The organism is Streptomyces sulfonofaciens, from assembly GCF_014656295.1.
Classification (GTDB): Bacteria; Actinomycetota; Actinomycetes; order Streptomycetales; family Streptomycetaceae; genus Streptomyces; species Streptomyces sulfonofaciens.
The window spans coordinates 229,636-287,306 of record NZ_BNCD01000011.1 but is presented as its reverse complement, the minus strand read 5'-3'; the positions used below and the strand labels follow the sequence as shown (position 1 = coordinate 287,306).

The 57,671-nt window shown below is 74.1% G+C and carries 44 protein-coding genes (1 of these 44 running past the window's edge); 21 read left to right on the top strand and 23 right to left on the bottom strand.

Annotation, left to right across the window (positions count from 1 at the left end):
* Nucleotides 1-220 carry the start of an extracellular solute-binding protein gene (locus tag IE313_RS19725; RefSeq protein WP_189933979.1) on the bottom strand. It extends 1,064 nt beyond the left edge of the window, so the window shows 220 of its 1,284 coding nt (coding positions 1-220); it begins with the start codon at nucleotides 218-220; its stop codon lies beyond the left edge, outside the window.
* 287 nt (nucleotides 221-507) lie between these two features.
* Complete coding sequence (locus IE313_RS19720; RefSeq protein WP_229924778.1) at nucleotides 508-2,034, bottom strand: MFS transporter; 1,527 nt, start codon at nucleotides 2,032-2,034, stop codon at nucleotides 508-510.
* Nucleotides 2,035-2,434: 400 nt separating this feature from the next.
* Between IE313_RS19720 and IE313_RS35325 the strand changes: the two genes are divergently transcribed.
* From IE313_RS35325 to IE313_RS19700, 4 genes are all read left to right on the top strand, one after another.
* The gene (locus tag IE313_RS35325; RefSeq protein ID WP_229924777.1) at nucleotides 2,435-2,806 is read left to right on the top strand and encodes a hypothetical protein; all 372 of its coding nucleotides are present in this window, start codon (nucleotides 2,435-2,437) and stop codon (nucleotides 2,804-2,806) included.
* Between the two features lie 564 nt (nucleotides 2,807-3,370).
* Nucleotides 3,371-3,853 carry a phospholipase gene (locus IE313_RS19710; RefSeq protein WP_189933973.1) on the top strand — a complete coding sequence of 161 codons (483 nt, stop codon included), beginning with the start codon at nucleotides 3,371-3,373 and terminating at the stop codon, nucleotides 3,851-3,853.
* 191 nt (nucleotides 3,854-4,044) lie between these two features.
* Nucleotides 4,045-4,662, top strand: a complete 618-nt coding sequence (locus IE313_RS19705; RefSeq protein ID WP_229924776.1) for an RNA polymerase sigma factor — start codon at nucleotides 4,045-4,047, stop codon at nucleotides 4,660-4,662.
* The gene (locus IE313_RS19700) at nucleotides 4,659-5,885 is read left to right on the top strand and encodes a hypothetical protein (RefSeq protein WP_189933970.1); all 1,227 of its coding nucleotides are present in this window, start codon (nucleotides 4,659-4,661) and stop codon (nucleotides 5,883-5,885) included. The genes IE313_RS19705 and IE313_RS19700 overlap by 4 nt, the downstream gene beginning before the upstream one ends.
* 55 nt (nucleotides 5,886-5,940) lie before the next feature.
* Here the strand turns inward: IE313_RS19700 and ku are convergent, their stop codons facing one another.
* The gene (gene ku / locus IE313_RS19695; protein WP_189933968.1) at nucleotides 5,941-7,005 is read right to left on the bottom strand and encodes a non-homologous end joining protein Ku; all 1,065 of its coding nucleotides are present in this window, start codon (nucleotides 7,003-7,005) and stop codon (nucleotides 5,941-5,943) included.
* A 223-nt stretch (nucleotides 7,006-7,228) separates the two neighbouring features.
* Between ku and ligD the strand changes: the two genes are divergently transcribed.
* The gene (gene ligD / locus IE313_RS19690; protein ID WP_189933966.1) at nucleotides 7,229-8,110 is read left to right on the top strand and encodes a non-homologous end-joining DNA ligase; all 882 of its coding nucleotides are present in this window, start codon (nucleotides 7,229-7,231) and stop codon (nucleotides 8,108-8,110) included.
* Nucleotides 8,111-8,141: 31 nt separating this feature from the next.
* On the opposite strand, the gene IE313_RS19685 is transcribed toward ligD, so the two are convergent.
* A complete protein-coding gene (locus IE313_RS19685; protein ID WP_189933964.1) occupies nucleotides 8,142-8,945 on the bottom strand; it encodes a nuclease-related domain-containing protein in 804 nt (267 codons plus the stop codon).
* A 450-nt stretch (nucleotides 8,946-9,395) separates the two neighbouring features.
* Here IE313_RS19685 and IE313_RS19680 point away from each other — a divergent pair, with 450 nt between their 5' ends.
* The 4 genes from IE313_RS19680 (at nucleotide 9,396) to IE313_RS19665 (ending at nucleotide 13,255) form a co-directional block, all read left to right on the top strand.
* Nucleotides 9,396-9,752 (top strand): SH3 domain-containing protein, encoded by a 357-nt coding sequence (locus IE313_RS19680; protein ID WP_189933962.1) that lies wholly within the window; start codon nucleotides 9,396-9,398, stop codon nucleotides 9,750-9,752.
* Nucleotides 9,753-10,601: 849 nt separating this feature from the next.
* Nucleotides 10,602-11,522: an AurF N-oxygenase family protein gene (locus tag IE313_RS19675; RefSeq protein ID WP_229924775.1), complete on the top strand. Its 921-nt coding sequence runs from the start codon at nucleotides 10,602-10,604 to the stop codon at nucleotides 11,520-11,522.
* A 30-nt stretch (nucleotides 11,523-11,552) separates the two neighbouring features.
* Nucleotides 11,553-11,834 carry a DUF8847 domain-containing protein gene (locus tag IE313_RS19670; protein ID WP_189933958.1) on the top strand — a complete coding sequence of 94 codons (282 nt, stop codon included), beginning with the start codon at nucleotides 11,553-11,555 and terminating at the stop codon, nucleotides 11,832-11,834.
* Nucleotides 11,835-12,112: 278 nt separating this feature from the next.
* Complete coding sequence (locus IE313_RS19665) at nucleotides 12,113-13,255, top strand: C40 family peptidase (protein WP_189933957.1); 1,143 nt, start codon at nucleotides 12,113-12,115, stop codon at nucleotides 13,253-13,255.
* A 22-nt stretch (nucleotides 13,256-13,277) separates the two neighbouring features.
* On the opposite strand, the gene IE313_RS19660 is transcribed toward IE313_RS19665, so the two are convergent.
* The 5 genes from IE313_RS19660 to IE313_RS19640 all read right to left on the bottom strand — a co-directional run bounded on the left by IE313_RS19660 (nucleotide 13,278) and on the right by IE313_RS19640 (nucleotide 18,940).
* The gene (locus IE313_RS19660; RefSeq protein ID WP_189933956.1) at nucleotides 13,278-14,525 is read right to left on the bottom strand and encodes a styrene monooxygenase/indole monooxygenase family protein; all 1,248 of its coding nucleotides are present in this window, start codon (nucleotides 14,523-14,525) and stop codon (nucleotides 13,278-13,280) included.
* Nucleotides 14,526-14,597: 72 nt separating this feature from the next.
* Complete coding sequence (locus IE313_RS19655; RefSeq protein ID WP_373317025.1) at nucleotides 14,598-15,287, bottom strand: GTP-binding protein; 690 nt, start codon at nucleotides 15,285-15,287, stop codon at nucleotides 14,598-14,600.
* Complete coding sequence (locus IE313_RS19650; protein WP_189933955.1) at nucleotides 15,268-15,663, bottom strand: DUF742 domain-containing protein; 396 nt, start codon at nucleotides 15,661-15,663, stop codon at nucleotides 15,268-15,270. The genes IE313_RS19655 and IE313_RS19650 overlap by 20 nt, the downstream gene beginning before the upstream one ends.
* Complete coding sequence (locus IE313_RS19645; protein WP_189933954.1) at nucleotides 15,660-16,262, bottom strand: roadblock/LC7 domain-containing protein; 603 nt, start codon at nucleotides 16,260-16,262, stop codon at nucleotides 15,660-15,662. The genes IE313_RS19650 and IE313_RS19645 overlap by 4 nt, the downstream gene beginning before the upstream one ends.
* A complete protein-coding gene (locus tag IE313_RS19640) occupies nucleotides 16,259-18,940 on the bottom strand; it encodes a sensor histidine kinase (RefSeq protein ID WP_189934050.1) in 2,682 nt (893 codons plus the stop codon). The genes IE313_RS19645 and IE313_RS19640 overlap by 4 nt, the downstream gene beginning before the upstream one ends.
* Before the next feature lie 1,202 nt (nucleotides 18,941-20,142).
* On the opposite strand from IE313_RS19640, the gene IE313_RS19635 reads away from it, so the two are divergent.
* Nucleotides 20,143-20,928 (top strand): protein phosphatase 2C domain-containing protein, encoded by a 786-nt coding sequence (locus IE313_RS19635; protein WP_189933953.1) that lies wholly within the window; start codon nucleotides 20,143-20,145, stop codon nucleotides 20,926-20,928.
* A gap of 141 nt (nucleotides 20,929-21,069) precedes the next feature.
* Here the strand turns inward: IE313_RS19635 and IE313_RS19630 are convergent, their stop codons facing one another.
* Nucleotides 21,070-21,588: a MarR family winged helix-turn-helix transcriptional regulator gene (locus IE313_RS19630; RefSeq protein ID WP_189933952.1), complete on the bottom strand. Its 519-nt coding sequence runs from the start codon at nucleotides 21,586-21,588 to the stop codon at nucleotides 21,070-21,072.
* A gap of 348 nt (nucleotides 21,589-21,936) precedes the next feature.
* Here IE313_RS19630 and IE313_RS19625 point away from each other — a divergent pair, with 348 nt between their 5' ends.
* Nucleotides 21,937-22,137: a hypothetical protein gene (locus IE313_RS19625; RefSeq protein WP_189933950.1), complete on the top strand. Its 201-nt coding sequence runs from the start codon at nucleotides 21,937-21,939 to the stop codon at nucleotides 22,135-22,137.
* Nucleotides 22,138-22,222: 85 nt separating this feature from the next.
* On the opposite strand, the gene lon is transcribed toward IE313_RS19625, so the two are convergent.
* On the bottom strand, nucleotides 22,223-24,649 hold the full coding sequence (gene lon / locus IE313_RS19620; protein ID WP_189933947.1) for an endopeptidase La: 2,427 nt from the start codon (nucleotides 24,647-24,649) through the stop codon (nucleotides 22,223-22,225).
* Nucleotides 24,650-24,879: 230 nt separating this feature from the next.
* Between lon and IE313_RS19615 the strand changes: the two genes are divergently transcribed.
* The 7 genes from IE313_RS19615 to IE313_RS19585 all read left to right on the top strand — a co-directional run bounded on the left by IE313_RS19615 (nucleotide 24,880) and on the right by IE313_RS19585 (nucleotide 35,097).
* On the top strand, nucleotides 24,880-25,728 hold the full coding sequence (locus IE313_RS19615) for an SDR family NAD(P)-dependent oxidoreductase (RefSeq protein WP_189933945.1): 849 nt from the start codon (nucleotides 24,880-24,882) through the stop codon (nucleotides 25,726-25,728).
* Nucleotides 25,725-26,651 (top strand): TetR family transcriptional regulator, encoded by a 927-nt coding sequence (locus IE313_RS19610; RefSeq protein ID WP_189933943.1) that lies wholly within the window; start codon nucleotides 25,725-25,727, stop codon nucleotides 26,649-26,651. The genes IE313_RS19615 and IE313_RS19610 overlap by 4 nt, the downstream gene beginning before the upstream one ends.
* Nucleotides 26,652-27,032: 381 nt before the next feature.
* Complete coding sequence (locus tag IE313_RS19605; protein WP_189933941.1) at nucleotides 27,033-27,824, top strand: GNAT family N-acetyltransferase; 792 nt, start codon at nucleotides 27,033-27,035, stop codon at nucleotides 27,822-27,824.
* A gap of 148 nt (nucleotides 27,825-27,972) precedes the next feature.
* On the top strand, nucleotides 27,973-28,788 hold the full coding sequence (locus IE313_RS19600) for a spermidine synthase family protein (protein ID WP_229924773.1): 816 nt from the start codon (nucleotides 27,973-27,975) through the stop codon (nucleotides 28,786-28,788).
* 114 nt (nucleotides 28,789-28,902) lie between these two features.
* On the top strand, nucleotides 28,903-29,640 hold the full coding sequence (locus tag IE313_RS19595) for a response regulator transcription factor (RefSeq protein WP_189933939.1): 738 nt from the start codon (nucleotides 28,903-28,905) through the stop codon (nucleotides 29,638-29,640).
* 244 nt (nucleotides 29,641-29,884) lie between these two features.
* Nucleotides 29,885-31,009, top strand: coding sequence for a HAMP domain-containing sensor histidine kinase (locus IE313_RS19590; RefSeq protein WP_189934046.1), 1,125 nt, complete (start codon nucleotides 29,885-29,887; stop codon nucleotides 31,007-31,009).
* A 248-nt stretch (nucleotides 31,010-31,257) separates the two neighbouring features.
* Nucleotides 31,258-35,097, top strand: a complete 3,840-nt coding sequence (locus tag IE313_RS19585) for a multifunctional oxoglutarate decarboxylase/oxoglutarate dehydrogenase thiamine pyrophosphate-binding subunit/dihydrolipoyllysine-residue succinyltransferase subunit (RefSeq protein WP_189933933.1) — start codon at nucleotides 31,258-31,260, stop codon at nucleotides 35,095-35,097.
* 205 nt (nucleotides 35,098-35,302) lie between these two features.
* Here IE313_RS19585 and fxsT read toward each other — a convergent pair whose 3' ends face one another.
* The 7 genes from fxsT to IE313_RS35320 form a co-directional block, all read right to left on the bottom strand.
* Nucleotides 35,303-38,404 carry an FxSxx-COOH system tetratricopeptide repeat protein gene (gene fxsT, locus IE313_RS19580; protein ID WP_189933931.1) on the bottom strand — a complete coding sequence of 1,034 codons (3,102 nt, stop codon included), beginning with the start codon at nucleotides 38,402-38,404 and terminating at the stop codon, nucleotides 35,303-35,305.
* A 139-nt stretch (nucleotides 38,405-38,543) separates the two neighbouring features.
* Nucleotides 38,544-39,824: an FxsB family cyclophane-forming radical SAM/SPASM peptide maturase gene (locus IE313_RS19575; RefSeq protein ID WP_189933929.1), complete on the bottom strand. Its 1,281-nt coding sequence runs from the start codon at nucleotides 39,822-39,824 to the stop codon at nucleotides 38,544-38,546.
* Between the two features lie 718 nt (nucleotides 39,825-40,542).
* Nucleotides 40,543-40,719 carry a hypothetical protein gene (locus IE313_RS19570; protein ID WP_189933928.1) on the bottom strand — a complete coding sequence of 59 codons (177 nt, stop codon included), beginning with the start codon at nucleotides 40,717-40,719 and terminating at the stop codon, nucleotides 40,543-40,545.
* Nucleotides 40,716-44,318 (bottom strand): SAV_2336 N-terminal domain-related protein, encoded by a 3,603-nt coding sequence (locus IE313_RS19565; RefSeq protein WP_189933925.1) that lies wholly within the window; start codon nucleotides 44,316-44,318, stop codon nucleotides 40,716-40,718. Before IE313_RS19565 ends, IE313_RS19570 begins: the two co-directional genes overlap by 4 nt.
* 4 nt (nucleotides 44,319-44,322) lie before the next feature.
* Nucleotides 44,323-45,384 carry an AAA family ATPase gene (locus IE313_RS19560; RefSeq protein ID WP_189933923.1) on the bottom strand — a complete coding sequence of 354 codons (1,062 nt, stop codon included), beginning with the start codon at nucleotides 45,382-45,384 and terminating at the stop codon, nucleotides 44,323-44,325.
* Nucleotides 45,385-45,667: 283 nt separating this feature from the next.
* Nucleotides 45,668-47,653, bottom strand: a complete 1,986-nt coding sequence (locus IE313_RS19555) for a VMAP-C domain-containing protein (protein WP_189933921.1) — start codon at nucleotides 47,651-47,653, stop codon at nucleotides 45,668-45,670.
* Nucleotides 47,646-48,122 carry a CU044_2847 family protein gene (locus tag IE313_RS35320; RefSeq protein WP_229924772.1) on the bottom strand — a complete coding sequence of 159 codons (477 nt, stop codon included), beginning with the start codon at nucleotides 48,120-48,122 and terminating at the stop codon, nucleotides 47,646-47,648. The genes IE313_RS19555 and IE313_RS35320 overlap by 8 nt, the downstream gene beginning before the upstream one ends.
* Nucleotides 48,123-48,315: 193 nt before the next feature.
* Here IE313_RS35320 and IE313_RS19545 point away from each other — a divergent pair, with 193 nt between their 5' ends.
* Nucleotides 48,316-48,507, top strand: coding sequence for a DUF6104 family protein (locus IE313_RS19545; protein WP_189934044.1), 192 nt, complete (start codon nucleotides 48,316-48,318; stop codon nucleotides 48,505-48,507).
* Nucleotides 48,508-49,175: 668 nt separating this feature from the next.
* On the opposite strand, the gene IE313_RS19540 is transcribed toward IE313_RS19545, so the two are convergent.
* Entirely contained in the window at nucleotides 49,176-50,507 is a 1,332-nt protein-coding gene (locus IE313_RS19540; protein WP_189933919.1) for a serine hydrolase domain-containing protein, read from the bottom strand.
* A 561-nt stretch (nucleotides 50,508-51,068) separates the two neighbouring features.
* Between IE313_RS19540 and IE313_RS19535 the strand changes: the two genes are divergently transcribed.
* Both IE313_RS19535 and IE313_RS19530 read left to right on the top strand, forming a co-directional pair.
* A complete protein-coding gene (locus IE313_RS19535; protein ID WP_189933917.1) occupies nucleotides 51,069-52,220 on the top strand; it encodes a DUF4097 family beta strand repeat-containing protein in 1,152 nt (383 codons plus the stop codon).
* A 1-nt stretch (nucleotide 52,221) separates the two neighbouring features.
* Nucleotides 52,222-53,346 carry a PadR family transcriptional regulator gene (locus IE313_RS19530; protein ID WP_189933915.1) on the top strand — a complete coding sequence of 375 codons (1,125 nt, stop codon included), beginning with the start codon at nucleotides 52,222-52,224 and terminating at the stop codon, nucleotides 53,344-53,346.
* A gap of 456 nt (nucleotides 53,347-53,802) precedes the next feature.
* Here IE313_RS19530 and IE313_RS19525 read toward each other — a convergent pair whose 3' ends face one another.
* The 4 genes from IE313_RS19525 to IE313_RS19510 form a co-directional block, all read right to left on the bottom strand.
* Nucleotides 53,803-54,372: a Clp protease N-terminal domain-containing protein gene (locus tag IE313_RS19525; RefSeq protein WP_189933913.1), complete on the bottom strand. Its 570-nt coding sequence runs from the start codon at nucleotides 54,370-54,372 to the stop codon at nucleotides 53,803-53,805.
* Nucleotides 54,372-54,581 (bottom strand): helix-turn-helix domain-containing protein, encoded by a 210-nt coding sequence (locus IE313_RS19520; RefSeq protein WP_189933911.1) that lies wholly within the window; start codon nucleotides 54,579-54,581, stop codon nucleotides 54,372-54,374. The genes IE313_RS19525 and IE313_RS19520 overlap by 1 nt, the downstream gene beginning before the upstream one ends.
* Before the next feature lie 167 nt (nucleotides 54,582-54,748).
* On the bottom strand, nucleotides 54,749-55,711 hold the full coding sequence (locus tag IE313_RS19515) for a zinc-binding dehydrogenase (RefSeq protein ID WP_189933910.1): 963 nt from the start codon (nucleotides 55,709-55,711) through the stop codon (nucleotides 54,749-54,751).
* A gap of 561 nt (nucleotides 55,712-56,272) precedes the next feature.
* Nucleotides 56,273-57,502, bottom strand: a complete 1,230-nt coding sequence (locus IE313_RS19510) for an NAD(P)-dependent malic enzyme (RefSeq protein ID WP_189933908.1) — start codon at nucleotides 57,500-57,502, stop codon at nucleotides 56,273-56,275.
* Nucleotides 57,503-57,671 lie beyond the last annotated feature (169 nt).

Here is a 57,671-nt window from a genome sequence, read left to right as displayed (position 1 = left end):
TCGTCATGTCGATGGGGTGCTTCGGCGCACGCGGGGTGATGTTCTGCGGCGCGGAGCCGAGCGTGGGCGGTGCGCAGGCCGCCGCGCCCGCCGCCGCCAGCGCGTACGTCCCGAGCGAGGCCAAGCGCCGCCGGGTGAGCCGGGTGCCGCCGCCGTCGCCTTCCCGCGCCTCGAATCCCCCGGTGCCGCCCCCGTTCGGGGGATCGCTGAGTCGCTGCACGTACGTGACCTTCCTGTGCGCTCTCACCGCACGAGGCGGCCGAAAACAAAGGGTGGGTAACCGCTTTCGGGGGAGGTTACGACAGGGTTTCGCACTGGGCAATGAGTCGCGTTCAACTGGTTGTCACGGGGGCGGAGATTTCCTGACGTTCCCTCCCAAGAAGGTGGTACGGGCCCCTGGAGTGCACCGACCGACCACGAAAACTGTCGCCCTCCGGCCCGGCGGAGACAGTCAGAGAACCGCCCACTGTCTGAGCAAGCGCTTTCTGACAGCCTGCCGTCTGCTGTCTACCGCGGACCCCGGAGAGTGGAATTCTGGCCGTGTTCACCGGTCGCGCGGGCCTGTTCGCGGCGGTGCCCGAGGGTGTCGGCGAGGGCGATGAGGAGTGCGGCCACGACGAAGGCGACGGCCATCAGCAGACCCCGGTCGTAGGCCGCCGCCCACCCCCCGCGCCGCACCTGGCCGAAGAACGACGAGCCGACCGCGGCGATCCCGATGGCGGATCCGACCCGCTGGCCCGTCTGCAGGGTCCCGCCAGCGCTGCCCGCCGAGGCCACCGGGACCTGGGAGAGCGTCAGGGTCTGGTTGGGCGAGATGACCAGACCGCTGCCGAGGCCGGCGACCAGCAGCGGAGCCGCCATCGCCCATCCGGCCCCGCGGTCCGGCACCAGGTGTACGGCGAGTGCGGTGCCGCCGAGGCCCAGCGCGACGACGGTCAGCCCGAGCGACACCAGCGCCCGCCCGAACCGCCCCACCAGCCGCCCGCCGACGGCCGCTGCCGCTCCCGAGCCCAGGGCGAAGGGGGTGATGGAGAGCCCGGCCTCCAGCGCCGAGTAGTGCAGCCCGCTCTGGAGGAACAGTGTGGTGATGAAGAAGATCGAGGTGAAGCCGGCGAAGTACAGCAGGATCAGCACCGAACCCGCCGAGAAGCTACGGACCCGGAACAGCGACAGGTGCAGCACCGGGTCCCCGCCGCGTCCGCTCCAGCGGTGCTCCCAGGCGGCGAAGGCCGCGAGCAGCACCGCGGCGAGCGGTACCAGCAGCCATTTGGTGTTGCCGTGCCACTGCTGGGCCTGGACGAAGGGCAGCAGCAGGGCGAGCACGCCGAGGCCGAGCAGGAGTACGCCGACCGGGTCGAGCCGCCGCACCGTGAGCGTTCCCGCCGTCGGGGTGTCCGGCAGGAGCCGGCGGGCGAGCAGCAGGCAGACCGCGCCCAGCGGCAGGTTGACGTAGAAGACCCAGCGCCAGCCCTCGTCCGGCCCGGCGGCGTGGATGATCAGACCGCCGAGGACGGGCCCGACGGCGGTGGAGATGCCGACCACCGTGCCGAACATCCCGAAGGCGCGGCCGCGCTCCGGACCGGAGAACATCTGCTGGATCAGTGCGGAGATCTGCGGTGCGATCAGACCGCCGGCGAGGCCCTGCGCCACCCGGGCCACCACCAGCCACTCGCTGGACTGGGCGGCACCGCAGGCGGCGGAGGCCAGCGTGAAGAAGGTCAGGCCGGTCATGAACACCGCCCGCCGTCCCCGCGCGTCCCCGATCCGGCCCGCGGGGATCAGCAGCAGGCCGAAGGCGAGCGCGTAACCGGACAGCACCCACTGCAACTCCGCCACACCGGCCCGCAGCCCCTCGCGGATGGACGGCAGGGCGACGTTCACGATGGAGACGTCGAGAAGGGTCATGAAGCCGGCCACCAGGCAGACGGCGAGCGCCTTCCAGCGCCGCGGGTCGGGCCCGGCGCCGCTGCCGCCACCGTCCGCCGTGGCCGCGCCGGACTTTCGGCCGGACGAGTTGTCGGACGACGGTGCCACCCTGCCTCCTCCTGCTCGGGCACGCGTTGCGGCACCCGGGTACCCGACGACCACCGGCGCATGCGTCGGGGCCATGGTCGCGCATGCGCGCGAGTGCCACACGGATCGGCACACCGTCGCCTGACCGCGCCTTGGTGCTCACCGGGCGGGGCCGTGCGCCCGCACGGTCGTGCCCTGTGTCAACGGCCCCTCGGGCGCGACGGGTTGGGGGGCGCCGCCGGGCTGGTGCGAGGCCGGGGCAACGGGCCGCAGGCTCCCGGCTCATGGCTCTGGCTCCCGGCTCCCGGCTCCCGGCTCCTGGCTCTGGCTCCTGGTTCCTGGCTCCTGGTTCACCGCTCACCGCTCACGGCTCACGGCCCGGAACACGGGTGCACGAACCGTTCACCGCTTCCGGCTGGAGGTGCCCGCGGATGCGGCCCAGGCGCTGCTGCCGGCGCCGGCCGGGCCGGGCGCCCCGCTCGACGAGGCCGTCCGCCGGGGCGCCGTGTGTCTGCTCCAGCGCCGTGCGCCGGCGGCCCGTGTGCACGGGTTGCAGCAGCGACTGCCGACGCCGACCCGCGGCGAGGGCCTGCTGGAGCACGGGTTCGACCACTACCGGCCGGTTCCGCGCGGCATCGCGCGACGGCCGCGCACGGAACAGGACCCGCTCGACCGCAAGGAGTACCCGCTGCACGCCGTCCGCCGCGGCCCGCCGGGAGGGCGGCCGGTGGTGCCGCCGGCCCGGGGCCGGCCACGGCGGGCGAGTTCCGGGCACGTCCGCGCGCGTCCTTGACGGGTGTGCCGCTCGATCTCCACGGCCCCGCTCGAACTCTACGGCCCCGCTCACAGCCACAAGCATCATTCGACACCCCCGACGACCTGGGGATGCGTACGAGGCCACGCTCCCGGACCACCGGGGGCCGGGACCCGTGCGGGCCGAGCCGCCGGGAGGCGCGGCCCGCGCCGTGCGCAGGTGCGGGCGTCCGCGGTGATCGCGGGGCTGCCGCTGCCGGTGGTCCTCGTGCTCTCCCATCGCCGGATCGCCCGCGGAACCGCGCACCCACGGACCTGGCGGGCCGGTGGACGCCGGGGCACACCCGGGGGCTCGGTGGCGCGAAGTCGCCCGCTACGCGCGTAAATTGATCGGCCGACCGGCGAGTCACGCACATCACTTCGGGGTAAGTCCCAGGCACCCAGGCGGGTTTGGCCATGTGGGCGGACGTCACCAGCGCGCCGGTGACTCGTCGCTGGGCGTCCATGCCCCGTACGGACCGGCGACAGCGCGGCACCGAACGCTGTGACCGCCCGTGCGGCCTCCGCAGGGCCCCAGCGTCCCCCCACCGAGGAGTTGCCTCCCATGCGCCGCAGATTCACCTTCTCGCTGGCCACCGCCGGCGTCGCACTGACCGCAGCCCTGCTCCCCGCCGCCACCGCCTCCGCGGCCGTCCCCTCCGACAAGCTCCAGGTGCTCAGCAGTTGGAGCCAGACGAGCGCCGCGAGCTACGACGCCTTCATCGCCGCCCGCAACAACCAGGCCGCCTGGTCCGCCTACCAGTTCGACTGGTCCACCGACTACTGCAGCGACTCACCCGACAACCCCTTCGGCTTCCCCTTCAAGGACGCCTGCTCCCGCCATGACTTCGGGTACCGCAACTACAAGGCGGTCGGGCAGTTCCCGGCGAACAAGGACCGGATCGACAGTGCCTTCTACGAGGACCTGAAGCGCGTCTGCGCGAGGTACAGCGGCGCCACCAAGTCGTCCTGCGACGGCACCGCCTGGGTCTACTACCAGGCGGTGCACAACCTCGGCTCCGTCGCCCCCGCCGAGGCGGCCGCCTGAGCCGCGGCCGGCGGAGCGGATGCGGCCCGGCCCCGGAGGACGCGGCTCCTGCGGACGGCCGGGCCGTGGCCTGGAGTTGACCAATACGGCGACAAGGCCCCCGGGTTCATGTGATATTTGGCACCTCCCACGCTGAGCGGTGTGCGGCCGCACACGGTGAACTGTGCCGTACCCGTGAGAAAAGGGGCCTCGTGAACCAGCCTGGCCGCGTCCGCCGCGCACGTCCGCACGACGGCGCGCTGGAAAACGCCGTAGTACGGGCCCAGGAGGGGGATGAGGCGGCCTTCGCCACCGTTTACCGCATGGTGCACCCCGGCGTGCTCGGCTATGCGCGCGGCCTGGTGGGCGACGACGCCGAGGACGTCGCCGCGGAGGCGTGGCTGGAGATCACCCGCGATCTGCGCCGGTTCCGCGGGGACGCCGGCGGCTTCCGGGGCTGGACGGCCACCATCGTCCGGCACCGCGCCCTGGACCATCTGCGCCGTCAGAAGGTGCGCCCCCGCTCCGCCTTCCTCGATCCGGCACTGCTCGAACTGCCCGGCGGGCAGAACACCCATGAGCAGGCCATCGAGTCCATCACCACCCGGCAGGCGCTGGACATGATCGCGGCGCTGCCGCAGGACCAGGCCGAGGCGGTGCTGCTGCGGGTGGTCGTGGGGCTGACCGGGCCGGCCGCGGCACGGGTGCTGGGCAAACGACCCGGCGCGGTCCGCTCGGCCGCGCACCGCGGACTCAAACGCCTGGCCCGGCAACTCGCCGAGCACGGCGTCCCGGACAGCGGACCCCATACGCTGGGGAAGTCGATATGAACACCTTCAAGCCGCCGGCCGGCGACCCCGAGGAGCAGCGGATCATCGAGTCGCTGCTGGGCGCGGTGCGGCGCCCGCAGGACATCGATCGAAGGGCCGAGGAACGGGCGCTGGCCGCCTTCCGCAAGGCCCGGCTCGACCCCGTGCAGCCGACCCGCACACGGCCGCAGGACGACTGGCGCCGGCTGCGCCGGCTGCGGCCGCGCGGTGCCTGGCGTGCGGTGGTCGCCGCCGTGGTGGCGAGCTGTGCGCTGGGCGGTGCGGCGTACGCCACGTTCGTCGGCCTTCCGGAGCACGGCGGGGGGCCTGGCCCCGCCCCGCGCTCCTCGGCCTCCGCGTCGGCCGGGCTCGGGCATCCGTCGCCGAGTCCCGCCGGATCCGCCCCCGGCTCGTCCGGCGTGCCCGGCGGGACACCGCCCGGCGCGTCCGGCGCGCAGGACCGGGCCCGCTGCCGCGTCCTTCCCGAGGACCCCGCCACGGCCCAGGAACGGGATCCCGGCAGCCCACGGCAGCCGGCCGGGGCTGCGGACGGCGGGCGTGACCTGCCTGCCTACTGCGCCGGGGTGCCGGCGGGCCGGGCCGACGCGGGCAAGGCGGAGGACGGCGGCACCGGCAAGGACGGCAGCACGGGCGGTAACGGCAAGGCAGCCGGGGCCGGCACGGGAAACAAGGGCAACAAAGGCAACAAGGGCAACAAAGAGAAGCAGCCGAAGCAGCAAGCCGAGGGGAAGGCCAAGGGCAAGGAGAACGGCAACGGCAACGGCAACGGCAACGGCGAAGTGAAGGGCAAGGAGGAGGGCGGGGGCGGCAAGGGGGCCGGAAGGGACGAGGCGGCACCGCAGGGCCCCGGCACGGCCGGCTCACCGCCCCCACGACCCGGACCGCCGCCCGGCGGCACTCCGGAGGCCGGCGCCGCGGGTGGGTCGCCCCCGCTCCGGGCCCCGCAGGCACCGCACGGGGCGCGGCCGGCCGAGCAGAGCAGCCGCGAGGCGGCGGCGTCCGGCGGGCGCGGCACCCGCGGCGGTGGCCTCGACCCCGGGGACACCGGCGGCGGGGCCCCGGCAGCGGGGGCACCGGCCACGGCGGGGGGCACCAACCGCCTGGACCGCGGCACCGTGCGCCCCGGAGACACCAGCGGCGGGAACGCCGGGCACGGGGGCCTGGTGACGGCAGTCTCGTACCGACGGCCCAGTGACCACGGCCCCGTGACCACGGCCCCGTGACTGTGGCGCGGGGCGCGGCTGACGGAGCCCTGGCACCCGGGGCGCACCACCCGGGTCAGGCCGACTTTCGGCCGCGGGGAGCCGACTTCTTCGCCGTCGCCCTCTCGGTGGTCGCCTTCTTCCCGCTCCCGGCGGTCGCCTTCTTCCCGGCCGCCCTCCCCTCCGCGGCCTTCTTCCCGGCCGCCCTCTTCTCGGCCGTCTTCTTCTCGGCGGGCTTCTTCTCGGCAGTCCTCTTCGCAGACGTCCTCTTCTCGGCGGACTTCTTCCGGGCCGTCTTCGCCCGGGCCTGCCCGCGGGCCGGCCGCTCCCTGGCGGCCCCTGCCGTGGTGCGCCCCGCCGCCGGCTCCTCGCCGCGGGACCGGGCGGCCCGCACCGAGCTCTCCAGCGCCGCCATCAGATCGATGACCTTGCCGCCGGGCTCCGCCTCGGGGCGCTCCAGCGGCCGGCCCGTCGTCTTGGCGGCGATGAGCTCTTCCAGCGCCGTGCGGTAGTCGTCGTGCAGCGAGTCGAGATCGACCTCGCCGAGCGTGTCCATGAGCGTGTCCGCGAGGTCCAGCTCCGCGTCGCGCACCGTGACCTCCGTCTCCGGTGCGGCCAGCTCGGGCGCCCTGATCTCGTCGGGCCACAGCAGGCCGTGCATGGCGATCACGTCCCCGAAGACCCGCAGCATGCCGAGCCGCTCCCGGCCGCGCAGGGCGTACTTGGCGACGGCCACCCGCCCGCTCCGCTTCAGCGCCTCCCTCAACAGCGTGTACGGCTTGACCGCCGACGACCCGTTCGCCTCCAGGTAGTAGGCGGTGCTCAACTGCAACGGGTCGATGCGGTCCGCGGGCACGAAGGCCACGATGCCGATGGTCTTCGCGGTGGGAACGGGCAGCGAGGCCAGGTCGTCCTCGGTGATCGGGACGATCGAGCCGTCCGGACTCCGGTAGCCCCGGCTCATCTCGTCCTGGGGCACCTCCCGGTCCTCCAGCTCGCACACCCTGCGGTAGCGGACCCTGCCGCCGTCCGCGATGTGGATCTGCCGGAAGGACACGGAGTGGCTCTCGGTGGCGTTCACCAGCTTGATGGGGATGCTGACCAGGCCGAAGGAGATCGCGCCGTTCCAGATGGATCGCATGCCGCACCTTTGCTGTGGGTCCCGGGCCCGGTGACCGCGGCGGCCGGGAAGTCCGACGAGGGCGGGGGACCGGGGGTCCGGGGAGGCCACGGGGTCGGGGAGATCGGGGACGCCGGGGAGGTCGCGCCGGGTTCCGCACCCTCGTGCCGCCCGGAACACAGAACCTTTTGGACGTATTATTTGATTTCATGGTATTTCAGGTGCGCCCAGGGATGCTCGTCGGATGACGCCGATCACCGAGGTGGAGGGGCGGCGCATCGCGCTGTCCAACCTGGAGAAGGTGCTCTATCCCCGCAGCGGCTTCACCAAGGGCGAGGCGCTGCACTACTACGCCACGGTGTCCGGCCCGCTGCTGGCCCAGCTCCGGAACCGCCCCGTGTCGTTCCTGCGCTTCCCGGACGGCCCCGAGGGGCAGCGCTTCTTCACCAAGAACCTGCCTCCCGGCACACCCGAGTGGGTGAGGACCGCCGAGGTCCCGCACACGGACGGGCCCACCCGCCAGGTGCTGGTGCAGGACCTGGCCACCCTGATGTGGGCGGCGAACCTGGTCCCCGAGTTCCACACGCCCCAGTGGCGGGCCGACGCCCCCGGCACCGCCGACCGGTTGGTGGTCGACCTGGATCCGGGGGCACCCGCCACCGTCGTCGAGTGCTGCGAGGTGGCCCTGTGGCTGCGCGACCGGATGGAGCGGGACGGTCTGGAGGCGTTCGCGAAGACCTCCGGCTCCAAGGGCCTGCACCTGCTCGTCCCGCTGGAACCGGTCGCCTCGAAGCGGGTCACCGCCTACACACGGGTCCTGGCGGTGGAGGCCGGCCGTGCGCTGCCGGGCCTCGCCACCCATCTGATGAAGCGCAGCCTGCGGCCCGGCAAGGTCTTCGTCGACTTCAGCCAGAACGCGGCCGCCAAGACCACCGCCACGCCCTACACCCTGCGGGCCGCAGCGGAGCCCACCGTGTCCGCGCCGCTGACCTGGGACGAGGTGGCCGGGTGCCGGGATCCGGCGGAGCTGGTGGTGACGGCCGCACAGCTACCGGCCCGGCTCGACGCGCTCGGGGACCTGCTGGCCCCGCTGCTGGATCCCGGCCGCGCCCGTCCGCTGCCCTGAGCGGCCGGCCGCCGGAGCGCGCGCCGACGGGTCACAGCCGCAGCCAGGTGTGCCGGTCGCGGGCCGTCGCGTAGAGGGACTCCACGTCCGCGGGCTTCAGGACGACACCGTGGCGGCCGAGCGTCGGCAGGTCGCCGTCGCGCACCACGCGTACGTCCGGGGCGGGAGCGGTCACCTGGACGGACTGCGGTTCGACCAGGACCAGGACGGGCCGCACCTCGACCGCCAGGACGTGGGTCGCGCGGTCGGCACACGCCCGGATCCGGTCCAGCAGCGTCGCCTGCCTGCCGCGGCCGGTGTCCACCGCGGGTGCCGCGATGCGCACCCGGCGGCGGTGGGCGGGCAGGGTGTGCAGCGCGAAGAGGCCGCCGGGGCCGATGAGCAGGTGGTGGATGCGGTCGCCGCCGGGCAGCAGGACGGAGTGCAGGCTCTGGTAGCCCGCGCCCTCCATCCGCTCCAGCACCTCGCCCACCGCCTCCTCCGCGGCCAGCGCACGGCGGCGCGGGTCGGGACGCAGCCGCCGGGCCGGTGCGGGTTCGCGGTCGAGCGCGATCCTCAAGGCCTCACCCGGACGGTTCGGCGCGAGGTCGTCGTCGGGGTGCAGGGCGAGCCGGGCCAGTTCCGAGGCGGTGGGCACGGGTGGCGGGCCGACCGTCACCGCGCCGCTCAGGTACGGGCGAAGGACCTGGAGCACCTCCTCCGTGAGGTCCTGCCGCAGGATGTTGACGCGGGCCGCGTCACGGTCGAACCAGGCGACGTCGGCCCCGTCGGGCAGACAGACGTAGACCCGCTCGCGGCCCTGCCGCCGGGACGGCACGACCCGCAGTCCGCTCATGCCGCACCACCCGGAACCGCCGCCCCGCGAACCGCCGCCCCGCGAACGGCCGCCCCGTGAACCGCCGTACCCGGGGCCGTCCCGCGCCACCGCCAAGACCGCACCGCTCGCCTCCTCGCAAGACCGCCGCCACACCCGCACCGTAACCCGCGCACGCCCACCTCTCAGCCGCACAGCCGCACCGCCCGGCCACCCGCCGGTCCCCGCGACCATGGGACCAAGGGCGGCACCGCAGGGGCAACAACGCCCGTGCGCACCGGATCGTGCCCCGTACGGCGGCACCCGCGCGCCCGGCGCGGTCCGCGCCTGGCCGGCTCGGGCCCGGCCCGCCCCGCCCGGAGCGCCGGCCCGCGCCCCCGATGGCCCAGCGCGACCTGCGGCCCCGACGGACACGACCCTACGGTGAGTCGAGGCAGTCACCCACTGTGCCCGTTCCTCCGAGGAGGTCTCATGTTCCTGCGGTCCCCCGCCACCCGGTTCGCCACGGCCGCGGCCACCGGCGCCGTCGTCGCCCTGGCCGCCGCCGGCCCCGCCGCCGCGACGGCCGGCGCCCCGGAGTCCGGTGCGGAGCGGACGTACCAGGGTCGGGTCACGGCCCGTACCGGGCTGCTGCTGCGCGACGCGCCCAACCGCGGCGGCACGGTCGTGGGCAGCGAGCCGTACAACGCGATCGTCACCATCTACTGCAGGACGCGCGGCGAGAACGTGGACGGGAACGACCGCTGGTACCTCCTGGCGGACGGCACCTGGGCCTGGGGCGCGGCACGGTACATCGCCAACATCGGCGACCCGCCGCCGTGGTGCTGACGCCTGACGCCCCGTCCGGCCCCACCGCCCACACCCCGTCCCGGCCCCGTCCCGCCCCGCCCGGCCCCGTCGACCACGGCGCCCCTCCCGAGAGCGGGAGGGCCTGTGGAGGGGGACGGGGCCGGGCACCCCGCACCGACCGGCCCGCCACCCGGCCCCTGCCCTTGCGCGGCACGCACACCGCGCCCCCGCCGGTGCGCACACCGCGCCCCCGCCGGTACGGACACCGCATGCCTGCGGGCACGCACACCGCGGGCTGCCGGCTCGCCCAGGTCGCCCTCCCGGCCGCCGGCCCCGGGCCCGCCGCTGCCGTAGGACCTCGTGGCGGCACTCGGCCGTGCACGAGGTGGCCGACGCCTGCGCCGGCCCCGCCCTGCGGCTCCGGCTGACACCGCCACCCGCCGCACCGCACCCGGTACGCCGTCCCGTCATGGGCCGGACGACCGGTGCCCCGGTCCGCGGTGACGCCTTCACGTACACCGGGCCGCACCGCGCACCGCCCGCACCGCCGGCGCAGGCGGTGCGGGCACCCGGCGCTCCACGGACGGCGGAAGCGGTGACCACCCCCTGATGGGTGCGGCCCGTGCACCGTCCCACGGTCGCCGGGGCCGGGCAGCACCTCGTCCACCCGTGCGCCCACGGTCCCGCCGAGCACGCCCCCACCCCCCGTGCGGCCTCCCCGCCCGGCCCGGCACCGTCCCGCTCCGGCGGCACCCCCGGCGGCAACCGGAGCCCAGGGGATTGACGCCCCCGGGCCGGAGCGATCTCATGGGGGGTGTGACCGGCGGTAACACCCTCACCGGGTGATGCCGGCAGCCGGACGACGAAGTGGGGAAGACGATGGCGGTCATGACGGACGGTGTGGTGCTGCGGGATGCGCTCGGGTTGCTGAGGGACCGGGAGGAGGTGGCCGAGCGGTTGCTCGCGGCGTCCGCGAAGCACTCCTTCGACCCCGACGCCGAGATCGACTGGGACGCCCCGCCGGTGCCGGACAAGTGGTACTGGCCGCCGGAGCTGGTGTCGCTGTACGACACCCCGCTGTGGCGCAGGATGCCCGAGGAGCAGCAGATGGACCTGGCCCGGCACGAGGCGGCCTCGCTCGCCTCGCTCGGCATCTGGTTCGAGATCATCCTGATGCAGCTCCTGGTCCGGCACATCTACGACATGTCCGTGACCAGCGCCCACGTGCGCTACGCCCTGACCGAGATCGGCGACGAGACCCGGCACTCGAAGATGTTCGCCCGGATGATCCGCAAGAGCGGCACACCGACGTACCCGGTGGCGCGGCTGCACCACAACCTGGCCCGGGTGATGAAGACGGTCTCGACGACCCCGGGCTCCTTCGCGGGCACCCTGCTGGGCGAGGAGATCCTCGACTGGATGCAGCGGCTCACGTTCCCCGACGAGCGGGTCCAGCCGCTGGTGCGCGACGTGACCCGGATCCATGTCGTCGAGGAGGCCCGCCACGTGCGCTACGCGCGCGAGGAGCTGCGCCGCCAGATGGTGACCGCTCCGGAGTGGGAGCGCAGGCTGACCAGGCTGAGTTCCGGCCAGGCCGCCCGCGTCTTCTCCCTGGCCTTCGTCAACCCGCAGGTCTACACGGACGTGGGCCTCGACCGGCACGAGGCGGTCGCCCAGGTGCGGGCCAGCGGCCACCGGCGCGACGTCATGCAGACCGGGGCCAGGCGCCTGACGGACTTCCTTGACGATGTCGGCGTGCTGCGGGGCGTGGGCCGCCGGCTGTGGCGGTCGTCGGGGCTGCTCGCCTGACCGGGCGGCCCGGCGGGCGACACTGGTGCCGTGAAGAGCGAAGACACCCCCTTCGTCGGCGGCCCGCTGGACGGCCGCGTGCTGCCGGTGCTGCTCGGCCCCACCGGGCACCCCCCGAAGACCTACCGCGTCCCGGTGCCCGACGCCGGCGGCGGCCCGCCGGCCGTCCTCGTCTACCGGCGGGTGTCCGCGGCCCGCAGCAGGCGCCTCGGACTGCACCTCGGCTGGCGCTACGAGTACGACGCCGAGGCCACCCGGACGGGCGACAGCGGCCCGAAGTGGCCCTGGTCCAAGCCGCGCCGCAGCACCTGAGCCGCGCCCCCGGCGGGAGCCGCGAGGGGCCCGGCAGGCCGGCGGCCGGGCACGAGGGACGAGCGGGCCCGCCGGGACGGCCGGCCCCGGGCACGCCGCGCCCGGCCGTGCCGTCCCCACCGCCCCTCCCCTGCCCGCCATACGCGCGCCTGAGCCCCCTGGACGAGTGAGATCCTTGGGCCGAACCGCCCAGCACAGGTGAGCGCCCTGCCCGCGCCCCGGGACATGTACGAGCGGTGCGGACGGATCTGCCGTCCGCCGCTGCGGAGGTGACCCAGATGACGGGCAGGCTCGTGCGGGGGTTCTGTACGGCCGCGGTCGCGGCCGGCACGTTCGTCGCGGCCGGAACGGCATCCGCGCTGCCCGCGCGGGCGCCGATCGCCCCGGGCCCGGCGGCCGGCAGCCAGGAATCCACCGGAGTCACGGAGCGCCGCCCCTCTCCCCCGGCAGGCGCGCCCGGCGCCCGCGGCCAGTCCGTGGACGCCCTGCTGACGGACCTTCAGCGGCTGTACCGCCAGGCCGAGCGGGCCACCGACTCCTACCACGCGGTCCAGCGCGTGCTGGACCGGCAGCGCGCCACGGTCAGGGGCCTGGACAGGCGTCTCGCCAACGCCAGGCGCGCCCTGCACGAGAGCCGGGTGGCCGCCGGGCGGCTGGCCCGGTTGCAGTACCAGGGCAGCTCCGACATCTCCCCGTACGTACGGCTGCTGCTCGCCCGCGACCCGCAGCACGCTTTGGACCAGGGCCATATGCTCGAACGGATGTCGGCCGCCCGCGCCTCGGCGGTGCGCCGGATCGCGGGCCACGAGCGGCGCAACCGTGCACTCGCGGCCACCGCGCGCCACGCCCTGGACGCGCAGGAGCAACTGGCCAAGCGTCAGAAGCGCGACCGGGACCGGATCCAGGCCCGGCTCAGGGCGGTGGAGCGGCTGCTCGCCTCGCTGGGCGGCGGCCATCCCTCCGAAGCCCGCCGCACCGGCCGGCCCGGCCGCTCGGGCGGCCCGCAGGCACTGCTCGACACGGCACTGCACGGCAGCCGGCTGCCCTCGCGCGGCGGCAGCGTGGCGGTCCGGTACGCGATGGAGCAGGTCGGCAAGCCGTACGTGTGGGGCGCCGCGGGGCCCGACGCGTTCGACTGCTCGGGGCTCACCTCGCGCGCGTGGGCGCGCGCCGGGCGGACCATTCCGCGCACCAGCCAGCAGCAGTGGTCGGGGCTGCCCCGGGTGCCGATGGCCGAACTGCGGCCCGGGGACCTGGTCGTCTACTACCCCACCGCCACGCACGTGGCGCTCTACCTGGGCAACAGCATGGTGGTGCAGGCGCCGCGGCCCGGCGAGCGCGTCAAGGTGTCACCGGTCGACGTGAACCCGGTCCTCGGGGCCGTACGCCCGGACCCCCAGGCACCACCGCTCGGCACATGAGGGCGGAGCCGCCCTCCCGCCGCTAGCCCGCCACCTCCGCCAGGTACGCCGCCGCCTTCCGCGGCTCGTAGAAGAAGTGCTCGAAGTCCGCGGGGTTGTCGAAGCCGTTGGCGATCCGGTCGGCGACCGCGGGCGCCCCGCCCGCCGCGCCGATCAGGTTCAGCACGTGCTCGGGAGGCGGTGCCAGCATGGCGTTGGTCCACTTGGTGACGTGCCGTGCGATGTCCCAGTAGCGGTCGAAGGTCTGCTGCATCCAGACCTCGTCGAAGGGGCCCGTGCCGCGGGCCAGGATCGCCTCCAGGTAGGACGCGGCGCACTTGGCCGCGGAGTTGGAACCCTGTCCGGTGATCGGGTCGTTGGCCACCACCACGTCGGCCACGCCGAGCACCACTCCTCCGCCGGGCAGCCGGCCGACCGGGTGGCGGACCGTGGGGGCGTAGCGGCCGGAGAGTGCGCCGCCCGCGTCGGTCAGCTCGACCTTGGTGGCACGCGCGTACTCCCAGGGCGTGAACCTCTCCATCAGACCCAGGGTGAGTGCCAGGTGCTCCGAAGGGTCCCTGACACCCTGGAAGGCGTCGATCGGTCCGCCCGGGACGCCCTCCCAGAAGAGGATGTCGGCCCGCCCCGAGGTGGTCAGCGTCGGCATCACGAACAGCTCGCCCACACCGGGCACCAGGTTGCAGCGCACCGCCTCCGTCCCGGGGTGCTCGGGACGCGGTCCGAGGCCGTGCACGTAGCAGACGGCCAGGGCGCGCTGCGGCTCGGCGTACGGCGAGCGCGCGGCGTCCCGCCCGAACATGGCCACCAGTTCGCCCTTGCCCGCGGCGACCATGACCAGGTCGTAGGCGCGCGCGAAGTAGTCCAGGTCGGAGACGGCGGCACCGTGGATGATGAGCTGCCCGCCGCGCTCCGCGAAGGTCTCCATCCAGCCGGCCATCTTCACCCGCTGGTCCACGGACTGCGCGTACCCGTCGAGCCGGCCCAGCCAGTCGACGACCCGCGGCGGGCCGCCCTGCGGGTCCTCGGGCCCCGCGACCGAGACGCCGAGTCCCTCGATCCTGGGGGCCGCCTGCTCCCAGAAGCCCAACTGGAGGTCGCGTTCGTGCTGCAACGCCGTGTGGAACATGACCTGCGTCGACATCACCCGTCCGGTGCGGATCTCGTCCGCGGTGCGGTTGGACATCAGGGTGACGTCGTATCCGTGCGCCTGGAGTCCGAGGGCGAGCTGGAGCCCGGACTGCCCGGCTCCCACGATGAGTACCTTCCGCATTGCGGGTCCTCTCCTCTTACCTGCTGCTCGGGGCTGCGGCTTCTGTGGGGCCGGCCGGTGGCGGCGGTGCGGCTAGGCGGGGGTGACGTCCAGTGCGTGGCCGACGAGGGCCAGCAGGGTGTCGATCACCGGGATGCGCAGCCGGGCGTCCATGACGAGCACGGGGATGTGCGGCGGCACGGTCAGGGCCTCGCGCACGTCCTCCGCCGCGTACTTCTCCGTGCCCTCGAAGTGGTTCACGGCGACCACGTACGGCAGGCCGCACCCGTCGAAGTAGTCCAGCACGGGGAAGCAGTCGGGCAGCCTGCGGGTGTCGGCGAGGACGACGGCGCCGATCGCACCCCTGATCAGGTCGTCCCACATGAACCAGAAGCGCTGCTGGCCCGGGGTGCCGAAGAGGTACAGCACCAGGTCGTCGTCGAGGGTGATCCGGCCGAAGTCCATGGCGACCGTCGTCGTCATCTTGCCCGGCGTCGCGGCGAGGTCGTCGGTCTCCGCGCTGGCCTCGGTCATCAGCGCCTCGGTGAGCAGCGGCTCGATCTCCGAGACGCTGGTGACCAGCGTCGTCTTGCCGACCCCGAATCCGCCCGCCACGACGATCTTGGTGGCGACGGGCGCACGGCTGCGGTCGAGCTGCCAGGGCCGCAGCTCCTCCTCCGGCTCATGGACGGCAGCGGGGCCGCCCGCGCCCCAGAAGCCGCCGGTGCCCCTGGCGCCCGGGCCGGGGGGCAGTTCACTGTCCTCAGAGACGGCGGAGTCCACTCAGCACCCTTTCCAGCAGTGCGCGGTCCGGCTGTCCCGGGCCGTGACCGGTTCCGTACACGCGGATCCTTCCCTGGTCCGCGAGGTCGCTCAGCAGCACGCGGACCACGCCGAGCGGCATCCTCAGCAGCGCGGCGATCTCGGCCACCGTGCGCATCTGGCGGCACAGTTCGACGATGGCCCGCATCTCGGGCATGACCCGCGTCGCGGTGCCCTGGGTCAGCTCAAGGCGCTCCTCCGGCGCCTCGATGGCGGCCACGAAGGTCTCGACGAGCAGCACGTGCCCGAAGCGGGTGCGGCCACCGGTCAGGGAGTAGGGGCGCACGCGCGCGGGCTTGGCGTCGGCGTCGCGCCGGGGCAGCTTGGGCTGGCTCACTGGACGCTTCCCATCGGCTCGCCCGCCGTCCGCCCGGCACCGGCCGCGCCGCGTACGGACAGCCGGGGTCTGTCCTGAGGGGTGCGCACCTGCTCCTCGTGCTCCATCGACTGCCTCAGCTCGCTGCGGAGTTCGGGGGTCAGGACGTGTCCGGCGCGGCCTACGAAGAACGCCATGTGGTAGGCGACGATGCTCATGTCGCTCTCCGGAGTGGCGTGCACCCCGAGCAGCGAACCGTCGCCGATCGACATCACGAACAGGTTGCCGTCGCGCATGCTGACCACGGTCTGCTTGACCTTGCCGCCGTCCATCAGCCGGGCGGCTCCCATGGTGAGGCTGCCGAGTCCGGAGACGATGGCCGCCAGATCCGCGGAGGAGCCCCTGGGGCCTTCTCCGGGGCCGCCGCCGGAGGCACCGTCGAACGCGCCCTCGTCACCGTTCTCGCCGTTTCTCGCCGGGTCGGAGGAGAGCAGCAGCAGACCGTCGGAGGAGACCACGGCCACCGAGAGCAGGCCGGGCACCTCCTCCACGAGGTTCGCCAGCAGCCAGTGCAGATTGCGTGCCTCGGTGCTCAGTCCATAGGTGCTGGGCGCAGTCAACTGCTTGCCTCCTCGACCGTGTCCCCCTTGACTTCCGCGGGTGGTTGGGCCGCGCGTGCTGCTGTGCGGTGTCCGGCGCCGTGGGCGGTGGCCCGCCCCTGGGCCCCCGGCCCTTCCGGACGGTCGGATATCTCCGCCTCGGCGTCCCGCAGCCCGTTCCTGGCACCCTGCTGGAAGCCGCCGAGTCTGCGCCGCAGTTCCTTGGCGTCGACCGCGCCGGTGCGCGGCGCGGGCACCCCGCGCACGGCGGAGACCCGCGGTGTGCGCTTCGGCAGGCCCTTGTCAGTCACCCGCTCCCTGGTGTCGGCGGCGGGGGCCGCCTCACCGGCGGCGCCCACCGGGCCGGTGCCGTCGGCGTCGCGCGCGCGTTCGTGGCTGTCGGGGCTGATGGCGTACTGGTCGGGGGCGGGCTGCGGCGCGTGGTCCGCGGCGGGTCCGCGGTCGGCGGCCTGCCGCGGAGCCGTGCGCAGTGACGCCTCCGCGGCCGCGATCAGCGGGTCGGCTCCGGCGGCGGCTCCCGCTCCCCTGCCGGGCAGGACGTTGGAGTTGGCCTCCGCCGCGGCGCCGGGCAGCCGGACGCCGGTCGCGGCGCCCACCACCCGTACCTCGCGCGGCGGTGCGATCGCACCGGGGGCGGCCTGGGCGAGCACCGGCTCGGGCAGCACGACGACCGCCGCCACCCCGCCGTGCTTCTGCTCCCGCAACTGCACCCGCACGCCGTGCCGGGCGGCGAGCCGCGCCACCACGTACAGCCCGAGACCGGGGCCGGCTTCGTCGGCCCCGTCGGGACCGGTGGCGGCACCGAACGCCTCGGCGGGGCCCGGCTCCTCGCCGTCCGCGGCGCACGCCAGCCGGGTGTTGACCTCTTCGAGCCGCTCCGGCGACATGCCGATGCCCTCGTCCACGACGGAGAGCATCACGTCACCGCTCTCCAGCAGCCAGCCCGACACCTCGACGGTGGCGTTCGGCGGCGAGAAGGACGCCGCGTTCTCCAGCAGCTCGGCGAGCAGATGGCTGAGGTCGTCGGCGGCGAAGCCGACCACGTGCGCGCGCGGCGGCAGCGAGATGATCCTGACCCGCTCGTAGCGCTCTATCTCGCTGACCGCGGCGCGCACCACGTCGACCAGCGGTACGGGTCCCGGGTGCTGGTGCCCGTGGTCGGCGCCGGCGAGCACCAGCAGGTTCTCGCTGTGCCGCCGCATCACGGTGGCGAAGTGGTCGAGCTTGAAGAGGGTGGCGAGCCGGTCGGGGTCGTGCTCCTGCTCCTCCAGCTTCTCGATGACGGCGAGCTGCCGCTCGACCAGCCCGAGGGTGCGCAGCGCGAGGTGGACGAACGTGCCCCGGCCGGCGTCCTCGACCTGGCCGAGCCCGGCCGCGGCGGCGTCCAGCGCGCTGCGCAGCCCGTCCCGCTCGGTGGCGGCGTCCGCCTGCCGCCCACTCGCGTCCGGCGCCTGGGGTGCGTCCGGTGCGGGGGCCGCACCGGCCTGTCCGCGCAGCCGCGCGTGCAGTTGGAGCGCATGCGCGTGCAGGGCGTTGACGGACCGTACGACCTGGGCGAACTCGTCGTTGCGGCCGGTGAAGCGGATCGGCTCCTCGGCGGCGGGGTCGGCGGCGAGCCGGGCCGAGCCGCGGCGCAGGACGGAGAGCGGCCGGGTCAGGCTGCGGGCCATCGCCGTGCTGACGCCGACGGCGGCCAGCAGGCAGGCACCGGCCAGGGCGGTCAGGACCTCCAGCGCGGTGACGTCGTCGTCGCGGAGCTGGGCAAGCTCCTTGGCGCGCGTGGTGTTCAGCGACGCCTCGGCGCCGCGCATCATGTCGATGCGCGAGGTCAGCGTGGCCTCCAGCTTTCCGCGATCGGTGGCGCGGTCGCCGGTGGACAGCGTCGGCCGGTCGGTGAGCCGGTCGAGGTCGTGCTCGGCCGCGGTGACGTCGGGGCCGGTGACGGTGGAGTCGTACGAGGTGCGGTAGGCGGCGGGCGCGCCGTCGCGGAAGTCGGCCAGCGCGGACTGCTCGCGCAGCCGGGCCTGCTGAGCGGCGGCGCTCAGCTCGTCACGGTGCTCGCTGTCCGCGGACGACTCGGTGGAGACGGTTGCGGGCAGGCCGGTCACCGGGTCGATGACGGTGGTGGTGGCGGTGCCGCCGGGCACGGCGAGCGCGGCGAGCAGCAGGCCGCGGGTGGCCTCCGCCTGCTCGACGGCGCGGTCGAGGTCGGCGAGCGCGTGGGCGCCCGAGCCCGCCCGGGGCGGTGTGCGGTCCGCCAGGTCCTCGGCGAGCCGGTGGAGTTCGAGGATGACGGCGGCGTAGGACTCGTGCGCGTGCAGGGCACTGCCCTTGCCGTTCAGCACCGAGTCGCGGACGGCGGCGATGTGGTCGAGGTCGTGCCGCAGCCCGGTGGGGGCGTCGGCGCGCAGTTCGGCTATCTGCCGGTCCACGGGCGCGCGGTCGGCCGCGGACAGCCCCTTGCCCTCGGGCCGGCCGGCGGCGACGTAGGCGGTGGCCTCGTCGCGTTCGTCGGCCAGCGCGTGGGCCAGGCTGAGCGCCTGCTGGGTCCGCTCGGCGTCCGTCACCAGCGCCTGCGAGTCGCCCACCCGGCCGGACGCGGCGATCAGCGCGGGCGCGCTCGCGCCCGCGGTCGCGGCGGCCACCACGGCGACGGCCACGACGAGCCGGCTGCGCACCCGCGCACGCCTGCCCTTGCGGGCGGAACCCCCCGGCTCCCCGGTGCCTGCCGCGGGCGGCGCGGCGGAGTCCTGTGCCGCCGGGGCGGTGGCGGAGGGGGCGCCGGGCGCCGCGGGGCGCCCGGCGGGGGGCGGGGTGGCGGCGGGGCCGGTGGGACGGCGCGACGCAGCGCCGGAGGCGGGAGCGGGCACCGCTCCGGGCGCCGGGGGGGCCGCGGCGTCCTGAACGGCCTCGGCGGCCTCGGCGGTGGGGGTCGGGGTCCGGACGGCGGTGTCGCGGCCTGCCGCGGCCTTGTGCGCCGCGCCCTGGGCCCGCACCGCCTGGCGCGCGCCGCGCACGGCGGGGCTCGGGGCCTGTGCCGCGGCATCCGCGCCCTGGGGGCGTGCCGCCGGGTTCCCGGACGCCGGGCTCGCGGTCACCTGGTCCGCCGGGCCGGCACCGGCCGGTACGGCCGCGGAAGCCCCGTAGGGCACGTGGTCGCCCTGCGGCCGGGGAATGACCGCACCGCCGACCGCCGCGCCGGAGGCCATCTGCGCGCCAAGCCCACCGGAACCACCGGAGGCGGTCGCGCCGGGGTGGCCGCCGGCCCTGCCGGGCGCACTCCCGCCGCGCGGCTCTCCGGCCGCGCCCGAGGCGACCGCTCGGGAGGGGGCGCCGGGGCCCGCGGGGGCTTCGAGGGCGCCCGCGCGCCGCGCGCCGTGGACGCCCGCGCCCTCCATGGCGTCCGTGCCCCTGCCGGCTGTCCCGGAGGGGTTGCTCGGTGCCGGGCCGCTCAGGGTCTCGTCCGAGACCGTCTGCTGCATGCCCTCGCGCCGCGGCCGCTTCTTCTGCACCGGTGCTCGCAATCTTGATCCGTCTGCCCATGGACCCGGGTGACGATCCGTCAACACGAGCGTCTGCGGGGTCGGCTCCCGACCATCCCAGTGCCCGTGAGAAGTGGACGCGCATCGCCCCACCCGCCACTCAAAGGAGTGAACATCGACGAGGGGTCGGCGGCAAGTTCCGGCGCCATGGCCAACGGATGCCCGCCGCGGGCCGGTTGGACGTCGACCACGGCCTTTGGCAGGATGCCCCGCCACGCCTCGCCGCCCTTGATCAATCCATCCCAAATCCGGCGACTGACCTGCAGGTACAGACCGATTGTGGCATCCCGTGCCGCGCGCGTCCGAGCGCTCGTGGACCTCTCGTGCAGACTGGCCGAATGCGCATCGAACTCGGCACCGCCCCGGGAGACCCCGCACGCCCCAACGAGGACTACGCAGCGGCGGCACTTCCGGCTTCCGGACGGGGCGGAGCCCTCGTACTGCTGGACGGCGTCACCCCGCCGCAGGGCGATGACGGTTGTCTGCATTCCGTCGCCTGGTTCACCGCCCGGCTCGGCGGCGCGCTGGGAGAACTGTCCGTTTCACGACGGGATATGGCCTTGCGCGAGGTGCTCTCCGAGGCAATCCGACGCACCGCCGACACCCACCGTGCGACCTGTGACCTTTCTCACCCGCGCACTCCCCAGGCAACCGTCGTCCTGGTCCGCTGGGACGACGAGCGGGTAGAGCACCTCGTGCTGTCCGACTCGGTGCTGCTCGTCGCGGAGGCGGACGGCCGGGTGGTCCCGGTGCTCGACGACCGGCTGGCCCGTCTGCCGCGCGCTTCACTCGCCATGGAGGCCCTCACCGACGCCACCCTCCGCAACAAGGAGGGCGGATTCTTCACGGCCGCGGCCGATCCGGAGGTCGCCGCCCGCGCGGTCGCGGGCACGGCCGCCCGTACGGAGGTGACGGCGGTGGCGGCGCTCACGGACGGCGCCGCCCGCTGGGTGGAGAAGTTCCGGGAGGGCGACTGGCCCGACTGCCTCGCCCTGCTCCGCAAGGAGGGGCCGCAGGCCCTCGTCGACCGGGTGCGCACCCTGGAGAGGGCGGACACGGACCGGGTCTTCCTCGGCCTCGGCAAGACGCACGACGACGCGGCGGCGATCTACGCGGAGCTGTGACCCGCTCCCGCCGGGGGTTCGCGGGCCGGCACGCTCGCGGCGGTCCGCACGGGCGGGCCCCGGCGCGCACGGCGCAGGTCCGCGTGGCGCGCACGGCGCAGGTCCCCGCGGCACGCCCGGAGCCGGGCCGCGGGCCGCGTATCAGTACTCTGCGCCCGCTACCTCGTTCAGTTGGTGCAGCAGCCTCGCGAGCTCCGCCACCTCGGTGCGGTTCCAGGCGGCGAGCTTGCGCACGTAGCGGGCGCGGCGGGCGTCGCGGACGGTGCGCAGCCGGTCGCTGCCCTCGTCCGTGAGGTGGATCAGCCAGGCGCGGCCGTCGGCCGGGTCGGGCTCGCGCGCGACGAAGCCGAGCGTCTCCAGGGCCCGCAACTGGCGGCTCATCGTGGCCTTGCCGACACCGATGTACCCGGCGAGGTCCGTGGCCCGCTGCCGGCCGCCCTCCTCCAGGCAGACCAGCAGCCCGTACGCCGCGGGTTCCAGGTCCGGGTGGACGTCGCGGGCCATCTCGCCCGACGAGGCCCTCGCGCGGCGGAGGAATACCGTCAACTCCCTCTCCAGGGCGAGGAATTCCTCGTCCGTTGCGCTTTCCCCGCTATCCCGCACACCGACTTCCGCCGGGCGCCCCTCGCCGTTTCCGTCCCTGCGCACGCCAGCACCCATTGCCCTGCATTCCGTGTTTCTCGTGTTCCGGATGTTCCCGATGCTGAAAGTTTCCACGGGATGCTGCCTCCGCCGCAGCTCGGCCAGTATTCCGCAGGAGTAGACCAACGGCAGCCACACAGCCCCCTTCCCCCACGGTGTCTACGTGCGTAGAGTCATCGATGGCAGGACACCGACAGCGAGGTCGACGTGTCCCGCTCCCCGCTCCCCGCTCCCCGCTCCCCGCTCCCCAGGATCCGCCGCGGTCCGCCGAACGACTGCCGGAAGAACTCCGGACGACCCCCCACCCCGGGGCTCTGCGCGGGTTTCCCCGCCCCATGAGCTCCCCCAGGCCCTCGGAGGCACGTGATGTCCGTGCGCAGGTCCACAGCGGCCCGCCGCTCGCGCGTCCCGGCGGCCGGAACCCTGCGCACGGCGCTCGCTCCGCTCTTCACCCTGCCCACCGCGGTGGGAGCCGCCGACCGCTCGGACGCGGCCGCCGGGCGCGGCACCGGGCACGACCGCTTCGACGGCGCGCTCGACCGCGTCCGGGCGCTCGCCGCCGGTTGACGCCCACCCGAAGACGCCCCGGTGGCCGGTCCTACGAGGAACCGGCCACCGGGCGCACCACGTCAGGTGCCTGTCGCGGCGGGCACTACGCCACGAGCGGGAGCTGTTCCGCGGTGTCGCTCGTCGCGGGCGACAGGGCCAGCTCCAGGACCTGGCGGACGTCCGTGACGGTGTGCACGTCGAGCTTCTGAAGGACCTCGGCGGGCACGTCGTCCAGGTCGGGCTCGTTCCGCTTCGGGATCACGACCGTGGTGATGCCGGCCCGGTGCGCGGCGAGCAGCTTCTGCTTCACCCCGCCGATGGGCAGCACCCGCCCGGTCAGCGACACCTCGCCGGTCATCGCCACGTCCGTACGGACCAGGCGCCCGCTCAGCAGCGACGCGAGGGCGGTCGTCATGGTGACGCCCGCGCTCGGGCCGTCCTTGGGCACCGCGCCCGCGGGGAAGTGGATGTGCACCCCGCGGTCCTTCAGGTCGCCGACGGGCAGTTCCAGCTCCGCGCCGTGCGAGCGCAGGAAGGAGAGCGCGATCTGCGCGGACTCCTTCATCACGTCGCCGAGCTGTCCCGTCAGGTTCAGCCCCGCGGCGCCGGTCTCCGGATCGGCGAGCGACGCCTCCACGTAGAGCACGTCGCCGCCCGCACCGGTGACCGCGAGCCCCGTGGCCACGCCCGGCACCGCGGTGCGGCGCTCGGCCGGGTCCTGGGCGGACTCGGGCACGTGGTGGGGCCTGCCGATCAGGCCGCGCAGATCGGTGTCCGCGACGGTCAGCGGCAGCTCGCCCTCGCCCAGCTCCTGCCGGGCCGCGACCTTGCGCAGCAGCCGGCCTATGGCGCGTTCCAGGTTGCGGACGCCGGCCTCACGCGTGTACTCGCCGGCGAGCTTGCGCAGCGCGCCCTCCTCCAGCACCACCTCGTGCGGCTCCAGGCCCGCCCGCTCCAGTTGGCGCGGGAGCAGGTGGTCACGGGCGATGACGACCTTCTCGTCCTCGGTGTAGCCGTCGAGCGTGACCAGCTCCATACGGTCGAGCAGCGCCTCGGGGATGGCCTCCAGGACGTTGGCCGTGGCCAGGAAGACGACGTCGCTGAGGTCCAGCTCGACCTCCAGGTAGTGGTCCCTGAAGGTGTGGTTCTGCGCCGGGTCGAGGACCTCCAGGAGGGCCGCCGCGGGGTCGCCGCGGAAGTCGGAGCCGACCTTGTCGACCTCGTCGAGGAGGACGACCGGGTTCATCGAGCCGGCCTCCTTGATCGCGCGGACGATACGGCCGGGCAGCGCGCCCACGTAGGTGCGCCGGTGGCCGCGGATCTCCGCCTCGTCCCGGACGCCGCCGAGCGCGACGCGCACGAACTTGCGGCCCATGGCGTGCGCCACGGACTCGCCGAGCGACGTCTTGCCGACGCCGGGCGGGCCGACCAGCGCCAGCACCGCGCCGCCGCGCCGCCCGCCGACCACGCCGAGGCCCCGGTCGGCGCGCCGCTTGCGGACCGCCAGGTACTCGGTGATGCGCTCCTTCACGTCCTTCAGGCCGGCGTGCTCGGCGTCGAGCACGGCCTGGGCGCCCTGGATGTCGTACGCGTCCTCGGTGCGCTCGTTCCACGGGAGTTCGAGCACGGTGTCGAGCCAGGTGCGGATCCAGGAACCCTCCGGGCTCTGGTCGCTGGACCGCTCCAGCTTCTCGACCTCCTTGAGCGCGGCCTCGCGGACCTTCTCCGGCAGGTCGGCGGCCTCCACACGGGTGCGGTAGTCGTCGGACTCGTCCTCGGCGCCGTCGCCGTTCAGCTCGCGCAGCTCCTTGCGGACGGCCTCCAGTTGCCGTCGCAGCAGGAACTCGCGCTGCTGCTTGTCGACGCCTTCCTGGACGTCCTTGGCGATGGACTCGGCCACGTCCTGCTCGGCGAGGTGCTCGCGCAGTTGCTCGGTGGCGAACTTCAGCCGCGCCACCGGGTCACCCGTCTCCAGCAGTTGCACCTTCTGCTGCACGGACAGGAACGGTGAATAACCGGAGTTGTCGGCGAGCTGGGACACGTCGTCGATCTGCTGGACGCGGTCCACGATCTGCCAGGCGCCGCGCTTGCGCAGCCAGGCGGTGGCGAGGGCCTTGTACTCCTTGATCATTTCGGTGACGGCGCCGGGCAGCGGGTCCGGGACCACCTCGTCGATGAGGGTGCCCTCCACCCACAGGGCGGCACCGGGGCCGGTCGTGCCCGCGCCGATCTTCACACGGGACCGGCCGCGGATGAGCGCGCCGGGGTCGCCGTCGGCCAGCCGGCCGACCTGCTCGACGGTGCCGAGCACACCGGTGCCCGCGTAGGCACCGTCGACCCGCGGCACCAGCAGCACCTTCGGCTTTCCGGGCTCCGCCCGCGCGGCGGCCTGTGCGGCCTCCACGGCGGCGCGCACCTCGTTGTCGTTGAGGTCCAGCGGGACCACCATCCCGGGCAGCACGACCTCGTCGTCGAGCGGCAGCACGGGCAGGGCCAGCAGTGTGGCAGCGCCGGTGGACTCAGCAGCCATGATCTCCCCTTCGGCAGTCAAGTTGAGCTATGTGGGCTCAATGCAGGTGAGCCCCCGATTGTTCCCAGCCCCTGGGGGCGTTCGCTGTGAGCGATCACTCGCGTCCCGTGCGTACCGATATGAGGGATTCCGGAGGTTCCGGAGGGGATGCGACCTGGGGCCGCCCCTGCGCCAGAGTGATAAGTAATTCGTTACTTACTTACCGGACTCCCCACCTCGGAGGCGGCACCTTGCCGAAGACTCTGTTGATCACCGGCAGCTCGCGCGGTCTCGGCCGCGCCCTGGCAGAAGCCGCACTGGCGGCCGGCCACCGGGTGCTCGCCACCGCGCGCACCCCCGACGCGCTGCGCGACCTCACCGAGCGGTACCCCGGCACAGCCCGCGCGGCAGCGCTGGACGTGACGGACCCGGACGCCGCCGAGGCCGCCGTCAAGACGGCAGTCCGGGCCTTCGGCCGCCTCGACGCGGTGCTGAACAACGCCGGCTACTCCCAGGTGGGCGCCATCGAGGACACCTCCCTGGAGGACTTCAGGGCACAGCTTGAGACCAATCTTTGGGGCGCGGTCCACGTGTCCAAGGCGGCCCTGCCCGTGCTGCGCGCCCAGCGCGGCGGCCATCTGGTGCAGATCTCCTCGCTCAGCGGCCGCCTCGCGCCGGTGGCCGGGCTCGGTGCCTACGTCACGGCCAAGTTCGCCCTGGAGGGCTTCTCCGAGGCACTCGCCCTGGAGGCCGGGGGGTTCGGTGTGAAGGTGACGATCGTGGAGCCGGGTTCGATCGCCACCACGCTCTCGTCCGGGATGGTGCGGACACCCCCCAGCGCCCCGTACACCGAGGTCGTCGCGCCCCTCATGAACCGATACGCGGATCCTGCGGCCGGGCACGGCACCTCGCCGCGGCGCGCGGCCGAGGTCCTGCTGAAGCTGCTCGACCTGCCGGAGCCGCCGCTGTGGCTGCCGCTGGGCGGCGACGCGCTCGACCACGTCCGCGCGGCCGAGCGGCGCAAGCTCGCCGAGCTCGACCGGTGGGCCGGGCTCAGCCGTGAGCCGGACGAGAAGGCCGCCGGCGAGGTGGCCCGATGACCCCCGGGAGCGGCGCGCGGGCGGAGGACACGTCGGCGGGGCACCAGCGGGACGCGGCGGGACGGCAGCGGACGGCCGGGGCTGACCGGCAGCCGGGGGCCGGGGCGGGGCAGCGGGTGGAGGCCGCGGGACGGCAGCGGGACGCGGGAGCGACCCGGCGGCGGATCCTGGACGCCGCGACCGCCGAGTTCTCCGCACACGGCCTCGCGGGCGGCCGCACGGCACGCATCGCCGCCGCCGCGGGCGCCAACCAGCGCATGATCTACGCCTACTACGGCAGCAAGGAGGGCCTCTTCGACGCCGTCCTCGACGCCCACCTCCGGCTGGTCCAGGAACGGGTGCCCTTCGACGCGGCCGATCTGCCGGGCTACGCGGGACGGGTCTTCGACTTCTACCGCGCCCACCCGCCGCTGAGCCGGCTGCAGATGTGGCAGGCGCTGGAGCGCAGGGCCACGGCCCGCGCGCTGCCCCCGGTGGCGGCCGCGCTGCGCGACCACGTCGACGCGATCCGGCAGGGCCAGGACGCCGGGCTGATCAGCGGCCTGCTGCCCGCGGAGCGGCTGCTGGAGCACATCCTGACCCTGGCCCACGGCCATGTGATGGACGCCGGGGACACCGGGCGCTGGACCGACGGGCAGCGGGCCGCCCTGACGGTCACCGTCGCCACGCTCACCGGCCAGGCGCGTGAGGCGGCGCCCGGCGACCGGCAGCACGGGGACCGGGAGGAGCACGACGGGCACGAGGAGCACGAGGAGCGAGGGGAGCCGTCTCCCGGGCACCCGAGGCCATCGCCCGCGCCCCCAGGACCGTCCCCCGAACCGCAGGAGGCGTTTCCCGAACCGCCGGGACCCTCCCCCGGGCCAGGGGGTGCAACGCCCGGGCCGCACCCGCTGCCGCCGGCCGGGCCGGCTGCCACCGGCTGAACCCTCGACCACCGCACGCGCCGCGGACCACCGGCCGAGCGCCCGCACGGGGCACTCGGAACCGCGGGGGGCCGCCCGCGCCCCCAGCGTCCTCAGGGGCGCACGGCGTCCTGCGGGGCCGCCCGCGCGTACGTGACCCGCCCCGCAGCCCCGTGCGCACCCGCCGCTTCGCCGTCCGCACGACACTCCCGCGCGCACCCGGTGGACCCTGCGGACCCGCCCGCCACGGGGCCCGCGGCTCAGGTGCCACGCGGCGCGCAGGCCCCGGCACCCGGGGCGGCCCGCCCGGCAGCCTTGGCCGGGGCGCGTTCCCCGGCCCGGAGGCGGCCGGCACCGGAAAACCCTTTGCATACGGGGCGCGCATGCATTTCCGTACCACAGGTGACGGAAACCGACGGCCTCCTCGCGGCCTATGACGAGCAGATGCGCGGCGTCCCGCCGACCCTACCGGCGGGTGTGCACATCGAGACCGACGGGCCCCTGACACGGGTCGTCGGGCAGTACCGGGGCTTCGTCGGCTGCCCGCCCGACCCCGGCGTACGGGGCACGGACCTGGACCGGCTGATCGCACGGCAGCGGGACTTCTTCGCGGCGCGCGGCGAGGCCGTGGAGTGGAAGACCCGGGGCCACGACCGCCCCGCCGACCTCACCGACCGGCTGCGCGCGGCGGGCTTCACGCCCGAGGACCGGGAGACCGTGCTCATCGGCCGCGTCGCCGAGATGGCCGGGGAGCCGGTGCTGCCGGACGGCGTCACGCTGCGGCAGGTCACCGCCGACGCCGACATGCACCGCATCGGGGCCATGGAGAGCGCCGTCTGGGACCAGGACATGAGCTGGCTCGGCAAGGACCTGATCGGACGGGTCGCGGCCGCGCCGGACGAGATCGCCGTGCTGGTCGCCGAGTCCGGCGGCACGGTCGTCTCGGCGGCCTGGCTCGTCTTCCGGGCGGGCACCGAGTTCGCCTGCCTGTGGGGCGGTTCGACGCTCTCCGCGTGGCGCGGCCGCGGCATCTACCGCGCCCTGGTGGCCGCCCGCGCCCGGCTCGCCGCCGACCGGCAGGTGCGCTACCTCCAGGTCGACGCCTCCGACGACAGCGCTCCCATCCTGCGGCGTCTGGGCTTCCACGCCGTGACCACCACCACGCCGTACGTGTGGTCACCGCCCGGGCGCTGAACGCGCCCCGGGCGGCCGGCCCGCCGCCCGGCACACCGGCCCCGCGCACCCGGCGCTGCACTCAGGAGCGTGCGCGGCAGGAGCGCCTCGGGACCGCTTCCCCCGGGGCGGCTGGCCCGCGGCCGCCGCCACCGGACAGGATGGCCCCATGCACGCCCCCTACGACAACCGCGACACGCCCTCCCCGAGCGCACGGTTCGCCGCCGGCGGCACGCCCGTCGTGCTCGACCGTCGTGAGGGCCCCCACGGCGAGGTGGTGCTGCGGCGCCAGGGCGAGGTGCTGCAGATCATCGCCAACGGCTGCTTCCTGATGGACACCTCGGACGGCCGGTCGGAACGGCTGCTCGTCGACGCTGCACTGGACGCGCTCGACGGGCGCCCGGCACCGGCCGTCCTCATCGGCGGACTCGGCGTCGGCTTCTCCCTCGCGCACGCCGCGGCCAACCCCCGCTGGGGTGCCATCACGGTCGTCGAGCGCGAGGAGGCCGTCATCAACTGGCACGGCCTGCACGGCGGGACGGGCCGCGCCGGGCCGCCCACCGCCCGCCGGCCGGGCCCCGCACCGGGCCCCGGGACCCCCTCCGCGCAGGCCCCCGCCGCCGCGCCGTTCGCCGCGCTCACCGCCGCCGCGCTGGCCGATCCGCGCACCGTCGTGGTGCACGCCGACCTCGTCGCCCACGTCCACGCGTCGAGGGCCGTCCACGACGCGCTGTGCCTGGACATCGACAACGGCCCCGGATGGACCGTCACCGAGGACAACGACGGCCTCTACTCCCCCGCCGGGCTCGCCGCTTGCCGGGCCCGGCTCACGCCCGGCGGCGTCCTTGCTGTATGGTCCGCGAAACCCTCGCCTGACTTCGAAGAGACCCTTCGAAATGCCGGTTTCCGGGGGGTGCATACCAAAGAGATCCCGGTTGCCCGGGGCGTTCCCGACGTCGTGCACCTCGCAGTCAGGCCTGGATAGCCGCGGCACGGTTCATTCCGTACGCTGCTCACCGACGCACAGATCATTCAAGCGTCAAGCGCACGGTTGGGATCACCCCCACGATTCCGGAAAGCAACAGTCAGGGGCGGGGCGATGGAGCAGACACACACCTCCCACAACGGCACCACTGCGGCCACTGGCGCACAGCGCCGCGTCCTCGTCGTCGAGGACGACCCGACGATCGTCGAGGCCATCTCCGCCCGACTTCGTGCCGAGGGTTTCCTGGTGCAGACGGCGGCCGACGGGCCGGCCGGGGTCGACACCGCGGAGGCATGGCAACCCGACCTGCTGATCCTGGACATCATGCTGCCCGGGTTCGACGGCCTGGAGGTCTGCCGCCGGGTACAGGCGCAGCGGCCGGTTCCGGTCCTGATGCTCACGGCCCGCGACGACGAGACGGACATGCTCGTCGGGCTCGGCGTCGGCGCCGACGACTACATGACCAAGCCGTTCTCGATGCGCGAGCTGGCCGCCAGGGTGCATGTGCTGCTGCGCCGCGTGGAGCGTGCCGCGCTGGCCGCCACCACGCCCCGCAGCGGCATCCTCCGGCTCGGCGAACTGGAGATCGACCACGCACAGCGCCGGGTCCGGGTGCGCAGCGAGGACGTCCACCTCACACCCACCGAGTTCGACCTCCTGGTCTGCCTGGCGAACACCCCGCGCGCGGTGCTCTCCCGCGAGCAGCTCCTCGCGGAGGTGTGGGACTGGGCGGACGCCTCCGGCACCCGGACCGTGGACAGCCACATCAAGGCGCTGCGCCGCAAGATCGGGGCCGAGCGGATCCGCACCGTGCACGGCGTGGGCTACGCCCTGGAGACCCCCACCCCGTGACGGGTGCCGGGGGTAGGGCGCGATGAGCGGCATCGGCAAGGCGAGCGGTACGGACGAGGCGCCCGGCGCCCCCCGCCGGAGCGGCGCCGGGGGTCCGGTACGCGCGCGTATGCGGGCGGTCGGCCGGGCCGGGCGGCAGGGCCTCGCTGCCCTGGGCGCCCTGCGGGCCGGCCGGCGGCCCACCGCGGGCGAACGCAGGGCGACCGGCCGGGCACGCGCGGCGTACGCGGCGCGGACCCGGGCGATGCGCGCGGCCGGCCTGGACGCACGGCACGAGCGCCGGGTGCTGCTCTGGGCCTCGGGGGTGCGCCCCTTCTCCGTGAAGACCAAGCTCGGCATGCTGGTCGTGGTGTCGGTGTTCATCACCACCGGCCTGCTGATGATCGCGGTCCGCACCGAGACCGAGCTGCGGTTCATCACGGTCTTCTCGGTGATAGCGGCGCTGCTGATCACCCAGTTCGTCGCGCACTCCCTGACGGCGCCGCTCGACGAGATGAACACGGTCGCCCGAGCGATCTCGCACGGCGACTACACCCGCCGGGTGCGCGGCGACACCCGGCGCGACGAGCTGGGCGACCTCGCCTCGACGATCAACCGCATGGCCGACGACCTGGAGGCGCAGGACCAGCAGCGCAAGGAGCTGGTGGCGAATGTCTCACATGAGCTGCGCACCCCCATCGCCGCGCTGCGCGCCGTCCTGGAGAACGTCGTCGACGGCGTCTCCGCGGCCGATCCGGAGACCATGCGCACCGCCCTCAAGCAGACCGAGCGCCTGGGGCGCCTGGTGGAGACCCTGCTCGACCTGTCGCGACTCGACAACGGTGTCGTGCCCCTCAAGGCACGCCGCTTCGAGGTGTGGCCGTACCTGTCCGGGGTGCTGAAGGAGGCCAACATGGTCGCCTCGGCACGCGCGGGCATCGCCTCGGGGTCCGGCAGCCACACCCGTACGGACGTGCACCTGCACCTGGACGTCTCACCGCCCGAGCTGACCGCCCACGCCGATCCCGAGCGGATCCACCAGGTGGTGGCCAACCTCATCGACAACGCCGTCAAGCACAGCCCGCCGCACGGCCGCGTGACCGTGCGGGCGCGGCGCGGCCCCGGCCCCCAGTCGCTGAGCCTGGAAGTGCTCGACGAAGGGCCCGGGATCCCGCGCTCCGAGTGGCACCGGGTCTTCGAACGCTTCAACCGGGGCAGCCACCGGGGCAGCGCCTCGCACGGCCCGGGCAGCGACGGCGGCACGGGCCTGGGCCTGGCCATCGCACGATGGGCGGTCGATCTGCACGGTGGCCAGATCGGAGTGGCCGAATCCACCCGCGGCTGCCGTATCCAAGTCACCCTTCCGGGCGAATCACCTACGCAAAGTTGACGTAAGGCCCGTGCAAAGTCCGTGCAAGCTGCCGGCAGGCGCCAGGCCGGGCGCGGGCCCGCTCGGGGCCGGGGCGGCCGGGCTAAGCGGAACCGTGGTTTTTTCCCGCCATTATCCGCCCCGAAACACCGCTCTCGATGTGACTTACACGACGATGACCGGCCCGGACTGCATGCGGCCCCCTGAGGGGCGTAGCCTTTATTCCCGCTGTCCATCACCTTGTGAAGCGGAAGAGGGCGGTTGCCGCCGTGTCGCCACAGTCCAGTAATTCGAGTCCCAGCCTTCAGCCGGGCGGTGCCACCAGGACCGACCAAGAGGGGCAGGGCAAGGACCCTGCGGCTGCCTTCGGTCCCAATGAGTGGCTAGTCGACGAGATCTACCAGCAGTACCTCCAGGACCCGAACTCGGTCGACCGCGCCTGGTGGGACTTCTTCGCCGACTACAAGCCCGGTGCCGCCAGCACCACGCCGGCCGCCGGTACCGCAGCCGCGGGGGCTGCGGGCACCGCCCCGGCTCCGGCTCCGACAGCTCCGAGCGCCCCGCAGGCCGCGGCCCCCGCCGCCCCCGAGGCCGCGCCGCCCGCCCCCGCCGCACCGGCCCCCGCGGCGCCCCAGGCGCCCCAGCCGCCCGCCCCCGCCGCACCGGCCCCCGCCGCACGGCCCGCGGCCAAGGCCGCCCGCCCCGCGGCGGAGCCTGCGGCCGCGGCCGCCGAGCCCGCGGAGGGACCCGAGTTCGTGACGCTGCGCGGCCCCGCCGCCGCCGTCGCGAAGAACATGAACGCCTCCCTGGAGCTGCCGACGGCCACCTCCGTCCGCGCGGTCCCGGTGAAGCTGCTGTTCGACAACCGCATCGTCATCAACAACCACCTCAAGCGCGCCCGCGGCGGGAAGATCTCCTTCACGCACCTGATCGGGTACGCGATGGTGCAGGCCATCAAGGCCATGCCGGGGATGAACTGGTCCTTCGCACAGAAGGACGGCAAGCCGACGCTGGTCAAGCCGGACCACATCAACCTGGGCCTGGCCATCGACCTCACCAAGCCGAACGGCGACCGGCAGCTCGTCGTCGCGGGCATCAAGAAGGCCGAGACCCTGAACTTCTTCGAGTTCTGGCAGGCCTACGAGGACATCGTCCGCCGCGCCCGCGACAACAAGCTGACCATGGACGACTTCTCCGGCGTCACGGTCTCGCTGACCAACCCCGGCGGCATCGGCACGGTCCACTCGGTGCCCCGGCTGATGCCCGGCCAGTCCGTGATCCTGGGCGTCGGCGCGATGGAGTACCCGGCCGAGTTCCAGGGCACCTCCCAGGACACGCTCAACCGCCTCGGCATCTCCAAGGTCATGACGCTGACGTCGACCTACGACCACCGGGTCATCCAGGGCGCGGCCTCGGGCGAGTTCCTGCGCGTCGTGGCCAACCTGCTGCTGGGGGAGCAGGGCTTCTACGACGAGATCTTCGAGGCCCTGCGCATCCCCTACGAGCCGGTCCGCTGGCTCAAGGACATCGACGCCTCCCACGACGACGACGTCACCAAGGCCGCCCGCGTCTTCGAGCTGATCCACTCCTACCGGGTGCGCGGCCACGTCATGGCCGACACCGACCCCCTGGAGTACCGCCAGCGCAAGCACCCCGACCTCGACATCACCGAGCACGGGCTCACCCTGTGGGACCTGGAGCGCGAGTTCGCGGTCGGCGGCTTCGCCGGCAAGTCGATGATGAAGCTGCGCGACATCCTCGGTGTGCTCCGCGACTCGTACTGCCGCACCACGGGCATCGAGTTCATGCACATCCAGGACCCGAAGCAGCGCAAGTGGATCCAGGACCGGGTGGAGCGGCCGCACGCCAAGCCCGAGCGCGAGGAACAACTGCGCATCCTGCGCAGGCTGAATGCGGCGGAAGCGTTCGAAACGTTCCTCCAGACCAAGTACGTCGGGCAGAAGCGCTTCTCGCTGGAGGGCGGGGAATCCGTCATCCCGCTGCTGGACGCGGTGCTCGACTCCGCGGCCGAGTCCCGGCTCGACGAGGTCGTCATCGGCATGGCCCACCGCGGCCGGCTGAACGTCCTGGCGAACATCGTCGGCAAGTCGTACGCCCAGATCTTCCGGGAGTTCGAGGGCAACCTCGACCCGAAGTCGATGCACGGCTCCGGTGACGTGAAGTACCACCTGGGCGCCGGCGGCACCTTCACCGGCCTGGACGGCGAGCAGATCAAGGTCTCGCTGGCCGCCAACCCGTCCCACCTGGAGACGGTCGACCCGGTCATCGAGGGCATCACCCGCGCCAAGCAGGACATCATCAACAAGGGCGGCACGGACTTCACCGTCCTGCCGGTGGCCCTGCACGGTGACGCCGCCTTCGCAGGCCAGGGCGTGGTCGCCGAGACGCTGAACATGTCCCAGCTCCGCGGCTACCGCACCGGCGGCACGGTCCACATCGTCATCAACAACCAGGTCGGCTTCACCGCCGCCCCGGAGTCGGCCCGTTCGTCGATGTACGCCACCGACGTCGCCCGCATGATCGAGGCGCCGATCTTCCACGTGAACGGCGACGACCCGGAGGCCGTGGTCCGCGTCGCGCGGCTGGCCTTCGAGTTCCGCCAGGCGTTCAACAAGGACGTGGTCATCGACCTGATCTGCTACCGCCGCCGCGGCCACAACGAGTCCGACAACCCGGGCTTCACCCAGCCGCTGATGTACGACCTGATCGACAAGAAGCGCTCGGTGCGCAAGCTCTACACCGAGTCCCTGATCGGTCGGGGCGACATCACCCTGGAGGAGGCCGAGCAGGCCCTGCAGGACTACCAGGGCCAGCTCGAGAAGGTCTTCACCGAGGTCCGCGAGGCCACCCAGCAGCCGAGCGGCACCCAGGTCCCCGACGCCCAGGCGGAGTTCCCGGTCGCGGTGCAGACGGCGATCTCCCAGGAGGTCGTGAAGCGGATCGCCGAGTCCCAGGTGAACATCCCCGACCGGGTCACCGTCCACCCGCGCCTGCTGCCGCAGCTCCAGCGCCGGGCCGCCATGGTCGAGGACGACAGCATCGACTGGGGCATGGGCGAGACCCTGGCCATCGGCTCGCTGCTCCTTGAGGGCACCCCGGTCCGGCTGTCCGGCCAGGACTCCCGGCGCGGCACCTTCGGCCAACGGCACGCCGTCCTCGTCGACCGCGTGACCGGGGACGACTACACGCCGCTCCAGTACCTCTCGGACGAGCAGGCGCGGTACAACGTCTACGACTCGCTGCTCTCCGAGTACGCGGCCATGGGCTTCGAGTACGGCTACTCGCTGGCCCGCCCGGACGCGCTGGTGATGTGGGAGGCGCAGTTCGGCGACTTCGTCAACGGCGCGCAGACGGTGGTCGACGAGTACGTCTCGGCCGCCGAGCAGAAGTGGGGCCAGACCTCCGGCGTCACGCTGCTGCTGCCGCACGGCTACGAGGGCCAGGGCCCGGACCACTCCTCGGCTCGCCCGGAGCGGTTCCTCCAGCTCTGCGCGCAGAACAACATGACCGTCGCGACGCCGACGCTGCCGTCGAACTACTTCCACCTGCTGCGCTGGCAGGTGCACAACCCGCACCACAAGCCGCTGGTGGTCTTCACGCCGAAGTCGATGCTGCGCCTGAAGGCGGCCGCCTCGAAGACGGCCGAGTTCACCACGGGCGGGTTCCGGCCGGTCATCGGTGACGACACGGTGGAGGCGAGCGCGGTCCGCAAGGTCGTCTTCTGCGCGGGCAAGGTCTACTACGACCTGCACGCCGAGCGGCAGAAGCGCGGTGCCACGGACGTGGCGATCATCCGCCTGGAGCGCCTGTACCCGCTGCCGGGCGCCGAGCTCCAGGCCGAGATCGCCAAGTACCCGAACGCCGAGAAGTACCTGTGGGCCCAGGAGGAACCGGCGAACCAGGGTGCGTGGCCGTTCATCGCGCTCAACCTGATCGACCACCTCGACCTGGCGGTCGGCGCCGACGTGCCGGGTTCCGAGCGGCTGCGCCGGATCTCCCGGCCGCGCAGCTCGTCCCCCGCGGTCGGCTCCGCCAAGCGGCACCAGGCCGAGCAGGAGCAGCTCGTGCGCGAGGTCTTCGAGGCGTAGTGGCCAAGGTGTGACGGCCCGGGCACCTCGGCAGGGGTGCGGCGGCCGAGCAGTGGTGGCTGCCACCACGCACGCGGTACGGGCCCGGTCCCGGGGTACACCCCCGGAGGCCGGGCCCCTTCGCGTGCACCGGGCCGGCGCCTGCGCGACCGCCGACCGTGGCCGGTTGCGTCCGCGGGCGTCCGGGGCGCCGCCGCGGCCGGCACTAGATCGGCTGGGGTTCGAAGTCCCAGAAGGGCCGTCGGTGCTCGCCGACGTGGCGGGTCAGGGGGTGCGAGGGGCCCAGCAGGTGCACCAGCCGGCCCACGGCTTCCCGGTTCAGGCCCTCCGCCTCGTCCTGCCGGCCGAGCGAGGAGAGGTCGAGCGCGAGCCCGGCCTTGAGCACGGTGGTCAGGACATGGGGCTCGCCCAGGGTCCCTGCGGACCGTGCGAGGGCGTCCCGGCCCAGCTCGGCCGCGGCCTCGGTGTCGCCCGCGGCGGCGAGCGCGGCCGCGCGGTTGAGCGCACAGCCGATGGCCCAGGGGTGGTCGCGGCCCACCGCCTGCTCCATGCCCCGCGTGGTGTGCTCGGAGAGCTTCAGCGCGCCCGCCGTCTCGCCCATGTCCCCCATGAGCACCGAGACGTTGTCCCGGGCGCCCACGGTGTACGGGTGCAGGGGGCCGAGGAGTGCGGCATAGCGGTCGGCGGTGGTCTCGGCGAGCTCGCGCGCCTCCCCCAGGCGGCCGAGGTCACGCTGGAGCATGGCGTAGTCGCAGGAGACCATCAGCGCCTGCGGATCGGAGGTGCCGCGCCGCGCGAGCAGCTTCTCGCGCACCGAGCGCAGCATGGCCTGGGCGAACTGCAGGTCCCCCACGCGGCGTGCGCACTGCGCGAGGTTGTGCTCGGAGGCGAGCGTGTCACCGTGCTGGCGGTCCAGGACCTGGCCGAACAGCCGGGAGTTGTGCTCCTGCTCGGCCAGCGCCTCGCGGTACCTGCCGAGCAGCCGCAGCATCCTGGCGGTGCACAGGGCGGAGTTCAGGGTGAGGGCGTTCTTGCCGCCCAGCAGGTCGACACGGGCCTCCAGGATCCTGCGGTGCAGGGCGAGCGACTCGGCGTAGCGCCCCTGGAGGCCGACGGCGATGGCGAGGTTGGTGCGGATGGAGAGGGTGCGCGGGACGTTCTCACCGCCGAGCGTCTCGGTGGCCCGCGCGGCGGCGCGTTCGAAGAGCGTGCGTGCCTCGTCGAAGCGGCCGAGCGCCATCAGCGTGCCGGCGAGGCTGTCCTCGGCTCGGATCAGCTCGATGGGGCGGACGCCGTGCGTGGCCACGGTGCCGGGCGCGCCGCCCACGGTGCCGGGCACGGGGGTGCCGTTCGGCGGGGTGCCGTCGGTGAGGACGAACCGGGTGCCGTCGGACGGCGTACCGCCCGGCCGCCCGCCCGAAGCCGGGACCCGCGCCGCCTCCTGCAACCGGTTCAGGGTGTCCCGGCCCAGGGCCTCCGCCTCGGTGTAGCGGCCGAGCCTGCGCAGCATCCCGGCGAGCTGGTGGACGGCGACGAGCACGGCCCGGTCGGTGTACCCGGACGCCGTGCGCCAGTGGTCGACGGCCTGGCGGCTGAGCCAGAGGCCGTCCTCGTGCTCGCCCCGCATCCGCTGGTACTCGATGCAGGTCAGCACGAGGTCGCGGACGGTCGGATCGTCGGCGGTGAGTGCTCCGGACGGCTCCAGGTGCGGGATCAGCTCGGCGTACCGCGCCCAGTTGGCCGGGGACGCCGGGTCGCGGGGGTCGGCGGACACCAGCACCTTGCGGGCGATCGCCGAGTACACGCGGGCGTCCTGCGGCGACTGCACGGAGCGCACGTACTCGTGGAAGAGCCGGTGCATCCGCAGGGTTCCGACGGTCTGGATGTCCATCCGCGGGCCCTGCTCGTACTCCACGCGCATGGAGGTGATCTGGGAGAGCCTGCGCAGTGCGCTGTTCCAACTGCTGGGCTCGGAGACCAGTTCCTGGAGGTCCGGCGGCAGGTCGCCGGGGCGGGCGGTGGCGAGCAGCCGCACCGGGACCAGGTCGGGCGAGAAGTGGGCGAGCAGGTTGAGCAGCCGCCAGGCCGCGACGGAGTTCTCCCGCAGGGTGTTGAGCAGCTTCGCCCAGGCCACCTGGAAGCTCTGCGGGTAGTTGGGCGAGGGCACCACCTCGAACTGCCCGGGGTTGCCGTGGCGGATGTCGCCGATGTAGCCGTTGACGGACGCGGTGGGGTTGAGGTCGAGCCATGCGGAGGTCTGGTCGAGCAGCAGCGGCATGTCCTCGACCGCCGCGGCGAGCCGGTCGGCCTGCTCGTCCGTCAGCCGCCGGGTGCGGCGCGAGACGAAGGTGACGGACTCCTCGCGCTGGAACGCCGGTACGGCGATGGGCTCGGCGTACGCCGCCCACTCGGTGTTCTGGGTGGTGATCAGGACGTGGCCGCGCCCGCCGGGGATGAGGTCCTGGAGGCGCTCGGGGCTGCCCGCGCCGTCGAACACCAGCAGCCAGGGGCGGGAGGTCTGGTTCAGCTCCCGCTTGACGGCCTTGATGGTGGTCTCCAGGCGGCCGTGCTCGTCCAGGCCGAGCCCCGGGGCGATACGCGCGAAGTGCTCGCGCGCCGCGGCCACCCGGCCGGCCGCGGCCACCCACCACACGATGTCGTACTCACCGGAGAACCGGTGCACGTACTCCAGCGCCAGTTGGGTCTTGCCTATGCCGCCGGGCCCGTACAGGGCGACCGCGTCGCCGGGCGCCGACAGCTTGCCGTACACCTCCTCCAGGAGCTCGGTACGGCCCACGAACCGGCGGTTGCGGCGGGGCGCCTCCCAGACGGCGAGCGGGTCGTCCGGGAAGCGCGGGCCGCGGGAGAGGGAGACCAGGGTGTCGGGGGCGGGGATGCCCGCGCACTCCAGGACCCTGGCGCGTGCGGCGTCCGGGCCGAGCCCGCGCAGGCCGACCGGCGCGAGGGCGATCACCTCGTCGGGCATGGGGCGGGTGGTGACGCTGACGGCGGCGATGCGGTCGCGGTACTGCGGCAGCACATCGCGCAGGATGCGCGCCCAGGTCTGGAACCTGGGCGTGGAGAGCTGGTCGTACCAGTCGTCGATCACCAGCAGGAGGCGGCCGGGCGCGGCGAGCAGGTCGGTCAGGCCGTCGGTTCCCGCCGGCCTGCGCAGCGGGTTCCAGCGCACCAGCGTGCTCGGGCGGCCGGCGCGACGCACCTGGTGGTCGATCCACTTGGCCCACGATTCGCTCTGCCCGGCGAACACCACCGTGACGTGGGCGGAGTCCACCTGTCCTGACGTCATGCCACCAACCTCCTCGCCCGGCGGGCCTTCGGCGCTCACCTGGGGTGTCCGGCGGGGGTGGGTGCCGTGGTCGGCATCTGGTCCGTGTGCCGTCGCGTCGCCGTCATCGAACGTGATCCTCGATTGTGTCAATTGTGCGTCAGATTTCCGTCAAAGGGAGCGAGTCGGTTCGGGTGTGGGGGGCTTCACGGTGCGTGGCGGGTGGCTTGGCGGTACGGCTCAAGCGGTGCGCCACATGGCGTATCAGCCGTTCCAGGTCGGCGCAGTAGACACTGGGGTGCAGGAAGCCGCTGCCTGGCGCGTACCGGTGGACGTAGTTGCCGCCGCCGCACACGCGGTGCACGGGGCAGCCGCGGCAGTCGGGGGCCAGCGCGCCCTCGCCGAGCTGTCGCGCCGCTATGCCCGGGTGGCGCAGGGCGTCGTCGAAGGGGTGGCGGAAGACGTCGAGCCCGGTGGCGGGGGCCCCCGGGTAGGCGGACTTGAGCGAGTCGACCTGCTCGATGGCGCCATCGGTGTCGACGACGACGGCCGCCATCGGCGAGAGCCCGACCGCCTCGGCGGTGCTCGGCGCGCCCAGCAGCAGTGCGGCGATCTCGTGGAAGAGCCGGATCCTGGTGGGGGTGCGGGCGGTGTGCCACCAGGTGTCGAAGAGCGCGGCGAGCCAGTCGCCGTACGGGGTGGGGCGCGGCCGGTGGCGGCCGGGACGGCCCGGGGCTGCCAGGCCGGGCGGCGGCGCGGCCCAGTTGCCGTGCGGCAGGAGGAAGTCGATGCCGGGCGGGTGCAGGCCGAGCAGCGAGTCGTACGCCTCCCGCGGGTCGGTGTCCAGGTCGATGGTGCACAGGATGCCTGCGTAGGTGCCGGGGCGGGCCGCGAGCAGCCGGGCGGCGCGGTGTGCGGCGGGCCAGGCGGGACGGCGGGCGTGGTCCCTGCGCCGGTCGTTGTGGGCGGCCAGGCCGCCGTCCAGGCTCAGGCCGACGCGCAGCCCGGCGGCGGCCAGGGCGTCCAGGGTGCGTTCGGTGAGCAGGGTGCCGTTGGTCTGCACGGTGGCGGTGATCCGGCAGGAGGCGGGGACGGCGGCGCGTACCGCGCGGGCGTAGGCGAGGACGGGTCCGGGGCCGGTGAGCAGCGGTTCGCCGCCGTGCAGTTCGATACGGATCCGGCGCAGCCGGTGGACGGCGACGTGCTCGCCGATCCGGGCCGCGGCCGCGCGCACGGTCTCCTCGCCCGCGCTCGGCGGCCGGGTGTGCCAGCTACTGTCGGCGCCTTCGTAGATGTAGCAGTAGTCGCAGGCCAGGTTGCAGCGGCTGTGCACCTTCAGCACGAACTGCCGGAACGGTACGGGCCGGTGCCCCCGGGTGTCGAGGGTGGCGTGCGGCCAGCGGGGGTGCGCGGAGGGGGACTCCGGGGCGGTGGCCCGCACCCGCCCTCCCGGGGGGACGGCCTCCACCCGCCCTCCCGGGGCGGCTGCTTCCACCGGGCCGTCCGGGGAGGCGCTGCCCGCCGGGACCCGCGGAGTGGCGCTGTCGTCCTCCGGGGGTGGCAGGGCGGCTGCCACGGGCGGCTCAGCCGGGGCGGTGGCCGGCGGTGGGCTGCCGGGGCGCGGCGACAGGCCGGAGGTTCCTTGCCGGGACGGGGCGGGGACCGGTCCCGGGGCGGCCGGTCTTGCGGGGGCCGGTCTTGCGGGAGCCGGTCTGGGGGCGGCCGGTCTCTCAGGGGCCGGCGTGCACGGGGTCCCCGGGGCGGCCGCTGCCGGGTGCGGCCCCGGGCAGGCCGGTGCGGGCACGGGCGCGGGCGCGGTGCCCGAGGGCGCGGCCGGAGGGGCTGGGAGCGCGCCGGAGCCGGGGTCCTGGGGGCGCGCCCGTACGCCCGGCGGCACAGCGCTTCCGGGCCTGCCCCCGTTTCCCGGAAGGTTTTTGCGTGTCACCGGACTCCGCGGGCGGCAGCCGTCGCACCTGGCGCCGTACCGGCCGTCGCCGCACGAGCCGTCACGCCGACCGCCGCCGCGGGCGGGGACCCCGCGGGCAGGGTCGCCGCGGGCGGGGGCCCCGCGGGCAGGGACCCCGCGGGCGCCGTCGCACCGGGCGCCGCCGCACCCGCCGCGCCGGGGGCCCGGGACGCGGGAGCCGTCGACGCGGGCGTCACGGGGCATCTTCGTACTGGGCGACGACGGGCTGGGACGCGCTGTCGTGCGGCTCCTCGGGCGCCATGCGCGCGCGGAGGTCGGCCAGGATGGCCGCCAGTACGGGGTGGTCGGTCCGTACCGGGAGGTCTAACCCGGGCAGGGGCATGTCGCTGTCCTCCAGGGGAGCGGTCACGCCCGGTCCACCTCGGATGCCAGGCGGGCCACGGCCTCGCCGAGCTCCTGGGCGAGACCGGGCTCGACGGTGTCGGCCAGGGCGTTGCGGTACTGGCGCAGGGCGCGGTCGGGTGCGCCCTGCCGCTCCAGGAGCATGCCGCGCAGTTGGCGGGCGCGGGCGACCCGGTCCCCGTCACCGGTCTCCTGGGCGTACTCCACGGCATGGCGCAGGTGGTCGTCGGCCCGCTGCAGCAGTGCCGGGTTGCCGACGCGGTCGGCGAGTTCCATGGTGACGGCGCCCCGCTGCAACCAGCAGTCCTGGGCGAGGTCCGGGTCCTCTGCGCCGCGTGCCGCCTCGCCGAGTATCCAGTCGGCCTCGTAGAGGTCGGCGAGGACCTCCTGGGAGCGGAACCGCAGGTAATGGGCGATGCCCAGGGTGCGCCTGCGGTCGGCCAGCTCCGGATGGTCCTCGGAGGTCCAGTCGACGGCCGCGCGCAGCAGGCGTACGGCCTGGTCGATGTCACCGGCGGCGTCCCGCTGCTCACCGCGGCGCACCAGGGTGGCCCCGTACTCGGTGAGGGTGCCGGGGCGCCGCGGGTCGTCCATGGCGAGCAGCGCGGTGCCCTCGCGCCATGCGGTCACCGCGCGGTCCAGGTCGGCGATGCGGCCGGTGGACTCGAAGCGGTCGCGGTGCAGCCGGGCGGCCAGGACGTGGCACTCGAAGCGCAGTTCCTCGTCGTCGCCGGCCGCCGCCAGCGCCTGCTCCACCGCGTCCATGATGCGCGGCCGCTCCTCGTCCCGGCCGCCGTCCTCACCCGTGGTACGGAACGTCTCGATGGCCGAGGCCATGTCCAGCCAGGCGCGGCAGCGTTCCGGCGCGGGGAGGGCGTCGGCGGTGCCGAGCGCGGCCATCAGGTGCTCGCCCGCGCTGCGGCCGGCGTCCGCGGCGGCCGCCTCGTCGGGGCCCTCCTCACGCTCGATCGGGCCGCGGCCCAGGTACTGCCTGGCGAGGTCGAGCATGATGCGTCCGCGGACCAGGTGGCCGCGCTCCGGCTCGGGGTACTCCAGCCGCACCGCGGCGGCCTCCGCGGCCCCCCGCATATGGGTGAGGTACCAGTCCTCGGGACCCGCGGCGCGCAGTGGTCCCTGCGGTCCGGCGAGCGGGGCACCGGCGTCGGCGAGCGCGCTGCGCACGGCGGGCAGGGTCTCGGCGGCGAGCCTGCGCCGGTCGGCGTCCTCGGCGGAAGGGCCGGCGGGCACCGGCGATCGGTGGGAGCCGGTGGAGGACGGGGGCAGGCTGAGGGTCGGGGGGGTCTGGGAGGCGCCGGGTCCGCCCTGCGCGGGCCCTGCGGGGTACGACCTGTCGGCGTCGGCCTGACTGCCCGGCGGCCTGACCGACGTCCCGGCGCGCGCGGCCTGCGAGGAGAGCGCGGCGTCACCGGACACCACCCGGGTGAGTTCCGCGTCGGCCCTCGTCAGCAGGTCGCAGAAGGCCCACAAGGCCGCCGGGTGCTCCCTGTCCGCGCGTTCCCTGGCACGGCGGCGCACCTCGTCGGGCAGGTCGTCGACGCCGAGCCAGGAGCTGTGCAGCTCCCCGGCCAGCAGCCAGTGGACGGTGCCCCTGAGCAGGCTGCCGCGCACCGAGGTGACGTGCTCGGCCGCCAGCACGGCCAAAGCCTCGCGCAGGTCGTCGCCGACGCGACGCACCCGCCAGCGCGCGAGGAGGGCGTTCGCCAGTTCCTCGGCGGCCGAGCCGCGTTCGGCGGGCAGGACGGCGACGGCTCCGGCCTGTTTGAAGAGGGCCACGGCGTCGTCGAGTTCACGGATCAGGCCCTCGACCTCGTAGCGGCGCAGCGCGATCCGGCCGCGGTTCAGCAGCTCCACGGCGCCGAGCCGGGGGTCGGGCGGCCTGGGCAGCGGCCAGGGGGTGCGGCGGCCGAGGTCGCGCAGCAGGTCGGAGGAGACCTCGGCGAACGCGCGCAGTCCGGCGTGCTCCTCGGGACCGGCACCGGCACCGGCACCGGGGTGCTCGGTGGGGTCGGCGTCGGCCGCATCGGGGTCGACGGCGCCGCGCAGGAAGGCCGCCGCCAGTGCGGGGAAGTTCCGCGCGGTGCGTCCGAAGTGCCGTTCGATGTACTCGGAGCAGTGCTTGAGCAGCAGCTTCGCCTCGTCGGCCGTGAGCCTCTTGCGCAGCTCGGCAGCCACACCGGGCAGGAAGTCGTAGCGCACGGCGCGCGGGTCCGCGGCGTCCTCGCGGCGCTTGAGGAGTCCGCCGAGCAGTACCTCGGACAGCACGTCGGGTCCGGTGCCGGCGAGCATCGCATGCTGGACGAGCTGCATCACCGGCAGGAACAGCGGTACCGCGGACAGGTAGCAGGCGAGGGAGCGGGCATCCGGTGACGCCTGCCGGACGAACGCCCGTACGCGGTCCTCGCCCGAGAGCTCCTCCGCGGCCCGCACCGGCGAGCTGGCCGGCGCGTGCGCCGCGTGCACCCATCCCGCGGCGGCCGTCAGGCTCTGCCCGGTGGAGCCCGCCACGAGCCGCGCCCAGCCTTCGACGGAGGGCCGGCGCAGCGCGAGCACCGGTACCGGCAGCGCGCCACGTTCGAGGCGCCCGCGCTCGGGAGTGAAGACCAGGCGCCCGGCGGGCCCTTCACACCGGTGGAGTTGTCCGCGCCTGGCGGGCAGATGGGTGCGCAGCCACATGCGCTGCGGCAGCGGCTGGACGACGGCGACGGGCGCGGTGGACGCCCAGCGGTACAGCAGGCGCTGCATCCGCCCGCTGCGCCACATCGGGCCCGCGCAGTCGCTCAGGACGAGTGTCAGACGGCGCCCGGTGGGGTCGCTGAGCTGTTCCGGGGCGTGCAGCGGGCCGGTGCGCTCGGCGGCGGCCGCATAGCCCGGCAGGCCGTCGTCGGTGGCGTGCAGGTACTGGACCTGCACCTCGCGGAAGGCGCCGGCGCGCTCGCAGACCTGACGCAGTTCGTCGAGCGCCTGCTGCCAGACCACGGTGGAGGTGGAGACGTCCATGACGAGCAGCAGCCGCGCCTCGCGTCGCCGCACCGCGCGCAGGACGGGCTGCACGAGCCCGGACTCGGCGGCCCGGTCGGCGGTGCGGTCCTCGTCGAGCGCCTGGCCCGACACGGGGCGCACGGGGGCGCGGTAGCGCTGGAGGATCCGCAGGCCGCGCTGGAGCGCGAGGGGCTCCGGCAGCGCGGGCGCGGCGGGGACCTGCACCTGCCGCAGCTCCACGGCGCTGTCGGCGCCGGGGCCCCGTACGAACAACTGGGCGTTGTCGGGCCGGCTGCGGTCCTCCTGGGAGGAGGTCGACGAGAGCGCAAGGGGCCGGTAGCCGCGGCCGTTGGTGTCGGTGGCCCTGGTGGACGGGGTGCGCTCCTCGGGCGTCCGCTCGGGCGTCCCCGAGGGGTCGGGGGCGGGCAGCCAGCGGGCCAGCCACAGCGCGTCGGCCATCTCCTCCACGCTCGGCGGGATCTCCGCCTCGCGCATCCGCGCGATCAGCGCCGTGAGCGCCTGGCCCGCGGCGTCGGTGCGCGCGCTGTCCGGGGTGTCAGGGGTGACGGGCACACCCGGGGCAGGGGTCGGCTCGGCGCTGCTCATGGGATCACCTGGGCCCGGGGTCCAGGGGCTGCATCAGCAGTTGGGCGATGTCGGCGCGCTGTGCGGCGATGTCGCGGGAGGCGTCCCGCGCGGCGTGCTGGGCGAGGAAGATCGCGTTGAGCAACTGGTCGGTGGGCCGCAGCGCACCGTCGGACTCCGCCTCCCTGAACCGGTCGACGATGTCGTGGTTGTCGTCGTACGAGCCCGTGCCGAAGTGCGCCTGGACGAGCGCGGCGAGGCGCTGGTCGCGGGGCGCTTCCAGGGTCAGCGGGATGCAGCGGCGCATCAGCGGCGCCGGGAACTCCCGCTCGCGGTTGCTGGTCATCACCACGAACGGGAAGGCACGGCAGCGCACCTGGCCGTTGGTGACGGGCACCCTGCGCCCGTCGTCGGTGAGGATCTCGACCGTCTCCAGGCCGGGCCGGTCGGCGATCCGCTCCAGTTCGGGAATGCCGAACCTGCCCTCCTCCAGGACGTTCAGGAGGTCGTTGGGCAGGTCTATGTCGCTCTTGTCCAGCTCGTCGATGAGCAGCACGCGGGGCCGCTCCGAGGCCACCAGGGCGGTGCCGAGCGGGCCGAGTTTCAGATACCTGCCGATGTCCGAAGAACGGTTGCCGCCCGCGGAGTCGTCGGAGGCGCCCGACTCGCCGGTCACATGGGCGCGGTCGAGCTGCGCGTCCTGGAGGCGTCCTATGGCGTCGTAGGTGTACAGGCCGTCCTTGAGCTCGCTGCGGCTGACGATCGGCCACTCCAGGACGCGGCCGAGGTCGAGTTCGTACGCGATGGAGTGCGCGAGCGTGGACTTCCCCGCCCCCGGGGGCCCGGTGACAAGGAGCGGGCGCCGCAGGTAGAGGGCGGCGTTGATCAGTTCGAGGGTGTCGTCGTCCTGCACGGGCAGCGGGACGCGGCGCGCGCCCAGCCTGCGGGCGGTCGACGAGTCGAGCGGCGGCACCTCGTACGGCACCGCGGGAGCGTCGAAGCGCCGCCACGGCGGAGGCTCGGGCAGCTCGCCGATCTTGTCCGGATCCGGCCCCCCGGTGCCCCGGTAGATAAACCAATCGCTCATCGGGTGCTCCTCGTCAACGGTCGGTTGTAGACCACGTCCTGGGCGACCGGGGCGATAGGCGCCCACAACGGGCCCCTGAAAATGTACCCAGTCCAGGCATCTGATACGGGCGTTTTCAGCCAGTCTGTTCCGAGGTCGACCGCGGTGGCCCCGCCGGCGCCTGCCGCGCGCGGGAGGGCGGTACGGGGGCCGTGCGCCCTGGGAGGGCGGTTGCGGGCACCGGCCGTCCCCCCGGGCGCCGCGGCGCGGGCGGGGTCGGCGGTCGTCGGGGCCTGGGCGCGGTTCACAGCGGCGCGTCCAAAGGGGTGGTGTCCTCGGCGGGCAGCGGGCGCCGGGGATCGTCGTACAGCAGGGCCAGGGGCTCGGCCCAGCGGCGGTCGGTGCGCTGCGCGCTGATCTCCTGCCGTAGCTGGCGCAGCCGGTCGGGCAGTTCGGTGATGGACTCCAGGGGCTCGAAGAGCCACTTGGTCCTGGTGTGCAGGTCCTCGCAGGAGTCCGAGCAGGCTCCGCCGCCGTGGCCGTCGACGCGCCACAGGGCAACGCCGTGGCCGCTCTCCAGGGCGAGTCTCAGGGCCGTGCGTCCGAGGCCCTGCCCCACGGAGCGGCAGATGACGGGGACGGCGCTGTGCGGGGCGTCGCCGAACTGGCGCGGACTGGGGTTCACACCGGGCTCCGGTACGCGCCACCCGTTGAGTTGCCGCTGCGCGGAGATGGCGCGCCAGCGCGCGGCCCATTTTTTGTCCGGTTCTCCCCGGCGCTCAAGGGCGCGCAGGACGACACGGCGCTGCGCCCCCAGGTGGTACGTGTCGTCCAGTGCGGCGATGTCGTTGAGCCGCCAGCGGTGCACGGCGGTGTCGAAGTACTCGGCCGGCAGCGCGACTTCGAGCGGAACCGGCCGTCCGGCGCGGTCCCGGGCGTGGAACACGTCGGTCAGCGGGCGGCGCAGCGCCTGCACGAGGTCGCCCGGGCGGTGGCCGTGCGTCGAGCGGTCCTCGGCGAACAGCTCGGGCTCGCCGTCGCCGTCGTCGATCCAGATCTGCCAGAAGAAGTGCGCGGGGTCGGGGCCGATCACCGGGTCGAGCAGGACCGCGACGGTGGGGCCCTCCCCCGGGCCCGGATACGGGATGACGACGCGGTCGGAGTCCTCGGGGCCCGGCTCCAGCGACTCGGGCAGCCGGGCGTCGGTCACGAAGGCGGCCATGTGCGGCCAGGTGTGCAGGCCGAGCCGGTCCTGGATCCACTCGGTGAGCGCGTCGACGTTCCCGCCCCTGCGGCGCACGTAGAGCGCGACGAGCTGGAGGTAGCGCAGCAGGATCATCGAGTCCATGGGGCGGGCGTCGTCGTAGAGCAGTCCGTGGCCGTCGCGCCAGGTGTGCAGCTCGGGGCCCTCCTGCGGCCAGCGGTTCCCGCTGATGGCCTGGCGCGCGAGGATCGCCACGGTCGGGCCGTCGGGCGGCGCCGGCAGGGCGGCGAGCCGGCTGAGTGCGGCCCTGCGGTCACGCGGGGTCCACGCCTCGCCGGCGGTGGGACGGTTCCCGGTGACGACGGTGTGCTGGGCGTCGATCCAGGTGTTGTTGCCGAACTGCGCCGAGGACCGGCCGTGCCAGGTGTCGTGCGCCCGCATCACCTCGCCGTAGAGCGGGCCGAAGCGGCGCAGCGCGGCGATCGAGACGGCGAGGCCGCCGTCCCGTTCCCTGCGGCGTGCCTTGATGAGGGCCACCACGGCACCGGAGTCCGGGTCGAGCAGCGGCCCTCCCGAGACGCCGCTCGGGAACTCGACGTCGGGCTTGAAGCGCAGTCCGTAGGCTCCGTCGCGCACGTTGATCTCGGCGTCGCCGCTCCAGGGCACCGCACGGGGGTGGCTCTCCTGTCCGGGCCGGTACCCGTAGGCCACGATGCCGCCGACGTGCTGGACCGCCCTGTCGACGAGCCAGACGCACTCGTGCTCCACCGTGTCGTCGAGCAGCCGCACCAGGGCGAGGTCCTCGCCGGGCGGCACCTCGGCGGCCCGCGCATCGGTGATCAGCCACTCGGCCAGCCGGGCCGGGACGGGGATACCGTCGTTGACCTGCGTCTCGCCGCGGACCGCGAAGGTGAGGTTCCGGTCGCGGGCGAGGTGGGGGCGGACCACATGGGCGGCGGTGATCACCCACCCGGGTGCCACGAAGAACCCGCTGCCCCACATGGCTGTGCCCCGGCCCTCGGCCGGCAGCAGGTGGACGGTGGCGGCGCGGGCATGCGCATCGAGCCAGGGGTTCAGCTCAGGCATGGGCGCTCGCGCTCCCCGGAGTGCGGTCGTCGGGCGTGGCGTACGGCGCACCGTCGGCAGGGGCGCGGGGCGTGGGAGTCACCACAGGCGCGTCGTCTGCCACGGTGGCACCAGAAGCATTGTCGGCCCGGTCGGCACTCCTCGGCGACCGGTCGTCCATGTGCCAGGTGAGGGTCACCTGGACGGATGCCTTGGCCTCGCCCTCGGCGAGTACCGCCAGGGCCCTGCCGGACTTCGCGGTGAGCTCCACCCCGAAGGTGACGGCGGCCTCGTCGGGCCCGGCGGCGCGCGCCGCGCCCAGCACACTGGAGCCGACCGCGGTGATCAGCTCACCGAGCTGCTCGACCCTGACCGCGGCCGCGTCGAGCACCCCGACGTCCTGGTCGTCGGCACCGAAGACGTCGGGCGTGGTGAGCCTGGCCAGCACGACGGTGCCGTCCGGCAGCTCGATCTCCTGGATGTGCCCCATCCCGATCACCCACTCCCCCGTCGACGCGGGATCCCGGCCAACTCTTGTGCGCCGGTGTCCACTTGATCTGCGACGAGGCTAATGGCCCCGCCGGTTGCAGACGAGACGGTGTCGTCGGGATTCCGGTACATCCATGACGGCCTACCCTGAAGACGTAGGCACCGGGGCGCCCCATCCGCATCAGGAGCAACTGTTGTACTTCACCGACCGTGGCATCGAGGAACTGGAGAAACGGCGCGGCGAGGAGGAGATCACTTTCGAGTGGCTCGCCGAACAACTGCGTACGTTCGTCGACCTCAACCCGGACTTCGAGATCCCCGTCGAACGCCTGGCCACGTGGCTGGCGCGACTGGACGACGAGGACGAGGAGGAGGGCGACGTGTAGGCGGGACGCCGTGTAGGCGGGGTTCCGGGACGGCGGGGTTCCGGTGCTGCGGCTTCCGTTCCGTGCTCCGGCTTCGGTTCCGTGCTCCGGCTTCGGTTCCGCGCTGGCTCCGGTTCCAGTTCCGTGCTCCGGCTTCGTTCCGGTGTTGCGATTCCGGCTCCCGTGCTCCGGCTTCGGTTCCGGTACTGCGATTCCGGCTCCGGGTGCTCCGCGGTTCGGCTCCGGTACTCCGGCTTCCGTTACGGCGTCCCGGCTTCGTTTTGGTACTGCGCATCCGGCTCCCGTGCTCCGCATCGGCTCCGGTACTCCGGTTCCGGCTACGGCTGCGGTGGTCCGGCTCCGGTTCCGGCTACGGCTACGGCTACGGCTACGGCTACGGCTACGGTGGTCCGGCTGCGGCTCCGGTCCGGGGTGTCCGGCGCCCCGCGCGCCCTTGTCCGGTGGCTGCGGGGTCCGGCGGCTGTGGGTCCGGGGCTGCGGGGTCCGGTGCCTCGGAGTGCCGGTGAGCGGCGCTGCCGGTTCGGCGCGAGCGCGTCGGACCCGGTGCGCGCGGTCGTGGTTCGATGCGCACGGGCGTGGTCCGATGCGCACGGGCGTGGTCCGATGCGCACGAGCGTGGTTCGGCGCGCGCCCGGTCGAGCGTGCGCCGGTCTCGGGAGGACCGGCACTCAGGCTTCGGTCGCCGCCTCGGCCGCCCGGCACCAGAAGTCCCGCATCAGGGCGGGCACGGTCGGGCTGTTCATCTCCACCTGGGTGAGGAGGACGGCGACCGTGCCGGTGGCCGGGATGATGTGCGCGGACGTTCCCGTGCCGCCGACCCAGCCGTAGCGGCCCGGGACGCTCCACGGATGGACGCGTGCCAGGTCGACCGCACCCCCGTATCCCCAGCCCTGGCCCTCCGGGAACAGGGCGCTCGCCTCGCGCTGGGCCCTGGGCAGGCGGTTGGTGATCATCTGCCGTACGGACCCGGGTGACAGCAGCCGGTGGCCGCTGTCGGCCGTCCCGCCCGCGAGCAGCATCCGGCCGAAGGCCAGCAGGTCGTCGGCAGTGGACACCAGGCCGCCGGCACCGGACGGGAACGCGGGCAGGCTGCTCCACTGACCGTCCGGGGCGTCGACCAGTTCGAGGCCGCCCCCTTCCGGGACCCGGTACAGGCCGGTGAACCGGTCGAGCTTGCCGGGCGGCACCGCGAACCCGGTGTCGACCATGCCCAGCGGCCCGAAGACCCGCTCCTGGAGGAACTCGGGCAGTGTCCGGCCCGACACCCTGGCGATCAGCACTCCCTGGATGTCGGAGCAGGTGTTGTACAGCCAGGCCGCGCCCGGCTGGTGCACCATCGGCACGCGCGAGAGCTTCCGCATCCAGTCGTCGGGCGGCGGCGTGAGCTGCGGCCTCGGCGGCCCCTGCCCCAGGGCGTCGAACAGCGGCGCGAGCACGGGCAGCGAGAAGTCGGACGGGAGGCCGTACCCGGCGCGGAAGTCGAGCAGGTCCCCCACGGTGATCGGCCGCTCGGCCGGGACCGTGTCGTCGGGAGGACCGCCCGGACTCCGCACGACCGACGGTGCGGCCAGTTCCGGCAGCCAGGTCCCCACCGGGTCGTCCAGTGCGATCCGTCCTTCCTCGATGAGCGTCATGACCGCCGCGGCGACGAGGGGCTTGCCGGCGGAGGCGATACGGAAGATCGACCGCCTGGTCATCGCCGTGCCGGCGGCGAGGTCGGCGTGGCCCACCGCCTGCACGTCGACCCTGTCGGCCGGGGTGCTCCGGCCGTGCGGAGTGCCCTCCCCGCCCCGGCCACGCCGGCCCTCCCGGCCACTCCGGCCCCTCTGATCATTCCGATCACTCCGGTCACTCCGGTCACTCAGGTCACTTCGCGCGAGCAGGGCCACGGCGCCCGGTGCCGCTCCGGTGCCGGTGCCCGCACCGCCGCCCGGAGCGGCGGCACCCACGTCCGCGCCGCCACCGACGTGCGCCTGAAGGATGTCGCGCAGCCCTGTCATCGGTCCGCCTCCGTGCTCCGTGGTGTGCCGTCGCAGGCGAGTCTGCCGCGCCGTCGCTCCACCGCACCGCTTTCCGCCGCCGGACGCGGTGCGGGGAACGCGGATGGCACGCAGGACGAGGCGAACGGGGCTGATGGGGCGGACGGGGCGGACGCGCAGGGCGCGCAGGGCGCGCAGGACGCGGACGGCTTCGAGAACGCGGATGGCGCGGAGGACGCGGACAGCGCGCAGGGCGCGGCGGACGGGCCACGGCAGGACACCGGATCGAAGCCGCCGGGGCACGGCCGGGGCGGGGTCGGGGCGGGCCCGCGGCGCCGGCACGACCGGGGGGGCCGACCACGGCCCTGGTGCGGACGGAGCCGGTGAGGGCCCCGCACGGACGGGGCGCACTCGACCGAAAGGGCGCTTGCGCCCGTCGTCTGCGCCGGGCGCACATCCAACCGGGCCGCCCGCTCCCCCCTACACCCGAAAGTGTGCCTTGACTTTCCATGACCGCGATATATCGTGTTTGACGAGAGACGCGATATGGCGCGTCCAGCCCGGCCGAGGGAGGTCAGCCCCATGTCCGTGTGGTCCGTCGCAGAGCCCCAGAAGCTCACCTTCGACGCCCCGGTGACGACGCTGCACGTACGCATCGCCAACGGCACGGTGAACGTGGTGGGTACAGACGATGGTTCCCCCCGCCTCCAGGTCTCCGACATAGCGGGCCCCCCGCTGATGGTCAGTCAGCACGGCGGCACCCTCACCGTCGCCTACGAGGACCTCCCCTGGAAGGGCTTCCTCAAGTGGCTGGACCGCAAGAGCTGGCAGCGCTCGGCAGTGGTCTCGCTCGCCGTGCCGACCGGCACCCAGGTCGAGGTGGGCGTGGTCGGCGCCGGTGCGGTGATCTCCGGTATCGAGGGGCGTACGGAGGTCAGGGGCGTCTCCGGCGACACCACGCTGGTGGGCCTCTCAGGCCCGGTGCGCACGAGCACGGTCTCGGGCAGCGTCGAGGCCCAGTGCGTCACGGGCGACCTCCGCTTCCACTCGGTCTCGGGCGACCTGACCGTCGTGGACGGCGCCGGGGCGTCCGTCCGGGCCGAGTCCGTGAGCGGCTCCGTGATCGTCGACCTCACCTCCGCCAGCACCAGCCCCGACGGCCGCGCCACCGATGTCGACATCTCCAACGTCTCGGGTGAGATCGCCATCCGCCTCCCCCACCCCGCTGACGCCCGCGTGGAGGCCAACACGGCGAGCGGCACCGTCTCCAACGCCTTCGAGGACCTCAGGGTGGGTGGCCAGTGGGGCGCGAAGAAGATCACCGGCCGGCTCGGGGCGGGAAGCGGCACCCTGAAGGCCGCCACCGTCTCCGGCTCCATCGCCCTGCTCCGCAGACCACCCTCCGAGGAGCCGCCGTTCGAGGAGGACCCGCCGTCCTCACGCCCCTCGGGCAGCAACCCCCGGCGTCCCGTACCGCAGGGTTGCGGACCGAGCGGTTCCGGGTCGCGGGACAATGGAGCCCGGAGTTCCGGACCCCGTGACTCCGGGCCGAGGGACGCGGCGCTTCGCGATGCCCGGCCGGACGAGGCATCGCAGCAGGTCGCACCGTCCGTGCCGGCGGCGGCCTCCGGGGACACCCCGTCCGCGGCAGGCTCCGGTACTCCCGGCCCGGCCGTCGCGGACACCCCCACCGACGCCCCGGACGACGGCCCGACCGACAAGAAGGTGCTCTGAGATGCCCCCCGTCTTCGCCCACGGCCGGCTGCGGCTCTACCTGCTCAAGCTGCTGGACGAGGCGCCACGCCACGGCTACGAGGTGATCCGCCTCCTGGAAGAGCGCTTCCAGGGCCTCTACGCCCCCTCGGCCGGCACGGTCTACCCGCGCCTGGCCAAGCTGGAGACGGAGGGCCTGGTCACCCACACCACCGAGGGCGGGCGCAAGGTCTACTCGATCACCGACGCGGGGCGTGCGGAGCTGGCGGACCGCAGCGGCGAGCTGGCGGACCTGGAGTTGGAGATCCGCGAGTCCGTGGCCGAGCTGGCCGCCGAGATCCGCGACGACGTGCGCGGCGCGGCGGGCGATCTGCGCCGCGAGATGCGCGCCGCGGCCTCGGAGGCCCGGAATACCTCGGACACCCACTCGGGCAGGCGTGACGGCTCCTTCCTCGGCTACGGGGACATGGGAGACGTGGGCGCGATGCTCGGGGACAAGGAGGCGTGGCGCACCGCGAAGGAGGAGATGCGGCGGGCCAAGCAGGAGTGGAAGGAACAGGCGCGCCGAGCCAAGGACGAGAGCCGCCGCGCCAGGGACGAGGCCCAGCGTGCCCGGCGCCAGGCCAAGGAGGCCCAGGAGCGCGCCCGCACCCAGGCACAGCAGGAGCTGCGGCGCATCGCCCAGCAGGTGCAGGACCAGGTACAGGACCACTTCGCCCGGGGCGACTGGCCCGCGGGAGTCCGGGAAGGTCTCGCCGAACTCACCAAGAACCTCGGGGACTTCCACTTCGGCGACCTCGGTCTCGGGTTCGGCAAGGAGACCGGCGGCAAGGAGACCGGCGGCGGCAAGGACTCCGCCCGTACCGGCGCCGGAGCCGCCACTCCCGGGCCGGACGTCCTCCCCGAGGACGGGGCCTTCCCCGGCGTCTACGAACCGCAGTGGGCCCATGAGGACTCGACCGGCAACCCCAACCGCGACCTGGACCGACTGCTCGACCGCTTCCGCGACGACATCCGTGACGCCGCCCGGGACCACGGCATCACGGAGGACCAGCTACGCGAGGCGCGCCGCCATCTGTCGACGGCAGCCGCCCACATAGCAGCGGCCCTGCGGACACCTCAGCCCAAGCGACCGCCCACCCCCTGAACCACCTGAACCACCACCGACCGCTCCCGCCCCCTCCCGGCACCGTTCGCGCCATGGGCGCGCGCCGCCGCCCCGGCGGTCCGTCCGCGCCTCTGGCCCCCGCACCAGGGCCACCATCCGGTGCGGCGAACTCGGGGGCGCCCCGGCCCGCCGTGGTGGCGGCCCGGCTCCGCGGGGCGACGGCTCGGCGAGATGCGGCGGCCCGGCGTGGACGTGGTGAGGGAGCACCGTCCGCTCCGGCAGGACGGACCGGCCCGGCGGCCGAGACGGACCGGCCGGGCGAGACGGAAGGGCAGTCAGAACCGACGAGGCAGTCAGGACCGGGCGGGCCGAACCGACGAGCCAGACCAGACCAGGCCGGCCGAACCGACGAACCACACGAGACCAGGCCGGCCGAACCGACGAGCCCGGATGGGACCAGGCCGGCCGAACCGGCCGGCGGAAAGGCCGGGGCGCCTACCCCGCGTCCCGTTCCGGCTCGCCGTAGAGCACCCGGTCGACACGGTCGTAGGTGACGTTGTGCTCGGCCAGGACCTCGGCCGGGGTGCCCGGGCGTGCGAGGAGGGCCAGGAGGAGGTGCTCATCCCCTATATGGCGGTCGCGGTGGCCGGTGGCGATGCGCAGCGACCTCTCCAGAGTCTTCTTGGCGCCGTTCGTGAAGGGCCGGTGGCGCATACGGCCTCGGCCCCTGCGTCCGCCGGAGTCCGCGGCGAGTGCGCCGACGCCGTGCGTCTGCTCGACACGGGAGATGATCTCGGAGAGGTCGATCCCCAGCCCGGCCAGAGCGTCCGCCTCCGCGCCGGAGAGACCACCCCTCCTACGGGCCGTCGCGAGCCCCCGCGCTATCGAGTCCCGCCGGTCGCGGGCGCCGAGCGCGTCGAGCGCGAAGGAGGCGCGGCTGCCCTCCCGATCCAGCAGGGCGAGCAGCAGATGGTCGGTGTCGACCACCGCCTCCCCGGCCCGTTCCGCGTGGGCGGCAGCACCGCTCACCACCGCACGGGCGTCCTTCGTGAACCGCTCGAACATCACTGCCCCCTGTATTTCTTGTGCACGGCCTGCCTGCTGACTCCGAGTTCCTCGGCGATCTCCTGCCACGACCAGCCCTGCTGCCGCGCGCCGCGCACCTGCACCGCCTCCAGCCGCTCCGCCAGCCGGCGCAGCGCGACGACGGCCCGCAGCCCTATGCGCGGATCACGGTCTCCGGCACGTTCGACGAGATCCGTTGCTTCGGCCATGCCTGTCAACGTACGTTGACAAACGGCTCTCGTCAACCAAAGTTGACATCCGGGGGTACGGAGGCCGGGGATACGGACCGGCGCGGCCGTGCAGCCCGGCGCCGGGCGTGCAACCGCGCGCCTCCGGGCCGGGCGGGCCCGGTCCGGAGGCGCGCGGGGCCGTGCACTCAGACGGTCAGCACGATCTTTCCGAACTGCCCGCCCGTCTCCATCCGCTCAAGGCCCTCACGGGCCCGGTCGAGGGGCAGGGTCGTGTCGATGACGGGGCGCACGCCGGTGGTGGCGCAGAAGGAGAGGAGGTCCTCCAGCTCGTCCTTGGTGCCCATGGTTGTGCCGACGACCTTGAGTTCCAGGAAGAAGATCCGGTTGAGTTCGGCGTGCGGCGGCCGCTCGCCGCTCGTCGCGCCGGAGATCACCAGGGTGCCGCCGGGGCGCAGTGACTTCACGGAGTGGGACCAGGTGGCCGCGCCCACGGTCTCGATGACCGCGTCCACGCGCTGCGGAAGCCGCGCTCCGCTCTCCAGCGCCTCCACCGCGCCGAGTTCCAGGGCCCGCCTGCGTTTGGCCTCGTCGCGGCTGGTCGCGAAGACCCTGAGCCCCGCGGCCTTGCCGAGCACGATCGCGGCGGTGGCGACGCCACCGCCGGCACCCTGCACCAGTACGGAGTCTCCGGGGCGCACACCTGCGTTGGTGAAGAGCATCCGGTAGGCGGTGAGCCATGCGGTCGGCAGGCAGGCCGCCTCCTCGAAGGAGAGCTCCTTCGGCTTGGGCAGCAGGTTCCAGGTCGGCACCGCGACCTGCTCGGCGAAGGTCCCCTGGTACCGCTCGGTGAGAATGGTGCGGGGCTCCTTGGGGCCGACACCGTGGCCGGACAGGCCGATGACGGAGTACAGGACGACTTCGTTGCCGTCCTCGTCGACACCGGCGGCATCACAGCCGAGGATCATCGGCAGTTTGTCCTCGCTCAGGCCGACCCCGCGCAGCGACCACAGGTCGTGGTGGTTGACGGAGGCGGCCCTGACGGTGACGGTCGACCAGCCGGGCCGCGCCTGCGGGGCGGGCCGCTCTCCCAACTCCAGGCCGGAAAGGGGCTGGTCACGGTCGATTCGGGCAGCGTAGGCAGCGAACATGGCCACGACGATAGGCCCGGCTCTGAGCGCAGGGAACCATCCACACCTGTGACACGTGACGCGCCACCGGAACCACCGGCGAAGGAGCCTCCCCGGTCTCCGCGTCCACCCGGAGCGGCGTGGACAGGACCCGTTCCCCGCCACCGGCAGACCCCGCCGACCACCGCGCCGCCGCCGGACCGCCGGACCGCCGATCCCGACCCCGCCCAGTCCTGCCCGGTCCTGTCCTGCACGGTCCTGCCCAGTCCTGTCCTGCCGGGGCCGCCGCCGGACCCGGCGACCCGACCGGACACCGGGCCCCGGCGGTCGGACGGCCGAACCGGCACCGGGACGGCGACCGCGTGCCGTGCCACCACCGGCCACCGACCACCGGCTCCCAGCCGTCCCCGTTCACCGGACGACGGCGGCCACCCCGCCCTCGCGAGAGGCGGTCACCGCTCCTCGCGGAAGACGCCCGCCCCCGCCATCGGGAGGGACGCTCGCCCCCATGAGACCGAGAGCGGCGCTCACCCCCGCCGCGGTGAGGGGCAGCCGGCTCACCACCGCGCCCGGCAGTTCGCCCTACCGCCGGGCCACCCCTTCGGCCCGGGCAGCCGCCGCCACCGCGGCGGTCACCGCAGGTGCGACCCGCTCGTCGAACGGCGAGGGGATCACGTAGTCGGCCGTTAGATCGTCTCCGACGACCCCCGCCAGCGCCTCCGCCGCCGCGATCTTCATCGTCTCCGTGATCCGGGAGGCCCGCACCTGGAGGGCGCCGGCGAAGATCCCGGGAAAGGCGAGCACGTTGTTGATCTGGTTCGGGTAGTCGGAGCGGCCGGTGGCCACCACCGCCGCGTAGCGGTGGGCGATGTCGGGGTGGACCTCCGGGTTCGGGTTGGCCATCGCGAAGACGAAGGAGTCCTTGGCCATCGAGGCGATCGCCGGCTCGGGCACCGTACCGCCGGAGACGCCGATGAAGACGTCCGCGCCCGCCAGGGCCGACTCCAGGGAGCCGGAGAGCCCGGCCTTGTTGGTGATCTCCGCGAGTTCCTGCTTGACCGGGGTGAGGCCGTCCCGGTCCTTGCTCACCACGCCCTTGCGGTCGGCCACGGTGACATCGCCGATGCCCGCCTCCAGCAGCATCTTGGCGATGGCGACCCCGGCCGCACCGGCGCCCGAGATGACCGCCCGCAGCTCGCCCAGCGTCCGCCCGGTCAGCCGCAGCGCGTTGCGCAGCGCCGCCAGCGTGACGACCGCGGTGCCGTGCTGGTCGTCGTGGAAGACGGGGATGTCCAGCCGCTCCTGGAGCTTGTGCTCGATCTCGAAGCACCGCGGCGCCGCGATGTCCTCCAGGTTGACGCCGCCGAAGGACGGCGAGAGCCGCACGACGGTCTCCACGATCTCGTCGGCGTCCGTGGTCGCCAGCGCCAGCGGCACCGCGTCCACCCCGCCGAACTGCTTGAACAGGATGGCCTTGCCCTCCATCACGGGGAGCGAGGCCTCCGGTCCGATGTCGCCGAGCCCCAGCACCGCGGTGCCGTCCGTCACCACGGCGACCACCTGCGACTTCCAGGTGTAGTCATGGACCAGCTCGGGCCGCTCCGCGATGGCGCTGCACACCTTCGCGACACCGGGCGTGTAGGCGAGGGACAGGTCGTCCTTGTCACGGACGGGGACGGTGGAGCGCACCGCCAGCTTCCCGCCGCGGTGCAGTGCGAAGGCGGGGTCGAATGCCTCCGGAGCACCTTCGTCCGACTCGGCGTCCGCGTCCGTCCCGGCGTCCTTGCGAGGATTGACGATCTCCGCTGCCACTTGTTGTACCCCTTAGTCGTTCATGGTTGAGGGTTGCCACTCCTGATTGAGGAGCGGGCGGGCACCGCGTATGTCCCTGGTGGGTCCGGTGCGTACGGCACATACGCGACGGGCGCGCCGCACGCGCGCCCTGAGCCCCGGATGAGGGGTGTGAAGCACCTTCATACCG

Excerpts from the sequence above, each read along its gene's own strand:
- IE313_RS19710 (WP_189933973.1), top strand. The coding sequence starts at position 3,371 with ATGCGCCGCAGATTCACCTTCTCGCTGGCCACCGCCGGCGTCGCACTG.
- IE313_RS19700 (WP_189933970.1), top strand. The coding sequence starts at position 4,659 with ATGAACACCTTCAAGCCGCCGGCCGGCGACCCCGAGGAGCAGCGGATC.
- ku (WP_189933968.1), bottom strand. The coding sequence starts at position 7,005 with ATGCGATCCATCTGGAACGGCGCGATCTCCTTCGGCCTGGTCAGCATC.
- ligD (WP_189933966.1), top strand. The coding sequence starts at position 7,229 with ATGACGCCGATCACCGAGGTGGAGGGGCGGCGCATCGCGCTGTCCAAC.
- IE313_RS19685 (WP_189933964.1), bottom strand. The coding sequence starts at position 8,945 with ATGAGCGGACTGCGGGTCGTGCCGTCCCGGCGGCAGGGCCGCGAGCGG.
- IE313_RS19680 (WP_189933962.1), top strand. The coding sequence starts at position 9,396 with ATGTTCCTGCGGTCCCCCGCCACCCGGTTCGCCACGGCCGCGGCCACC.
- IE313_RS19675 (WP_229924775.1), top strand. The coding sequence starts at position 10,602 with ATGACGGACGGTGTGGTGCTGCGGGATGCGCTCGGGTTGCTGAGGGAC.
- IE313_RS19665 (WP_189933957.1), top strand. The coding sequence starts at position 12,113 with ATGACGGGCAGGCTCGTGCGGGGGTTCTGTACGGCCGCGGTCGCGGCC.
- IE313_RS19660 (WP_189933956.1), bottom strand. The coding sequence starts at position 14,525 with ATGCGGAAGGTACTCATCGTGGGAGCCGGGCAGTCCGGGCTCCAGCTC.
- IE313_RS19635 (WP_189933953.1), top strand. The coding sequence starts at position 20,143 with ATGCGCATCGAACTCGGCACCGCCCCGGGAGACCCCGCACGCCCCAAC.
- IE313_RS19630 (WP_189933952.1), bottom strand. The coding sequence starts at position 21,588 with ATGGGTGCTGGCGTGCGCAGGGACGGAAACGGCGAGGGGCGCCCGGCG.
- IE313_RS19625 (WP_189933950.1), top strand. The coding sequence starts at position 21,937 with ATGTCCGTGCGCAGGTCCACAGCGGCCCGCCGCTCGCGCGTCCCGGCG.
- lon (WP_189933947.1), bottom strand. The coding sequence starts at position 24,649 with ATGGCTGCTGAGTCCACCGGCGCTGCCACACTGCTGGCCCTGCCCGTG.
- IE313_RS19610 (WP_189933943.1), top strand. The coding sequence starts at position 25,725 with ATGACCCCCGGGAGCGGCGCGCGGGCGGAGGACACGTCGGCGGGGCAC.
- IE313_RS19600 (WP_229924773.1), top strand. The coding sequence starts at position 27,973 with ATGCACGCCCCCTACGACAACCGCGACACGCCCTCCCCGAGCGCACGG.
- IE313_RS19595 (WP_189933939.1), top strand. The coding sequence starts at position 28,903 with ATGGAGCAGACACACACCTCCCACAACGGCACCACTGCGGCCACTGGC.
- IE313_RS19590 (WP_189934046.1), top strand. The coding sequence starts at position 29,885 with ATGCGCGCGGCCGGCCTGGACGCACGGCACGAGCGCCGGGTGCTGCTC.
- fxsT (WP_189933931.1), bottom strand. The coding sequence starts at position 38,404 with ATGACGTCAGGACAGGTGGACTCCGCCCACGTCACGGTGGTGTTCGCC.
- IE313_RS19565 (WP_189933925.1), bottom strand. The coding sequence starts at position 44,318 with ATGAGCAGCGCCGAGCCGACCCCTGCCCCGGGTGTGCCCGTCACCCCT.
- IE313_RS19560 (WP_189933923.1), bottom strand. The coding sequence starts at position 45,384 with ATGAGCGATTGGTTTATCTACCGGGGCACCGGGGGGCCGGATCCGGAC.
- IE313_RS19555 (WP_189933921.1), bottom strand. The coding sequence starts at position 47,653 with ATGCCTGAGCTGAACCCCTGGCTCGATGCGCATGCCCGCGCCGCCACC.
- IE313_RS35320 (WP_229924772.1), bottom strand. The coding sequence starts at position 48,122 with ATGGGGCACATCCAGGAGATCGAGCTGCCGGACGGCACCGTCGTGCTG.
- IE313_RS19540 (WP_189933919.1), bottom strand. The coding sequence starts at position 50,507 with ATGACAGGGCTGCGCGACATCCTTCAGGCGCACGTCGGTGGCGGCGCG.
- IE313_RS19535 (WP_189933917.1), top strand. The coding sequence starts at position 51,069 with ATGTCCGTGTGGTCCGTCGCAGAGCCCCAGAAGCTCACCTTCGACGCC.
- IE313_RS19530 (WP_189933915.1), top strand. The coding sequence starts at position 52,222 with ATGCCCCCCGTCTTCGCCCACGGCCGGCTGCGGCTCTACCTGCTCAAG.
- IE313_RS19525 (WP_189933913.1), bottom strand. The coding sequence starts at position 54,372 with ATGTTCGAGCGGTTCACGAAGGACGCCCGTGCGGTGGTGAGCGGTGCT.
- IE313_RS19520 (WP_189933911.1), bottom strand. The coding sequence starts at position 54,581 with ATGGCCGAAGCAACGGATCTCGTCGAACGTGCCGGAGACCGTGATCCG.
- IE313_RS19515 (WP_189933910.1), bottom strand. The coding sequence starts at position 55,711 with ATGTTCGCTGCCTACGCTGCCCGAATCGACCGTGACCAGCCCCTTTCC.